Origin of the sequence: Natronincola ferrireducens, from assembly GCF_900100845.1 — a bacterium.
In the GTDB taxonomy this organism is placed as follows: Bacteria; Bacillota; Clostridia; order Peptostreptococcales; family Natronincolaceae; genus Natronincola_B; species Natronincola_B ferrireducens.
Genome location: NZ_FNFP01000002.1, coordinates 1 through 57,671 on the forward strand (window position 1 = coordinate 1; position 57,671 = coordinate 57,671).

At 34.3% G+C, this 57,671-nt stretch carries 57 protein-coding genes and 1 other annotated feature (1 of these 58 running past the window's edge); of the genes, 50 read left to right on the forward strand and 7 right to left on the reverse strand.

The annotated features are described in order from the left end of the window. Window positions 1-93 precede the first annotated feature (93 nt). The 3 genes from BLS22_RS05440 (at window position 94) to BLS22_RS05450 (ending at window position 2,458) form a co-directional block, all read left to right on the forward strand. Window positions 94-1,173, forward strand: coding sequence for a PRK06851 family protein (locus BLS22_RS05440; protein WP_090551664.1), 1,080 nt, complete (start codon window positions 94-96; stop codon window positions 1,171-1,173). Window positions 1,174-1,361: 188 nt separating this feature from the next. Further along, the gene (locus tag BLS22_RS05445; RefSeq protein WP_244269477.1) at window positions 1,362-1,820 is read left to right on the forward strand and encodes a GNAT family N-acetyltransferase; all 459 of its coding nucleotides are present in this window, start codon (window positions 1,362-1,364) and stop codon (window positions 1,818-1,820) included. 35 nt (window positions 1,821-1,855) lie between these two features. Next, window positions 1,856-2,458 carry an HD domain-containing protein gene (locus BLS22_RS05450; protein WP_330386471.1) on the forward strand — a complete coding sequence of 201 codons (603 nt, stop codon included), beginning with the start codon at window positions 1,856-1,858 and terminating at the stop codon, window positions 2,456-2,458. 217 nt (window positions 2,459-2,675) lie between these two features. Here BLS22_RS05450 and BLS22_RS05455 read toward each other — a convergent pair whose 3' ends face one another. Both BLS22_RS05455 and BLS22_RS05460 read right to left on the reverse strand, forming a co-directional pair. Further along, window positions 2,676-2,879 (reverse strand): heavy-metal-associated domain-containing protein, encoded by a 204-nt coding sequence (locus BLS22_RS05455; RefSeq protein WP_090551667.1) that lies wholly within the window; start codon window positions 2,877-2,879, stop codon window positions 2,676-2,678. A 54-nt stretch (window positions 2,880-2,933) separates the two neighbouring features. After that, window positions 2,934-3,311, reverse strand: a complete 378-nt coding sequence (locus BLS22_RS05460; protein ID WP_090551671.1) for a hypothetical protein — start codon at window positions 3,309-3,311, stop codon at window positions 2,934-2,936. 288 nt (window positions 3,312-3,599) lie between these two features. Between BLS22_RS05460 and BLS22_RS05465 the strand changes: the two genes are divergently transcribed. Further along, window positions 3,600-5,186, forward strand: coding sequence for a DEAD/DEAH box helicase (locus BLS22_RS05465; RefSeq protein ID WP_090551675.1), 1,587 nt, complete (start codon window positions 3,600-3,602; stop codon window positions 5,184-5,186). A gap of 19 nt (window positions 5,187-5,205) precedes the next feature. On the opposite strand, the gene BLS22_RS05470 is transcribed toward BLS22_RS05465, so the two are convergent. From BLS22_RS05470 to BLS22_RS05485, 4 genes are all read right to left on the reverse strand, one after another. Beyond that, window positions 5,206-5,676, reverse strand: a complete 471-nt coding sequence (locus BLS22_RS05470) for a phosphatidylglycerophosphatase A family protein (RefSeq protein WP_090551679.1) — start codon at window positions 5,674-5,676, stop codon at window positions 5,206-5,208. Between the two features lie 12 nt (window positions 5,677-5,688). Then, entirely contained in the window at window positions 5,689-6,903 is a 1,215-nt protein-coding gene (locus BLS22_RS05475) for an alanyl-tRNA editing protein (protein WP_090551683.1), read from the reverse strand. A gap of 41 nt (window positions 6,904-6,944) precedes the next feature. After that, window positions 6,945-7,955 carry a hypothetical protein gene (locus BLS22_RS05480; RefSeq protein WP_090551685.1) on the reverse strand — a complete coding sequence of 337 codons (1,011 nt, stop codon included), beginning with the start codon at window positions 7,953-7,955 and terminating at the stop codon, window positions 6,945-6,947. 263 nt (window positions 7,956-8,218) lie between these two features. Beyond that, window positions 8,219-9,079 carry a ComEC/Rec2 family competence protein gene (locus tag BLS22_RS05485; protein WP_176762071.1) on the reverse strand — a complete coding sequence of 287 codons (861 nt, stop codon included), beginning with the start codon at window positions 9,077-9,079 and terminating at the stop codon, window positions 8,219-8,221. Between the two features lie 149 nt (window positions 9,080-9,228). On the opposite strand from BLS22_RS05485, the gene BLS22_RS05490 reads away from it, so the two are divergent. The 5 genes from BLS22_RS05490 to holA all read left to right on the forward strand — a co-directional run bounded on the left by BLS22_RS05490 (window position 9,229) and on the right by holA (window position 14,509). After that, the gene (locus BLS22_RS05490) at window positions 9,229-10,503 is read left to right on the forward strand and encodes a tetratricopeptide repeat protein (RefSeq protein WP_090551692.1); all 1,275 of its coding nucleotides are present in this window, start codon (window positions 9,229-9,231) and stop codon (window positions 10,501-10,503) included. A gap of 102 nt (window positions 10,504-10,605) precedes the next feature. Continuing rightward, a complete protein-coding gene (locus BLS22_RS05495; protein WP_090551695.1) occupies window positions 10,606-11,343 on the forward strand; it encodes an MBL fold metallo-hydrolase in 738 nt (245 codons plus the stop codon). 135 nt (window positions 11,344-11,478) lie between these two features. Further along, a complete protein-coding gene (locus tag BLS22_RS05500) occupies window positions 11,479-11,787 on the forward strand; it encodes a hypothetical protein (RefSeq protein WP_143011254.1) in 309 nt (102 codons plus the stop codon). A gap of 185 nt (window positions 11,788-11,972) precedes the next feature. After that, window positions 11,973-13,466 carry a ComEC/Rec2 family competence protein gene (locus tag BLS22_RS05505; protein ID WP_090551700.1) on the forward strand — a complete coding sequence of 498 codons (1,494 nt, stop codon included), beginning with the start codon at window positions 11,973-11,975 and terminating at the stop codon, window positions 13,464-13,466. A 5-nt stretch (window positions 13,467-13,471) separates the two neighbouring features. Then, complete coding sequence (gene holA, locus BLS22_RS05510) at window positions 13,472-14,509, forward strand: DNA polymerase III subunit delta (protein WP_090551704.1); 1,038 nt, start codon at window positions 13,472-13,474, stop codon at window positions 14,507-14,509. A 149-nt stretch (window positions 14,510-14,658) separates the two neighbouring features. On the opposite strand, the gene rpsT is transcribed toward holA, so the two are convergent. Then, window positions 14,659-14,931, reverse strand: a complete 273-nt coding sequence (gene rpsT / locus BLS22_RS05515) for a 30S ribosomal protein S20 (RefSeq protein ID WP_408633653.1) — start codon at window positions 14,929-14,931, stop codon at window positions 14,659-14,661. 240 nt (window positions 14,932-15,171) lie between these two features. Between rpsT and gpr the strand changes: the two genes are divergently transcribed. From gpr to BLS22_RS05720, 41 genes are all read left to right on the forward strand, one after another. Next, a complete protein-coding gene (gene gpr, locus BLS22_RS05520) occupies window positions 15,172-16,146 on the forward strand; it encodes a GPR endopeptidase (RefSeq protein WP_090551709.1) in 975 nt (324 codons plus the stop codon). A gap of 74 nt (window positions 16,147-16,220) precedes the next feature. Beyond that, the gene (spoIIP, locus tag BLS22_RS05525; protein ID WP_090551713.1) at window positions 16,221-17,498 is read left to right on the forward strand and encodes a stage II sporulation protein P; all 1,278 of its coding nucleotides are present in this window, start codon (window positions 16,221-16,223) and stop codon (window positions 17,496-17,498) included. A gap of 45 nt (window positions 17,499-17,543) precedes the next feature. Beyond that, a complete protein-coding gene (locus tag BLS22_RS05530) occupies window positions 17,544-17,903 on the forward strand; it encodes a hypothetical protein (protein WP_090551716.1) in 360 nt (119 codons plus the stop codon). Window positions 17,904-18,055: 152 nt separating this feature from the next. Then, entirely contained in the window at window positions 18,056-19,864 is a 1,809-nt protein-coding gene (lepA, locus tag BLS22_RS05535; protein WP_090551719.1) for a translation elongation factor 4, read from the forward strand. 154 nt (window positions 19,865-20,018) lie between these two features. Further along, window positions 20,019-21,155, forward strand: coding sequence for a radical SAM family heme chaperone HemW (hemW, locus tag BLS22_RS05540; RefSeq protein ID WP_090551723.1), 1,137 nt, complete (start codon window positions 20,019-20,021; stop codon window positions 21,153-21,155). A gap of 109 nt (window positions 21,156-21,264) precedes the next feature. Continuing rightward, window positions 21,265-22,293 (forward strand): heat-inducible transcriptional repressor HrcA, encoded by a 1,029-nt coding sequence (hrcA, locus tag BLS22_RS05545; RefSeq protein ID WP_090551727.1) that lies wholly within the window; start codon window positions 21,265-21,267, stop codon window positions 22,291-22,293. 83 nt (window positions 22,294-22,376) lie between these two features. Beyond that, window positions 22,377-22,973, forward strand: coding sequence for a nucleotide exchange factor GrpE (gene grpE / locus BLS22_RS05550; protein ID WP_090551729.1), 597 nt, complete (start codon window positions 22,377-22,379; stop codon window positions 22,971-22,973). Window positions 22,974-23,025: 52 nt separating this feature from the next. Further along, entirely contained in the window at window positions 23,026-24,861 is a 1,836-nt protein-coding gene (gene dnaK / locus BLS22_RS05555) for a molecular chaperone DnaK (RefSeq protein WP_090551732.1), read from the forward strand. Window positions 24,862-25,001: 140 nt separating this feature from the next. Continuing rightward, complete coding sequence (dnaJ, locus tag BLS22_RS05560) at window positions 25,002-26,132, forward strand: molecular chaperone DnaJ (RefSeq protein ID WP_090551736.1); 1,131 nt, start codon at window positions 25,002-25,004, stop codon at window positions 26,130-26,132. A gap of 107 nt (window positions 26,133-26,239) precedes the next feature. Continuing rightward, on the forward strand, window positions 26,240-27,193 hold the full coding sequence (prmA, locus tag BLS22_RS05565) for a 50S ribosomal protein L11 methyltransferase (protein WP_090551739.1): 954 nt from the start codon (window positions 26,240-26,242) through the stop codon (window positions 27,191-27,193). After that, on the forward strand, window positions 27,186-27,944 hold the full coding sequence (locus tag BLS22_RS05570; RefSeq protein WP_090551741.1) for a 16S rRNA (uracil(1498)-N(3))-methyltransferase: 759 nt from the start codon (window positions 27,186-27,188) through the stop codon (window positions 27,942-27,944). Before prmA ends, BLS22_RS05570 begins: the two co-directional genes overlap by 8 nt. Before the next feature lie 3 nt (window positions 27,945-27,947). Then, entirely contained in the window at window positions 27,948-29,249 is a 1,302-nt protein-coding gene (gene mtaB / locus BLS22_RS05575; RefSeq protein WP_090551745.1) for a tRNA (N(6)-L-threonylcarbamoyladenosine(37)-C(2))-methylthiotransferase MtaB, read from the forward strand. 76 nt (window positions 29,250-29,325) lie between these two features. Then, on the forward strand, window positions 29,326-29,673 hold the full coding sequence (locus BLS22_RS05580) for a histidine triad nucleotide-binding protein (RefSeq protein ID WP_090551750.1): 348 nt from the start codon (window positions 29,326-29,328) through the stop codon (window positions 29,671-29,673). Window positions 29,674-29,804: 131 nt separating this feature from the next. Further along, complete coding sequence (gene rpsU, locus BLS22_RS05585; protein WP_090551752.1) at window positions 29,805-29,987, forward strand: 30S ribosomal protein S21; 183 nt, start codon at window positions 29,805-29,807, stop codon at window positions 29,985-29,987. Window positions 29,988-30,010: 23 nt separating this feature from the next. Next, the gene (locus tag BLS22_RS05590) at window positions 30,011-30,451 is read left to right on the forward strand and encodes a GatB/YqeY domain-containing protein (protein WP_090551756.1); all 441 of its coding nucleotides are present in this window, start codon (window positions 30,011-30,013) and stop codon (window positions 30,449-30,451) included. A gap of 143 nt (window positions 30,452-30,594) precedes the next feature. Continuing rightward, window positions 30,595-31,710: an endonuclease/exonuclease/phosphatase family protein gene (locus tag BLS22_RS05595; protein WP_090551760.1), complete on the forward strand. Its 1,116-nt coding sequence runs from the start codon at window positions 30,595-30,597 to the stop codon at window positions 31,708-31,710. A 218-nt stretch (window positions 31,711-31,928) separates the two neighbouring features. Then, the gene (locus BLS22_RS05600; protein ID WP_090551764.1) at window positions 31,929-33,224 is read left to right on the forward strand and encodes an NfeD family protein; all 1,296 of its coding nucleotides are present in this window, start codon (window positions 31,929-31,931) and stop codon (window positions 33,222-33,224) included. An 11-nt stretch (window positions 33,225-33,235) separates the two neighbouring features. After that, window positions 33,236-34,240: a flotillin-like protein FloA gene (gene floA / locus BLS22_RS05605; protein WP_090551767.1), complete on the forward strand. Its 1,005-nt coding sequence runs from the start codon at window positions 33,236-33,238 to the stop codon at window positions 34,238-34,240. Between the two features lie 64 nt (window positions 34,241-34,304). Beyond that, on the forward strand, window positions 34,305-34,853 hold the full coding sequence (locus tag BLS22_RS05610) for a hypothetical protein (protein WP_090551769.1): 549 nt from the start codon (window positions 34,305-34,307) through the stop codon (window positions 34,851-34,853). A 93-nt stretch (window positions 34,854-34,946) separates the two neighbouring features. Beyond that, window positions 34,947-35,222 carry a sporulation protein YqfC gene (gene yqfC / locus BLS22_RS05615; RefSeq protein WP_090551773.1) on the forward strand — a complete coding sequence of 92 codons (276 nt, stop codon included), beginning with the start codon at window positions 34,947-34,949 and terminating at the stop codon, window positions 35,220-35,222. Between the two features lie 18 nt (window positions 35,223-35,240). Further along, window positions 35,241-36,416, forward strand: a complete 1,176-nt coding sequence (yqfD, locus tag BLS22_RS05620; protein WP_244269499.1) for a sporulation protein YqfD — start codon at window positions 35,241-35,243, stop codon at window positions 36,414-36,416. Between the two features lie 59 nt (window positions 36,417-36,475). Beyond that, window positions 36,476-37,408, forward strand: a complete 933-nt coding sequence (locus BLS22_RS05625) for a PhoH family protein (RefSeq protein WP_090553266.1) — start codon at window positions 36,476-36,478, stop codon at window positions 37,406-37,408. Between the two features lie 43 nt (window positions 37,409-37,451). Next, window positions 37,452-39,593 (forward strand): HD family phosphohydrolase, encoded by a 2,142-nt coding sequence (locus tag BLS22_RS05630; protein WP_090551779.1) that lies wholly within the window; start codon window positions 37,452-37,454, stop codon window positions 39,591-39,593. Next, entirely contained in the window at window positions 39,577-40,032 is a 456-nt protein-coding gene (ybeY, locus tag BLS22_RS05635) for an rRNA maturation RNase YbeY (protein ID WP_090551783.1), read from the forward strand. The genes BLS22_RS05630 and ybeY overlap by 17 nt, the downstream gene beginning before the upstream one ends. Window positions 40,033-40,048: 16 nt before the next feature. Next, entirely contained in the window at window positions 40,049-40,747 is a 699-nt protein-coding gene (locus BLS22_RS05640) for a diacylglycerol kinase (RefSeq protein ID WP_090551786.1), read from the forward strand. Window positions 40,748-40,772: 25 nt separating this feature from the next. Further along, complete coding sequence (locus BLS22_RS05645) at window positions 40,773-41,843, forward strand: DUF3048 domain-containing protein (protein ID WP_090551789.1); 1,071 nt, start codon at window positions 40,773-40,775, stop codon at window positions 41,841-41,843. A gap of 20 nt (window positions 41,844-41,863) precedes the next feature. Then, the gene (locus BLS22_RS05650) at window positions 41,864-42,286 is read left to right on the forward strand and encodes a cytidine deaminase (RefSeq protein WP_244269478.1); all 423 of its coding nucleotides are present in this window, start codon (window positions 41,864-41,866) and stop codon (window positions 42,284-42,286) included. Then, a complete protein-coding gene (gene era / locus BLS22_RS05655) occupies window positions 42,276-43,163 on the forward strand; it encodes a GTPase Era (RefSeq protein WP_090551797.1) in 888 nt (295 codons plus the stop codon). The genes BLS22_RS05650 and era overlap by 11 nt, the downstream gene beginning before the upstream one ends. Window positions 43,164-43,268: 105 nt before the next feature. Next, window positions 43,269-43,427 (forward strand): YqzL family protein, encoded by a 159-nt coding sequence (locus BLS22_RS14830; RefSeq protein WP_143011256.1) that lies wholly within the window; start codon window positions 43,269-43,271, stop codon window positions 43,425-43,427. A 31-nt stretch (window positions 43,428-43,458) separates the two neighbouring features. Then, window positions 43,459-44,199, forward strand: a complete 741-nt coding sequence (gene recO, locus BLS22_RS05660) for a DNA repair protein RecO (RefSeq protein WP_090551801.1) — start codon at window positions 43,459-43,461, stop codon at window positions 44,197-44,199. Window positions 44,200-44,214: 15 nt separating this feature from the next. Then, a complete protein-coding gene (locus BLS22_RS05665) occupies window positions 44,215-44,697 on the forward strand; it encodes a DUF4342 domain-containing protein (protein WP_090551804.1) in 483 nt (160 codons plus the stop codon). A gap of 79 nt (window positions 44,698-44,776) precedes the next feature. After that, window positions 44,777-44,947 (forward strand) — a binding site (T-box leader). A gap of 56 nt (window positions 44,948-45,003) precedes the next feature. Continuing rightward, a complete protein-coding gene (locus BLS22_RS05670) occupies window positions 45,004-46,401 on the forward strand; it encodes a glycine--tRNA ligase (RefSeq protein WP_090551808.1) in 1,398 nt (465 codons plus the stop codon). Window positions 46,402-46,549: 148 nt separating this feature from the next. Beyond that, window positions 46,550-47,188 (forward strand): transcriptional regulator CcpN, encoded by a 639-nt coding sequence (locus tag BLS22_RS05675; protein WP_090551812.1) that lies wholly within the window; start codon window positions 46,550-46,552, stop codon window positions 47,186-47,188. Window positions 47,189-47,198: 10 nt separating this feature from the next. After that, window positions 47,199-48,032 (forward strand): pyruvate, water dikinase regulatory protein, encoded by an 834-nt coding sequence (locus BLS22_RS05680; RefSeq protein ID WP_090551816.1) that lies wholly within the window; start codon window positions 47,199-47,201, stop codon window positions 48,030-48,032. A gap of 44 nt (window positions 48,033-48,076) precedes the next feature. Beyond that, a complete protein-coding gene (ppdK, locus tag BLS22_RS05685; protein WP_090551820.1) occupies window positions 48,077-50,710 on the forward strand; it encodes a pyruvate, phosphate dikinase in 2,634 nt (877 codons plus the stop codon). Between the two features lie 879 nt (window positions 50,711-51,589). Continuing rightward, a complete protein-coding gene (locus BLS22_RS05695; protein WP_090551827.1) occupies window positions 51,590-52,714 on the forward strand; it encodes a GGDEF domain-containing protein in 1,125 nt (374 codons plus the stop codon). Window positions 52,715-53,229: 515 nt separating this feature from the next. Then, the gene (locus tag BLS22_RS05700; RefSeq protein ID WP_090551831.1) at window positions 53,230-53,904 is read left to right on the forward strand and encodes a response regulator transcription factor; all 675 of its coding nucleotides are present in this window, start codon (window positions 53,230-53,232) and stop codon (window positions 53,902-53,904) included. Next, the gene (locus tag BLS22_RS05705; protein WP_090551835.1) at window positions 53,901-55,190 is read left to right on the forward strand and encodes a HAMP domain-containing sensor histidine kinase; all 1,290 of its coding nucleotides are present in this window, start codon (window positions 53,901-53,903) and stop codon (window positions 55,188-55,190) included. Before BLS22_RS05700 ends, BLS22_RS05705 begins: the two co-directional genes overlap by 4 nt. Window positions 55,191-55,423: 233 nt before the next feature. Further along, window positions 55,424-57,238 carry an ATP-dependent zinc metalloprotease FtsH gene (gene ftsH / locus BLS22_RS05710; protein WP_090551838.1) on the forward strand — a complete coding sequence of 605 codons (1,815 nt, stop codon included), beginning with the start codon at window positions 55,424-55,426 and terminating at the stop codon, window positions 57,236-57,238. 81 nt (window positions 57,239-57,319) lie between these two features. After that, window positions 57,320-57,514 carry a hypothetical protein gene (locus BLS22_RS05715; RefSeq protein WP_090551841.1) on the forward strand — a complete coding sequence of 65 codons (195 nt, stop codon included), beginning with the start codon at window positions 57,320-57,322 and terminating at the stop codon, window positions 57,512-57,514. Window positions 57,515-57,649: 135 nt separating this feature from the next. Next, window positions 57,650-57,671, forward strand: partial view of a zinc metallopeptidase gene (locus BLS22_RS05720; protein ID WP_090551844.1) — the 5' end (the start) only. 680 nt of this gene lie beyond the right edge of the window; 22 of the gene's 702 nt are visible here — the first part of the coding sequence; it begins with the start codon at window positions 57,650-57,652; its stop codon lies beyond the right edge, outside the window.

Consider the following 57,671-nt stretch of genomic DNA (forward strand, 5'->3'; position numbering starts at 1 on the left):
AAAATTTACTGATTTTATAGTCACAAAAAGTTGTGCAAAAGGATAATATAGTAATATGCTATGTATTTGTAAAAAGGTTAGGGAGGGGAAAATATGTCACGTAAAGGAAAAATTAAAAGTCTGTTACCAGGAGGCAATACCTCAAAAGGATTTTATTCCTATTTTCAATACATTATTGATTTAAAAAAAGCAAAGAAGGTATATTTTTTAAAAGGTGGTCCTGGAACTGGGAAATCTAGTATGATGAAAAAAATAGGGGCTGTTATGACTGAAAAAGGCTATGATATTGAGTTTTATCACTGTTCAGCAGACCCTGACTCCATTGATGCTATAGTAATACCAAAGCTAGGAGTAGCTATGGTGGACGGTACATCTCCCCATGTAATAGATCCTAAATATCCTGGGGCAATAGATACAATTATACATCTAGGTGACTATTGGAATGAAGAGGGATTAAGAAAAAATAGGGATAATATTATAAGGGAAATTGATGCAAATGGGAAAAGATATAAGCGCACCTATAAATATTTAGCAGCAGCAAAAATAATCCATGATGATGTGGAATGGATCTATAGTCAAGCTATGGATTTTTTAAAGGTAAATCAATTGACCAATCAAATTATAGGGAGATTTTTAAGAAACCACCCAGATTTAAATAAATTACCTAACGAAAGACATCTTTTTGGTAGTGCCTATACCCATAAGGGGCACATTGATTATGTAGAAACCTATATAAGTGAAGTAAAGAATATCTATTATATAAAAGGAGCACCGGGCACTGGAAAATCAACGTTATTAAAAAAAATAACTAAGGGAGCTACAGAAAAGGGATATGATATAGAAGTTTATCATGAGCCATTAGAGCCGGAAAAAATAGAGCATATTATTATACCAGAATTAAACTTAGCCTTTACAACAAATAAAAAATATGAAGAAAAAGAAACCTTCGACCTAAATCAGTTTATAGACCCAGAGAAACTTAATAATTATATAGAAGAATTGAAGTATAGTGAGAATCTTTTTAAACAATTACTTCAGGATGTAATAGACAACTTAAGAAAAACAAAGGCAAAACAGGAGGCTATGGAGGAGTATTATGTACCTAATATACAATTTAAAAAAATTGATGCTTTAAGAGAAGATATAATAAAACAGATATTATCCTTTAAATAGGGAATTCAACGAAAACTTCTTGACACATGAGTCAAGAAGTTTTTTTGCAATATCCTTTTTAATCTGTTAGATTGGATAAAATCTGTTAAATATGATAATATATAGTGATGGACTTTAGAATTTTTATAGTAAGAAACAAGAGGATATAAATATGAGGATACAGTATTTTAAAGGGGGGTATTAGCACATTGGTTATAAAGCATTTATCAGAAAGTAAAGAGCATATGGAGTTGGTTATTAATTGGTTATGGAAAGAGTGGGGAAACGAAAAAAACTATAGTTATTATAAAAGTATAGTTGAAAGTAGTTTAGATAAGGAAAATTTACCTCAAACATTTATTGCTCTGATGGATGACGAACCAGTGGGAACTGTTGGTTTATGGAGATGCGATTTAATGAGTAGACAGGATTTATTTCCTTGGCTTGCATGCCTATATGTTTTGCCAGAATATAGGGGAAAGGGAATAGGATTAGCCCTACAGAGATTTTTAATTAAATATAGTGGCGAAATTGGGTATAAAGAAATCTTTCTTTACACTGAATTAGATAATTATTATGAAAAGCTGGGTTGGCAATATATAGAGAATGGTATTACCAATAAAAACGAAATCGAAAAAATTTATAAAATAAATACAAAACCTAGATAAATAATACTAACATTACAGAAGGGGAGGCAGACATTTTGACACCTAATGAAAGATTAATGCAACAAATTAACTTTATTATTGAAATCGACAAATTGAAAAGTATATGGAGACAGACGACACTTATTGATGGCTCAAGAAGAGAAAATGATGCTGAACACTCTTGGCACTTGGCAGTCATGACAATGCTTTTATCAGAATATGCTAATAAAAAGGATATAGATGTTCTTCGTGTAATGAAGATGGTTATCATACATGATTTAGTGGAGATTGATGCAGGGGATACCTTTGCCTATGATCAGGAGGGGTATAAGGATAAGGAAAAAAGGGAAGAGGAAGCTGCCAATAGGATTTTCAGTATCCTACCAAAGGATCAATACAAGGAGATATACCATCTGTGGAGGGAATTTGAAGAAGGCCACACGCCGGAAGCTCGATTTGCTGCGGCATTAGATAGAGTCCAGCCTTTACTACATAATTATTATACCGAAGGAGGGACCTGGAAACAACATAATGTAACCCTTGATCAAGTAACGAAAAGATTTGAACCTATTAAAGAAGGGTCAGAGGTTTTGGGAAAGCTGGTAGAGGAGATCATTAACGAATCAGTGGCAAAGGGTTACATTAGGCAAGGGATGTAGGGCGTGAAAAAAGACAAACAGATGAAATCTAGTAAAGAAGAGTATACAGATATTGTATCAACAGTGGTGTTTTGAGGTTTATTTCTAAAGAAAAATTAGAGAAGGAAGGTTATGGCAATATTTGAAGCTCTTTAAATATAAAATCTCTAAATTTTTCAACATATAAAAAAGTCTTTACAATAGTATAAAAGACTTTTTTATATAGAACAAATTCGTACTATACTAGTTTATTTTCATCTAGCTTAGCTCTTATCTCTGCTGAAGTGGTTTTGGTATCATCATAATCAACCAATACAGTATTATCCATCATATCCAACATTACTGTATTGACACCGTTAAGGGCATTTAATATGGTTTTAATATTATCTGGGGGCACTTTTGTATTATTAAAACTTTTAAAATGATACTTTTCTTTTCCCATTATTGCACCTCCTAGAAACAGTGTTTGCTAATTTCTCTAGAATTTTGTTGTTTTTTACATATCAGGAATATTTAGTTCACCACCAAATTTTGTAATAAGTGCTTTTATTTCTTCTTCATCCTCATCATCTGCATCTACAACGATTTTGTGACCATAATCCGCAATTTCATCAAAGCCAGCCATGCCACTGACCATAGGATTTGCAGCTGATAGAGGAGCTTTATCAATATCAATACCTCTATCTCCCGACTCTAAAATCAAATTTGATAAACTGGTGGACATTTCTGTTCCAGGTAAATTTGTTATATAATTTCCATCACCAACAGTGTTGTCCTTTAAATCTAAGGTAGCATTTTTAAATCCAACCCTATGTAGGGCTTCTATTGCTTCGTTTGCTATTTTTAAACTATTAAAATAACCTGCAATTTTCATGGGTATTCCTCCACATCTATGATAATACTATACAATAATAGTATGTTCCAAAAACAAAAAATTACTTCATTCATACTAGAGAAAATCTTTGAGTATAAAATCAAAAATTGATGATAAAAATCTATAAAAGAAGATTGTTCATCCAAATTTTATACTATTTATAACTTTAATGTATATTAGCTTCTATTTCTTACAAAAATAATAAATAATAAATAATAAATATTCATTTACAGAAAGAGGCAAAAGAGATATAATGATGCAGTGAAAAATAAATTCAGGAGAGATTATATGAAAACAATAGAATTTAAAGATTTAAACATTCAAAAAGACATTTTAAAGGCTATAGAAGAATTAGGTTTTGAGGTACCAACACCTATTCAGGCCCAAGCATTACCAAAGCTATATGAAGGCAAAGATATTATAGGCCAGGCCCAAACTGGAACAGGAAAAACTGCAGCTTTTGGCATACCTATGATTGAAAAGGTTGATTCAAAGGATAAGGATGTCAAGATATTGATTTTAGCTCCTACAAGAGAATTATCTATGCAGGTGGCCGATGAACTAAGGAAGTTTACTAAGTACTTAAATGGTGTTAGATCTCTAGCGATTTATGGAGGACAACCTATCGAAAGACAAATTAAGGCTTTAAAGCAGGGTGTACAGATTGTTGTAGGCACTCCTGGAAGAATTCTTGACCATATTCGAAGAAAGACCTTGAAGCTAGACCAAGTAGTGGGAGTTGTATTAGATGAAGCTGATCAAATGCTGGACATGGGATTTCTAGAGGATATGGAAGCCATACTACAGCATACACCAGCAGACCGACAAACTGCTATGTTTTCTGCCACCATGCCTAGAGAAATAGAAGCAATAGCAAAGAAATACATGAAAAAACCTGAAAAAATCAAAGTGGTACATAAGGAATTGACGGTTCCTAAAATAGCTCAATTTTATTTTGAAGTGAAAAATCATGAAAAGCTAGAGGCATTATGTAGAGTATTAGATATGGAAGAAAGTGATCTAGGAATTATATTCTGTAGAACAAAAAAAGGTGTAGATGAGTTAGTTGAAAGTCTTGAGAGTAGAGGATACTCTGCTGAAGGGTTACACGGTGACCTAAAACAGAGTCAAAGAGATCGGGTTATGAAGAAATTTAGAGATGGTACCATAGATTTATTGGTGGCTACAGATGTGGCAGCTAGAGGTATTGATGTAGATGATGTAGAATTGGTTATTAATTATGACATTCCAGAGGACTTTGAATATTATGTTCATAGAATAGGAAGAACAGGAAGGGCTGGAAGGACAGGTTTGGCCTATACCTTTGTGGCCGGAAGACAGCTTAGGACTTTAAAGGCATTAGAAACCTATGCAAAAACAAAGATAAAAAGAAAGAACGTACCTAGTATCAATGATATTGCTGAAAAGCAAAGAGAGACCGTTGCTAATAATATCATTACAACTATCGAAAAAGGTGGAATTTTAGAGTACGTCACCTTTGTTGAAAAATTAGCTGAAGACTATAGTTCTATTGATATAGCCGCAGCCTTAATGAAATTAATGTTAAACAAGAATGAAGAAGAGGCTATAGAAGCTGCACAGGACGTTTCCTCTGTAGATACTGGAGCAGAAGCTGGAATGGTGAGAATGTTCTTAAACATCGGTAAAAGACATGGGGTTAATCCTGGACATATATTAGGTGCCATAACAGGAGAATCTGGAATCGATGGTCATCTTGTAGGGACCATAGATATTTTTGATAAGTTTACCTTTGTTGAAGTGCCTGAAAAGTATGCTAATAAAGTTTTAAAAGCTATGAATAAAAATCAAATAAAAGGTAGAAAAATCAATATGGAACCAGCTAATAGACGATAAAGCCACAAACAATGTGGCTTTATTCATCATCTTCAGCAGCGTGAGCAATTCTAGAGCAAGTAGCTGCAACAATACCAGAAATTAAATCATCTAAAAATGTATTTATTTGCCCATTTTCATGGGCATTTAATTTACCTATAATTCCTGGTTTTAACTTATCTAAGTAGCCAAAGTTTGTAAAACCGATGGAGCCATAGACATTGGTAATGCTTAGTGCCAATATTTCATCTATACCGTATAGGGAGTCATCTCGTTTAATCATAGATAAAATGGGTTCTTCAATTAGATTGGATTCTGCCAGCTTATCTAGTTGAATTCCTGTAAGAATGGCATTTTGAACCTCTCGTTTTGATAAAACCTTATGGATATTTGCAACAGCTATTTCCATAGTTAAAGGTAAATAATCTTTTTGCAAATCTATAACCAAATGGGCCATGTCTTCAACAGTAACCCCTCGTTCCTCCAGCATTTCAATAACGGATTTCTTCATACACATCTCTCCTCACTTGATATATTCCATTTTAATTTTTTGCTTTGCTGCAAAAAGCAATCCTTCTAAATTAGGGCTGTCATTTCCACCACCTTGAGCACTGGTGGCATTACCACCACCCTTTCCATTGATTAAAGGAGCCACCTCTTTAAATAGTTGATTCATATTGATTGGAACATCCTTGGAGCAGGAGAAGACTACTTGAGCTTTATCGATTTTGGTCCCCAATAAAGCAATTGTATTAGGATATTGAACCAGTAGGGATGCTAAAAACCTAAGGTCTTTAAAATCTTTTCCTTCAAATTGTTGAATAGCTACAGAGTAATCACCTAGCTTCTCAGCAGTGGCATATAACTCTTTTGCCTCATAGGCAATTAACTCCTTTTTCATATCATTAAAGGCCCTAACAAGGTCTTTATTTTCTTCGTGAATTCTTATAACAGCTTCTTCTGATTCCCTATCCTTTACCGATAGCAAATTAGATATTTCATTAATTTGTTTGTTTTTCCAAGTAAAATCCTCTAATGCTCTTTGCCCACAGACAAATTCTATACGAATATTACCTTTGTTTTTTTCCCATTTTCGAATTTTTATTATACCAACCTCTCCAGTAAAGGTTGGATGGACGCCACCACAGGGGGAGTAATCAAATCCATCAACAGCTACAATACGAATACCATCCTCAACCTTAGGGGGTTTTCTTAAAGGAATAGTGCTTATATCTTCCTTTGTTGGGAAAAGAGTCTTAACCTGGAGATTTTTATAAATAATTTCATTGGCCATTTTCTCAACAGCCTGGACTTCTTCAAAATCAAGGGAGGTCTTATGGATATCAATTGTAACGTACTCCTTACCTAAATGAAAGCCTACTGTAGCAGCACTAAATAGTTTGTCAAAGGTACCAGAAAGAATATGCTGACCTAAATGCTGTTGCATAAAATCAAACCTTCTACCCCAATCAATGGTACAGTATATTTTTCCCCCAACTATAGGGGGCTTATCCGTTACATGATAGATGGTTTCTTCTTCTTCATATACATAAAGAACATCATACTCTCCAATTTTTCCTTCATCCCAAGGCTGACCGCCTCCTTCGGGATAAAAGGCGCTTTTATCTAAAACCACTACAAACTTATTGGTATCTTCTTTATAGGGTTCTACAGATAAAATAGTTCCCTCAAATTCTTTTAGATACCCATCCTTCCAAAAAAGCTTTTCTGTCTTCATTTGTACACCTCATTTATATTAAGATTTTCGCTATTATTATATCATTCTTCCAGAAAACTTTGGAATATAGGGTGAAATTTATTTTTAGAAAGATAAAGAATTTCACCTTTTGAGGTGATTACTTTATAATTTTTATTAGTTATACCAAATAAAGATTCCCTCCCCTTTTCCATATCCCGTAGAAGAGCTACATCCCATAGGAAAATTTCCTTTGTTACCTCTCCTAAAACAAAAGTATTAAAATCATCACTCCAATAATAGGAACGTTTATAGTTATCTTGATGAATTAAAGAAAAGCTATGGACATCAGGATATTCTTTAGCATGGGTAGTATACTTTTGTAGGGTAGTAATGGTATTGATTTTAATGGCATCATCCACGATGAAATCAATTGTAGTTTCCTCTAGCACTCTATTCCATAAATCTTCTCTAGCATTGGGATTTATCCAAACTTCTTTATAAATTTCCTCGTAATGCAAGGTTTTTTGCCAAACATTTTCAAATTTTCCCTCCATAAATAAATATACCTGTAGAAATTCTTCATAAAAAAAGGAGCCAAACCTTTCATCGAGGGTTTGATAAACCAGCATCATATTATTTAATTGAGAAGAATTGCTTAAAAAGTCAATTTTACTTATTGGAAGGATGTTTTCAATTTTGTTATGATAGATATAGTCACTACCAATACTATCAAATATTACTATAATTGCTAAATCCTTCGAAAGATTAAGGGCTAAGATTAATTGATCTGATTGCTGGGGTAAAATATTGTCTATATATAGGTTCATATCTATATAGTCAATAAATTCCATCCATTGTTCATAGCCTGTAACAGTGAGGGCTTTTTCAATAATTGAATCCTTAGCCTCCTTCTGTATGTTAGTATCCTCATTATGATATAAATCAATAAGCTCTTTTTCAATTTTATGGGAAGAAGATGTATAGGCTTGAAAGGTAGCTATAGTTTCAGGAGATTGAAAGAAATAATAGGTATAGTAAGATAATAGGGCAACAAAACAAAAGATAAAAACACTCAATAATTTTTTTGTCATAAAATCACCTCAATAAATTATATGTTCTTCTACAATAAATATTTGTACTATTCATAGGATAAAAAACTTATATCAATTATCTAAACTACTAAATTCAACAAAAATAAATATTTTTATATAAATAAAGAAGGAATTTGTATTATTTTGTAGAATTGATATATAACCACAACACAAAACTATATATTTTATCCTATCATAGAATTAACATATGATAGGATAAAGGTGGCAATGTCGCCACCTTTTTTCTTTTTGGGAAAAATAACTTAATAGAAATAGGGTTCGAGATGGGACCAAATCCGATGTCCATCACTTTTAATCACAATAGTTCCTTGTTTATCTGTACGATAGATAGCAACAGGAAATTTCGTTAATCCTTCTAGCACCTCTTGATGGGGATGACCATAGGGATTGTTGCTTCCAGCAGATATCACAGCTACCTTTGGGTTAACCACTTCTAAAAACTCTCCACAAGTGGAGGTGTTGCTACCATGATGACCTACCTTTAAAACTTGAGCTTGAAGAAAACTTCTAGGATACTCCTGGATTAGATCCTTCTCCCCTAAATATTCAAGATCTCCAGTAAATAAAAAGGACTTATCTTTATAATCCATCTTTAAAATAACACTCCACATATTTAAATTATCCCCATAATCCTTCATAGGTCCTAAAAAATACAAGATAATATCCTCATCCAGTTCCACAACAATATCATTTGTTGCGGCAGTGACCTTCAAATTATTATCTTTCACCGTCTGTAATAATTTTTCATAGGTTTTACTGGTGTGAGCTTTTTTAGGCATATAAAATTTATCTATTGGAAAGTTATTAACAACATCAACAAGACCCCCTATATGATCGGCATGGGGATGAGTAGCGATCAGTATATCTATTTTTTTCACTTTATTTTTTCTTAAATAGGAGGTTACATTTTTCCCGGCGGAGGGTTCTCCACCGTCAATCAGTAGGGTTTTATCGTTGGGGGTTTTGATCAAAATGCTATCCCCTTGGCCAACATCGATAAAGTGAAGAGATAAGACTCCCTCATCCTCTCTTAAAAAGCAACCGGTTAAAAGACCAATTACAATAATAATAAGCAGTAAATTTATGAGTTTATTTTTCTGCAACACCCTATCCCCCCTTTATGTATCCCCATTATATTATATTTTTCTATAAAACAAAATAATTTAATTTCTTATTTCCATTGTTAACAATTATTTTTTGGTATAGTATTATATATAAGAACTAGTAACAAACTCCTGAAGGAGGGCTTATAATGATTTTAAATATATTTTTCTCTAATAGAATCGAAAGAGAACAATTTATAAAGCAACAGTTTAATATAGAAAAGATAACAGAAGAAAATGAAATTTCAAATTATAGGGAAACCATGGCAATAAAAAAAATTAAATTTAAAAATAGACATAAAAATATTCCTGGGTTTTGGTTGGAGTTACAATTCCATAACAATATAAAGGGTAAAAGCTTATATAATGATGTGTTAAATCATATGGAGGATAAGGCAATTAGTGATAATGTATTTTATCCCAAGATAAATATGTCTTTAAAAGTTTTAGAAGCTAAATGGATAGATAAATATAATTTTGTTAATAAAGAAAATCATGGTGAAATTTGGACCCTATTTTTTCAAGAACTAAAAAGTCACTTAAAGTATGACAGACTAGATATTGTTTATAAAGGACTTCTATTGTTTTTAAAGTATAATCCTTTTTTTCTTAAAAAGTATAAACGATATTATATGTTAGAGGATTTAGCCTATCTATATGAGGCTAAAGGAAATGTGGGTAAGGCAATAAAATCCTTAAAGATGCAAGCAGCTTTACAGCCCAATTCGGTGGAACCCTATTTAAATATGAGTAGTTTTTATATTATAAACGGCATGGAGGAAGAAGCCTTTTACACCTGTAAGGAAGCCTTGAAAAAAAATCCTGAAAACCAATATTTAATTAGCAACTTAATTATTTCCTTAATTAATATTGGCAGCTATGATTATGCCATTGAATTTCTACAAAAGGCTCTAGATAAACATCCAGATAACTCCTATTATTGGAAACTAATGGGTGATATCCTTTATGAAACTGAAAACAACAAGTCAGCAATAGACTGCTACCATAGGGCTTTAAAAATAGAAAAAAGTTCTATGATAGAAGAATTTAAGCTAGATATTTACACAGGTATTGCTGACTGCTACTATGATGAAGAAAATTACCCAGAGGCCGCCAATTATTATCGAAAAGCATTGATATGTAATCCTAAAGAGCCATATTTACTTTTAAGTCTAGGTCAAATATATTTCTTCAGATTAAAAGAAATAAAAATAGCTTACAAATACACAAAGCTATTGGTTGACAGTATGCCTGACAACGGTTATGGTCAATATCAACTAGGATTAATTTATTCTCAAATAGGAAATGTTGAAAAGGCTATATGGCATTTATATAAAGCTCGAAGCATTATTCCATACTATAGACCAATTCAGGATGCTATTAACATGCTGAAAAAAACCAACAAAAAATTGCAGGTATACTAAAATCCCTATGTTTTTTGTCACAAGCCAATATAAGTTTAGACATAATAGTGAATACTATAAACATGTATCCCCACAGAATAAATAAAGTTAGGAGGAATACTGTTGAAACTAACTGTATTAGGGTGCTACGGACCTTATCCTAAGGCTGGAGGAGCTTGTTCTGGATATTTAATAGAGGATGAAAACACAAAAATTTTGATTGATTGTGGCAATGGAGTACTATCTAAGCTACTGACTATTTGTAACGACCTAAACAAACTGGATGCTATAATTTTAAGTCACCTCCATCCTGATCATATGAGTGACTTAATGGTATTGAGATATGCAATTTATATCAAGCAGATGTTAGGAAGGATGGAAAGGTCTATTCCCCTATATCTACCAGCAAATCCCCAGGAGGATTATGAAAGAATACAATATAATGGGGTTTTTACTCGAAATATAATCCATGATGCTACAGAGATCAATATTAATAATATGAGAATAACCTTTAGGAAAACAAATCATCCAATCGAATGCTATGCAATGGCATTTGAGAAAAACGGCAAAAAATTTGTTTACTCCGGTGATACTAAATATTTTGATGGATTAATTGACTTTATAAGGGGAAGTAATTTGTTTTTGTGTGAAGCCAATATTCTCCACAAGGACTTGACAGACAATGTACCCCACTTATCTGCTAAACAGGCTTCGGAAATTGCCTTAAATGCCAATGTTAAAAGAATGATTTTAACTCATTTTTTACCAGATATTAATACATTAGATATAGCTAATGAAGCAAAGGAGGTATTTCCTTATATTTTAGAGATGGCGGAGGAGGGCAAATGTTATTTTATATAGCTTAAGATACATAATAACTTAAGCTATATACTCTTCATATATTAGGGAAAAGAGGGCAAAATATTGTTGACAGGTTTTTATGGTACAAAATTTGTCCTTAGTATCCCAATATTTATGAAGAAGGGTGGAAATGCTATGTTAGAAAGCGTTTTTGACCGAAGAGTAAAGCATGAAGTAGGATATGACCTTTATTTGGAAATACCAGAAAAAGAATATTTGCAGATTTATGAAGATGTTAACAATGAAGCTGCCAATGATGTTGTAGAGCAATTTCTTTATTTGCATCAAGATGACGGAAGACCTCAACGTGTGGAAGTAAAACATGATAAAAACAATCATACCATTAATATTAAGGCTTTATTAACCTATGAAGATAATAATCATAGGGAAGCCAAAATCCTACCCAATCATTTGAGACATTATGAAAATAAAAGGGAGTATTAGAAAAAGAGAAAAAAGATAGTCCATACTTTTAAAAACCAGATGGGTACTTAAAAGTATAATTATCAATAGCCATAGACTATAAGACAGTAGAAGTTGTTAAACCAATACTGTCTTTTTTTAATCAAATAAAGGAATTTTTTTGTTAATAGAGAAATACACAGTAAACCGTAAAGGGAGGGAGAAAATTGGCTAAACCCTTTAGTATACTATGTATTTCTGTTGTTATAGGAATTATACTGGGCTATTTTATAAGTATATCTATTACAGGTTATTTATTAATAGCTCTTCTTTTAATTGTAATATTAGGAATGTTATTTATCCAAAGAAATACATCCTTGTTTATAGGTCTTTTATTTATAATCATAGGGAATTTTATTTTTCAACACCATCAAACGGATTATACAGTTTTAAAGGCTTATCCCTACGGCGCATTAGAGATAAGGGCTAAAATTGAAAAAGTTGGCTTGGAAAAGAGGGGCTATAGAGAGTATGATATAGAAATCCTTCAATTGTCAGGGAATATTAAAGAAATAACCATAAAAGAGAAGGCTAGACTTAGATTAAAGAAGCCCTCTATAAACAATGAAGTTTTTTATCCCGGAGATATAATTGAAGTAAAGGATGTTACAATAGTTGAAGATTTTCAAGAGGTCAATCTCGAAGGTTACCATTTGTTTTTAAGAGGTAAGGGCTATAAGACTGTGGTTTCTGCAGAGAAAGACAAGGCTATAAAAATGAATCCTTCAGAAGCATTAAGTTTTTTAAAAGTGACTTATAGTGTAAGACAATACATAGAGGATTTTTTTCATAGGACATTAGAGCCTATTCAAGGAGGGATACTGAAAAGTATTATGTTTGGCAATCAAGGTTATATCGATAGTGAAACCCTGAAACTCTTCTCTAGAAGCGGCACAGCTCATATTATTGCTGTCTCCGGTCTGCATATAGGTGTAATAGCCCTCATAGCCCATCATGTCTTAAGTTTTTTAAAAGTAGGAAAAAAACAAACCTTGTTGATTACAATGGTTATTCTACTATTTTATAGCTGTATGGTGGACTTTCCTGTATCCATTATGAGGGCCAGCTTGATGTATTATTTATATGTTGCTGCTTATTTTTTAGATAGAAGGTATGATGCCATCAACAGTTTAATGATGATAGCCTTTATATTACTGCTACGTAACCCCTTTATCCTTTTTAGTGTTTCCTTTCAATTATCCTTTGGAGCCACCCTTAGCATTTTATTATTCTATCCTCTAGTTAAGGAGTTGGTGAAGGGAGTACCCCAGGTAATAGCCCCTTTAATAACTGTTACAATTTGTGCTCAGTTAGGGACAATGGCTATTATGGCCTATCATTTTCAGGAGGTATCCATCATAGCTCCTATAGCTAATGTTTTTATCGTTCCCGTGTTGGTTCCACTCCTTGCTATTGCTGTGTTAAGCATCGGGGCAAGTCTGGTTTCTGTCTATTTAGGAGACACCCTTAGTTATATTACCAGTTGGATTTTAACCTATATCTATTCAATTGTTACAAGGTTTAGTAGTTGGAGTTATGCTAGTATAACAATAGAAAATACAAACATTTTGTATGTAGTTATTTATTATATAGGGTTATATGTTGTATACTTAATATTAGGTAAATATAAAGAGAAAAAACTAAAGCTAGAAAAGGAATGAAATAGATGAGCTATAAAGAAGCGGTAAAAAAAATAAAGGATAATAAAATAGAAAAACTCTATTTGCTTTACGGAGAAGAAGTTTATTTAATGGAAAAGTTCATGAAGGAATTGAAGACAAAAGTGGTTGGGACTAACTTTGAGGACTTGAACTTTTTTGTCCTAGAAGGAAAGGATTTTACAGTGACAAAGCTGGTGGACACCTGTGAAACATTACCTTTTATGGCGGAAAGAAAGCTAGTAGTAGTCAATGACTTAGATGTTTTTCAGAGCAAAAGAAAAACTATTTCAGAAAAAGATGAAGAAAGCTTTATAGATTATTTAGGAAAGCTTCCCGATACCACTTGTTTAGTATTTAATGCTAATAATACTGTAGATGCTAGAAAGAAGGCTGTTAAGACGATTCAAAAAAAAGGTAACGTTATCCAGTTTCAAAAACTTAATGCCAAAGAGTTGAAGGAATGGATAGAGAAGTTGGTGAAGAAGTGTGGAAAAATCATGGGGGTTACAGAATTTGATTTTTTCATGGGAAATATAGATTATATTGGTAAGAATGCTAAGCAAAGCTTGTTAGATATAGAAAATGAAATTAAAAAAATTGTAGCCTTTATAGGGGATAAAGAGGTAATAGAATTAAAGGATCTTGAGGCTATTTTCACTTCCAATCTACAAAACGATATCTTTAAGCTTTTAGATGCTATTGAAAAAAGAAGGGTGGAAGAGGCAATAAAGCGTCTGAATAGGATGTTGTATGAAGGTGAACCTGTTATCAAGATTGCTGCAACCTTGGGGAATCAAGTGAGAAACCTGCTGAAAACTAAACTTTTATTGGAGGAGGGATATTCCTCTAAAGCCGTGGCCTCTAAAATAGGCATTCATCCTTTTGTAGCCTCTAAATGTGCCAATCAGTGCAAAGGATTTAGGGTTGAAGAGCTGGAAGCACTATTAAACCGGTTTCTACAAATGGATGTAATGATTAAATCAGGTAAAATGAAGGATACAATAGCTTTAGAATTATTTATAATAGAAATGTGCAAAAATTAAAAATCAGAAACAAAAAAGCGGAAAAGCGTACATTATGTACGCTTTTATTTATTGCACTCTATGAAAGTGACTGACACCAAATCAAAGATTCGGGTTATCTACTTTTATTTAGGAACCTAAGAGACACGGATTTGGTTACTTCATAAAAATTAAACAGCTTTGTTTAACTTAGCAGCAAGTCTAGATACTTTTCTAGATGCTTTTCCTTTATGGATTACATTTTTTGCAGCTGCTTGCATAAGTTTTTTCTCAACGAATCTTAATTTTGCTTTAGCTTCTTCTAAATTGCCAATAGCTACAGCTTCTTCAAATCTTTTTATAGCTGTCTTAAGTTGAGATTTAACCATTCTGTTTCTAGCTGTTTTCTTTTTAATGACGTTAATTCTTTTCATAGCTGATTTAATATTTGCCAATATCTTCACCCCCTTATGTGCTCATTAACACAGTAATTTTACCAAATATCAGTATAAAAAGCAATATAAATTAATAATATATTTCATTTATTGACATAAAATAAATTTCTTATACAGAGATAATTTTAGGAAAATTATCAAATAATAAAAGCAAACTCTACTAATACTATGAAAAACAATGGTTTAAGTCGTTGAAAAATAAGGATTTTATAAATTTATTTATCTATTACATAATGAAGAGGTGAAAATATGTTTGAAGTAAGAACAGATTTAGCTTTAGAAGTTAGAGAATTATATCAAGAAGAAAAACAACAGGAAATTCCTGGTGTGGCAGTTGAACAAGAAAATACTGGAGATGTCAATATCACAAGAGTAGAAATTCTTGACCAGCATGGAGCGCAGGTAATGGGAAAGGTCAAAGGAAAATATATTACTCTGGAATGTGTGGGACTCAGAAGACCTAATGCGGATTTAAAGGATGAAGTCAGTAAACTCCTAGCAAAGGAATTAAAAAGTCTAGCAGAGATGAATAAGCCTATGAAGGTTTTAGTGGTAGGACTGGGAAACGAACATGTTACCCCTGATGCATTAGGTCCTAAGGTTGTATCTAAATTATTTGTTACTAGACACTTGTTTCAGTTTTATAACAAGGATAGTGATGAGGACTTAGCAGAATTAAGTGCTATTTCGCCAGGAGTTATGGGAACGACGGGAATAGAGACTGGAGAGATTATAAGAGGTATTGTTGAAAACATTAAACCACATTTAGTAGTGGCAGTGGATGCCTTGGCATCAAGAAAAATGGAAAGAGTAAATACAACGATTCAATTATCTAACACAGGAATCAACCCTGGTTCAGGTGTAGGTAACAAAAGAAAAGCATTGAATGAAGAGACTCTAGGTATACCTGTAATAGCTGTTGGGGTACCTACGGTGGTGGATGCAGCTACATTAACCAATGATACTATTCAGCTAGTGATCAAGGCTTTTTCTAAACAGGTCAAAGTAGGCTCTCAGTTTTATAATATGTTAAATGAGTTAAAGAACGAAGAAAAGTATCATATGATTAAGGAAGTATTAGAGCCCTATAGTGCTAATGTAATGGTTACCCCCAAAGAAGTAGATGATATCATTCTACACCTATCCCATATTATAGCAAACGCCATCAATATAGCCCTACATCCAGGTATAGATCTCCAGGACGTAAATCGATATCTTCATTAAGGATTGATGGCATAAATAATACCCACCTTTCATATTAATCAGTATAGTACTGATAAAAGGTGGGTGCTTACTTTATGAAAAAGAAATTAAAAATTTTAAGAAATTATCAAAATATTGTTATATTAATATTAATACTGGCTATTTTATTTTTCTTTGGAAAACTGTTATTAAATAAAAACTCCTTTGCTGAAACATCACAGCCCATGCAGCAGGAATCAATAGAGCCTCCAAAGAATGTACCCTTGCAAAATAGAATTTTAGTACATGCTATTGATCAAGTATTCCCTGGTAGTGGGTTAGAAGATAAAATAAGCTTGGAAGGTTTGATTAATGGACTATATTCTAGTTTCATATATAATCTATTCTATGTGGATTTTAGTAATCCATTAACTTTTGTACAAGCTCAGTTTCCAGCCAGTCTTACCCATAATATACAGGTGGCACTTGACTCAACAGATGAAAAACCAGCACCACTAGGTGATCCCACAAGGGATATATTCTTTGTTGATTATGAGGAGGAGAAGGGCAATACTGTAGCTACTGGGACCTCTCCTGTCGAGGAATCAGGAGATACAAATAATGATAATGACGAAGACGATTTAGGAGAACGATCAGAAGGTATATATTTGATAGGAGAAGACGACATTGTGGACAGTTTGAAAACCAGTGATTTATCATCTTTAAATGTAGTGAAGCCCGCCGGCATTACATTTGAAAAAAATAAACCCCATATTTTAATTTATCATACCCATGGTACAGAATCCTATAAGCCCGCTTCAGAGGGGAATTACCATACCCTTAGAAAGGAATATTCTGTCATTGCCATTGGAGAAATTTTAAAGAGGGAATTGGAAAAAAGGGGATACAATGTTATCCATGATACCACCTATCATGACTATCCTTCTTATAGTGGATCCTACACCAGATCTTTAGAAACTGCTAGAAAAATACTACAGGAAAATCCATCTATAAAAGTAGTGTTGGATGTCCATAGGGATGGCTATGATCATATAGAAACAAACCCCAATCGTGAAAGGCTTATTGCCAATAACAGAGTGACTATAAATAATGAAACAAGTTCAAAATTCCAGTTAGTCATAGGTCCTGCCACTGAGAATCGTAAAGCCGTAGAAACTTTTGCAACCTATGTAAAAGCAATTAGTGATGCTAAATATCCTGGATTTAGCAAGCCAATTTTAGTAAAGCCCTATGGAAGGTTTAATCAATTTTTAGCTGATCATTACGCTCTGTTGGAAGTGGGAAGTAATGCAAATAACATTGAAGAAGCTAAAAGAGCTGCTAACCATTTAGCTGATGTTTTAGCAGAAGCATTGGATGGTATAAGGAAATAGGTTTATAAAGCATAAAAACTGTCGACACTAACAATGGTGATGTGGATGAGCAGAATACAAACAAAAATACAGAATAAAAAAAAGAAAAGGCAATTAAAAGGATTTATAATATTGGTTATACTCTTTTTGATTTTGGGAATTGTTTCAGTAGACTATGCCCTAAGGGAGATGTTGGCATTAAATGAAATAAGGGCTATTGGCTATGAACTTCAAGAGGAGGAAGTAGTAATATATCTATTAGGAGAAACCTTTTATATTGCCAATGAAAGAGTTAATGAAGTTTATTTATTTTTTCAAGAAGGTTATTATAAAATCATAGAAAAAATTAAAAATGTCGGGGTAACCGACATTTTTTTTGAAATACAACACAGAATATCTACCAACAATAAAAATATTGTGATATAATTTATAACGATTGTGACAGAAAATATGATATTGCAGAAAGTTTCAAGAGAATCCATATTATCAATAATCCTATGGACTTATGTCATAGAATTTGGAATAGAAGATTCTTTTATAAAGCTATGGATACGTTAAGTTGAAGGAGGAATACATATATGCCAAGCGATAGACAAAAGAAAATCAGGAATTTCTCTATTATCGCCCACATCGATCATGGGAAATCTACCTTGGCTGATAGATTGATAGAAGATACTGGCCTAATAAGTGAAAGAGAAATGCAAGAGCAGATATTAGATAACATGGATCTAGAAAGAGAACGGGGTATCACTATTAAACTACAGAGCATTAGATTAGTTTATAGAGCACGGGATGGAGAAGATTACTATTTAAATCTTATTGACACACCAGGACACGTAGATTTTACCTATGAGGTATCCAGAAGTTTAGCAGCATGTGAAGGGGCTATCTTGGTAGTAGATGCAGCTCAAGGGATTGAAGCTCAGACCTTAGCAAATGTCTACTTAGCTTTAGAACAGGATTTAGAGATTGTTCCTGTTATTAATAAAATAGATCTTCCAAGTGCCCGACCGGATGAAATTAAAAAGGAAATAGAAGATATTATTGGGCTAGAAGCCCATGATGCTCCTCTAATTTCTGCAAAGGATGGTCTAAACATAACAGATGTTTTGGAAGCTATTGTAGCAAAGGTACCAGCACCTACAGGCTCAGCTGAAGCACCTTTAAAAGCATTGATTTTTGACTCCTACTATGATAACTATAAGGGTGTAATTGCTTATGTCCGAGTGGTTGAAGGTACATTAAAAAAAGGTATGAAAATCAAGATGATGGCTACCAATAAAACCTTTGAGGTGACGGAGGTGGGGATTTATTCTCCAGGTCCTATCCAACTAGAAGAGCTAAAGGCTGGAGATGTTGGTTATGTGGCTGCCAGTATAAAGGATGTTAGAAACTGTCGTGTAGGGGATACAATTACCGATGCTACGAACCCAACGGAGAAACCATTACCTGGATATAGAAAAGTAACCCCAATGGTTTATTGTGGGATCTATCCTGCTGAAGGAGAAAAATATGAGGATGTAAGAGATGCTTTAGAAAAATTACAGGTAAATGATGCAGCACTGGTTTACGAACCAGAAACCTCTGCAGCATTGGGTTTTGGGTTTAGGTGTGGCTTTTTAGGTCTTCTTCACATGGAGATTATTCAGGAAAGATTAGAAAGAGAATTTAATCTAGACTTAGTAACGACAGCACCAAGTGTTATCTATAGAATTACTAAAACCGACGGTGAGGTTGTTATGATACAAAATCCTGCTAATTTACCAAAGCCTCAAGAAATTTCCATAATGGAAGAACCTATTGTAAAGGCCAATATTATGGTGCCTAATACCTATGTAGGAACAGTGATGGAGCTGTGTCAAGAGCGTCGGGGAGAAATGAAAAATATGGAGTATATTGAAGAAACAAGGGTTGTTCTTCATTATGAGCTTCCGCTAAATGAAGTAATTTATGACTTCTTTGATGCATTAAAATCCAAAACGAAGGGCTATGGCTCCCTTGACTATGAGTTTATTGGTTATACAAGGTCTAACCTTGTAAAGCTAGACATTCTAATTAATGGTGAGCAGGTGGACGCCCTATCCTTTATTGTCCATGAAAGCAAGGCTTATTCAAGAGGTAGAGGAATGTGTGAAAAATTGAAGGATGAAATACCTAGACATCAATTTGCTATACCTATTCAAGCCAGTATAGGACAAAAGGTTATTGCTAGAGAAACCATTCGAGCCCTACGAAAAGATGTTTTAGCAAAATGCTACGGTGGAGATATTACTAGAAAGAAAAAATTATTAGAGAAGCAAAAAGAAGGTAAAAAGAGGATGCGTCAAGTGGGTAGCGTAGAAGTTCCTCAAAAGGCATTTATGTCTGTATTGAAATTAGACAGTTAAATTTTCTAAGTATAAAAACTAGTAACTCCTATAGATGGGGCTTACTAGTTTTGTTTATAGGTTAGTATTGCTTAATACCCTGACAAGTTAATATTTATAATAAAACTAGATATTAACCTTAGTCTTGGCCTTAATCTCGTTGGGAGGAATTAATTTGAAGCCGTTAAGTATATACATCCATATTCCCTTTTGCAAAAAAAAATGTCACTACTGTGACTTTGCCTCCTATAGTGGCAAATCCCATTTCATTAAGGATTATATGATTGCCCTTAAAAAAGAAGTGATGCTATATAAGGAAGAAATAGAGGATTACAAGATAAACACCATTTTTATAGGAGGAGGAACCCCTTCTGTTTTAGAGGTTGGGCAAGTGGAGGAGCTTATGGATCACCTCCATAGAAACTACCGTCTATCTAAAACTATAGAAATTTCTATAGAAGCAAATCCAGGTCTCCTAAGCTTCGAAAAGTTAAAGGAATACTACAGCAGTGGTATCAATCGATTAAGTATAGGGTTACAGGCATGTCAAAATCATTTGTTGACAAGCCTAGGAAGAATACATCAATATGAAGATTTTGTTCGAAATCTTCAAGATGCTAGAAGTGTAGGATTTTATAATATTAATGTAGATTTAATGTTTGGTCTGCCAAAGCAAAGGCTGGAGGATTGGTATACTAGCCTAAAAAATGTAGTGGATTTAAGGATACCCCATATCTCAGCCTACAGCCTTATTATAGAAGAGGATACCCCCTTCTATCAATGGACGGAGGAGGGAAAAATACAAAAGCCTAAAGAAGATATTGAAATAAATATGTACCATAAAGGGATTCAATACTTGAAGGAGAAGGGATATATTCATTATGAAATATCCAACTTTGCAAAACCTAACCATCAATGTAGACATAATATCACCTATTGGAAAAATCAACAATATCTAGGCTTGGGGGCAGCAGCCCACTCCTACCTTAATCAACAAAGGTTCAATAATCATCCGAAGATTGAAGATTATATGGAGGCCATAATGGAAGGTAAAAAACCTATAGGAGAGAAGAACGATCTTTCTCTTAAGGATGAAATCAGTGAAACGATGTTCTTGGGGTTAAGAATGATGGAGGGTATATCTACTAAAGAATTTCAAAAAAGATTTAATCAATCCCCCTTTGATATATATGGGGAAATATTTAAAAAATTAAAAGAAAAGCAATTAATAGAATACGATAGTAACAATATAAAGTTAACCAGTAAAGGTATAGATTTAGCCAATATCGTTTTCCAAGAAATGTTATTATAATTCATATTTTTTTTAAAAAGTCTTGACAAAAATACATTGAAGTGATATTTTAAAATCAGAAACGTTAGCACTCAACAGAACAGAGTGCTAATAATCTGAGGTGAATGTGATGGAATTAAACGATAGAAAGATAAAGATATTGCAGGCCATCATTCGTGATTATATACAAACGGCAGAACCAGTAGGCTCTAGGAGTTTGTCAAAAAAGTATGATTTAGGTGTAAGTCCTGCTACTATTAGAAATGAAATGTCAGACTTAGAGGAACTGGGGTACCTGACGCAGCCCCATACATCTGCAGGGAGAATTCCTTCTGATAAGGGATATCGACTTTATGTAGATAATCTCATGGAAATTAAAATGATTGCTGATTTGCAAAGAAAAAACATTAAAAACAATTTGTTGAGACAATTTGGGGAAGCGGAGCAGTTATTGCAGTACAGCTCTAAAATCATTTCTCAGTTTACCAATTATACATCTTTAGTACTAACACCACAAATTAGAGAAAATAAAATAAAGCATATCCAGCTGGTGCCAATTGACACTGAAAATATTATAGCTGTTATGGTAACAGATACAGGGATTATTAAAAATCCATTAATCACCATGGCTGAGGGGATAGAATACCACCGACTAGAAAAGGTATCCAATCTTTTGAACAAAAAGCTTCAAGGAATGACGATAAAAGATATGGAAGGTAAGATGTTGCAGGAGCTAAAAAAAGAACTTTTTGAATTTAACAATATCATTCATGCAGTAGTTCCTAAAATTTTTAGTGTACTAGAGGGTATCGAGGATGCTGAGCTCTTTCTAAGCGGCACAACCAATATCTTTAATTTTCCTGAATTTAATGATGTCTTAAAAGCAAAATCCTTTTTAAGCATGCTAGAGCAAAAGGAGACCATTAGCAACATTATTTCATCCTCAAGAGAAGACGGCATTACTGTATCTATAGGCAGTGAAAATAACTATCAAGAAGCCAAGGAATGCAGTCTTGTGACGGCTACCTATAAAGTCAATGGTAATATTGTAGGAAGATTAAGTGTTATTGGACCCACTAGAATGGATTATTCCAATGTAGTTGGTACTTTGAACCAAATTAGTCAGTATATTAATGAATTGTTAAGAACAAGATATTAATAAAAATACTGGTGCGAAGTGCTTTAGCATTTTGCACTCTATCTTTGTCTTTAAGAATAAATAGATGGGGTAGGTGAAGCAAAATGACAGAAGAAAAAGATAGAATAGATACATCCTTAACAGAAGAAGCAATAAATGATAAGGAAGAAAATAGGGAGGAAATACATAGCAATAAAGAGGCCCTACAAGAAGAAATGGAAAATCAAAGAACTGAAGAAGGTGTAGAGACGTTGAAGAAAAGGCTAGAGGAAAAAGAAGCTGAAGGCAAAGAGTACTATGATAGAATGGTTAGACTCCAAGCAGATTTTAATAATTATAAAAAAAGGGTTGAAAAGGAAAAGAGTGATATCTACCTTTATGCCAACGAAAAGCTAGCAGCAGATCTATTGAATATTATAGATAACCTTGAAAGAGCTTTGGCTTCCCAAGGGGAAGAAAATAAAGGTAATGGTTTATATGAAGGAATTGAGCTGGTGCAGAAACAGATGATAGATACCCTAAAAAAACATGGTATAGAAGAAATTGATGCCTTGAACAAACCTTTTGATATGAATCTACATCATGCTGTTATGAAGGAAGAGGCTGAGGCTGAAACCGATCAAGTAATAGAGGTGTTTCAAAAGGGATATACCATCCACGGCAGGATTTTAAGACCTGCTATGGTGAAGGTGGCCCAATAAAATAGATATCAATCATTATTAAACTATATAAACATAGAAGGAGGAAATAGAAATGGGTAAAATAATAGGTATAGACTTAGGTACAACTAACTCATGCGTATCAGTATTAGAGGGAGGGGAACCAGTTGTTATATCCAACTCTGAAGGCAATAGAACAACACCTTCTATTGTAGCATTTGGAAAGGATGGAGAGAGAATTGTAGGTGAACCTGCAAAAAGACAGGCTATTACCAATCCTGACAAAACAATTGCATCTATAAAAAGACATATGGGTACAGATCATAAAACAAATATAGATGGGAAGGATTATACACCACAGGATATTTCTGCTATGATTCTACAAAAATTAAAGGCAGATGCAGAGGCTTACTTAGGAGAGAAGGTAACAGATGCAGTTATTACAGTACCTGCTTATTTTAGTGATAGTCAAAGACAGGCTACAAAGGATGCAGGTAAAATTGCAGGCTTAAATGTTCAGAGAATTATCAACGAGCCTACAGCAGCGTCTTTAGCTTATGGTTTAGATAAAACAGAGGAACAACAAAAAATATTGGTATATGACTTAGGTGGTGGTACCTTTGACGTATCTATTTTAGAACTAGGGGATGGGGTGTTTGAGGTACTAGCAACCCATGGAAATAACCATCTAGGTGGAGATGATTTTGATCAAGTAATTATTGACTACATTGCAGAAGAATTTAGAAAGCAAGAAGGTATTGATTTAAGACAGGACAAAATGTCTTTACAACGTTTAAAGGAAGCAGCTGAAAAAGCTAAAAAAGAGCTTTCCAGCACCATGACTACCAACATTAATTTACCTTTTATTACTGCAACCAATACTGGACCAAAACACTTAAACATGGATTTAAGCAGAGCAAAATTTGAAGAAATATCTAGTCATCTAGTAGAGAAGACCTTAGAGCCTATAAGAAAATCCTTAGACGATGCTAAGCTTTCTCCCCAAGAAATTGACAAGGTAATATTAGTAGGAGGATCTACTCGTATTCCAGCTGTACAACAAGCTGTTAAGAAAATTACAGGTAAAGATCCCCATAAGGGTATCAACCCAGATGAGTGTGTGGCATTAGGAGCAGCTATTCAAGCAGGGGTATTAACGGGGGAAGTAAAGGATGTTCTTTTATTAGACGTAACACCCCTATCTTTAGGTATTGAAACCTTAGGGGGTGTATTTACACAACTGATCGAAAGAAATACAACGATACCTACAAAGAAAAGTCAAACTTTCTCTACAGCAGCTGATAATCAGCCAGCAGTGGACATCCATGTGCTACAGGGTGAAAGACAAATGGCTGCCGATAATATAACATTAGGTAGATTTGAATTATCTGGTATTCCACCAGCGCCTAGAGGTGTACCACAAATCGAGGTAACCTTTGATATAGATGCAAATGGGATTGTAAATGTTTCTGCCAAAGACTTAGGTACTGGCAAGGAGCAAAAAATCACCATTACTGCTTCCACTAATCTTTCTGATGATGAAGTTCAAGCTAAAGTAAAGGAAGCTGAGCAGTTTGCAGAGGAAGACAAAAAACGCAAAGAAAAGGTAGAAGTTAAAAACCAAGCTGATACCCTTGTTTATCAAACTGAAAAAACCCTAAAAGAGATGGAGGGTAAAGTTGGCAAGGAAGATGAGGAAAAGATTAAAGCAGAAATAGAAAAACTGAAGAAGGCATTAGAAGCCGACAATGTTGAAGATATGAAAAAAGGTATAGAAGATTTAAACAATGCTTTCCATGCCATTTCACAGCAAATGTATCAACAGGCTCAGCAAGAAGGACAGGAGACAGCAGGAGAAGGGGCTCAACAAAACAATGAAAATGTAGTAGATGCTGAGTATGAAGAAGTAAAGGATGATGAAGATAAGTAAGTAGTATGAGGACACCTTAAGGTGTCCTCATCATTAATCAAAAAGGAAATTAGTTGATAAAATATATAAATTACAATATAATAATGAATGGTTGAAACCCTATCATCCCGTAGTGAAATTTAGTGAAAGGCGGTGAAAAGGTGAGTAAAAGAGATTATTATGAAGTATTAGGTGTAGATAAAAATGCTAGTGCTGAAGATATAAAACGAGCTTACCGAAAATTGGCGATGAAATACCATCCTGATAGAAATCCAGGGGATAAAACGGCTGAAGATAAGTTTAAAGAGCTTAATGAGGCCTATGAAATATTAAGTACTCCAGAGAAAAAACAACGTTATGATCAATTCGGCCATGCCGGAGTCAACGGTCAAGGTGGCGGAGGCTTTGGCGGTTTTGGGGGCGGAGGCTTTGAAGACATCTTTGGTGATATCTTTGATATGTTTGGGGGAGGAGGTTTTTCTTCCAGACGTAATAGAGGACCTCAAAAAGGTGCCGATATTAAATATGAATTAAGTATTACCTTTGAGGAAGCGGTTTTTGGTACAGAAAAAACTGTAGAGTTTTACAAATATGAAAACTGTCAAACCTGTAATGGTAGCGGTGCAAAACCTGGCACTTCTAAAAAGACATGCTCCCATTGTAAAGGAACAGGAGAAGTGCGATTTGTTCAACGAACACCACTGGGTCAAATCGTTAATGTAAAGGCCTGTGACCACTGTCATGGAGAGGGGCAGATTATTGAAGCCCCATGCACCACCTGTAATGGTAAAGGAAAAGAAAGAAAGCGCAAGAAGATCAAGGTTAGAATTCCAGCCGGCGTGGATAATGGTTCTATTATTCCGTTACGGGGAGAGGGAGAACCTGGCATCAAGGGTGGACCCTATGGAGATTTATATGTTGTATTAAGGGTATTACCCCATAGAATTTTTGAAAGAGATGGTTACGACATTATATGTGAAATGCCTATTACCTTTGTCCAAGCAGTATTAGGAGAAGAACTAGAGGTTCCAACATTAGAAGGAAAGGTAAAATACAAAATTCCTGAAGGAACCCAAAGTGGAACAATATTCCGTTTGAAAAATAAAGGGGTACAAAACCCAAAAGGATATGGAAAAGGCGATCAATACGTGAAGGTTGTTGTAGAGATTCCTAGGAATTTAACAGACAATCAAAAAGAAATGCTGAAGCAGTTTGCTGCCGAAGGTGGAGAAGAAATACATGAAAAAAGAAAATCTTTTTTTGATAAAGTAAAAGACGTATTTGGTGTATAATAAAATCACTCTATCATGAGTGATTTTATTATAGAACTTGGTATTTTAAGAAATACTGGGCATAATACCATTAATATGATGGTATATTATTTAAGGGATGTGATAGGATGGAATGGATTGAAATATCAATAAAAACCACAACAGAGGCAGTGGAGGCGGTATCCAACATCCTCTATGATGCTGGTGTAGCTGGATTGGTTATTGAAGATCCTAAGGATTTTATTTTTATGGATAATGACGAAAATTCATGGGATTATGTAGATGAATCTATATTTGCTAATCTTTATGAAGGTGCTATTGTAAAGGGGTATTTACCCCAGGCACCTGATTTAGTAGATAAAATAGAGCTTATTCGTCAAGCAGTGGATGTTTTACCAGAATATGGTTTAGATGTTGGACTAGGAGAAGTCACCACCCTAGAAGTTCGAGAAGAGGATTGGAGTCATTCTTGGAAGAAGTACTATAAGCCCACCCAAATAGGTAAAAACATCATTATCAAACCAACCTGGGAAAAATATGACAAAAGTAGTGGAGAAATGGTTATAGAAATGGACCCTGGCATGGCTTTTGGAACTGGCACCCATGAAACCACCATGATGTGTGTAATGGAGCTGGAAAACCATGTAAAAAATTATTCTACTGTTTTTGATATAGGATGTGGAAGCGGAATTTTAGCTATTACAGCGGCTAAGCTAGGGGCTGAAAAAGTAATTGCTGTAGATATCGATGAAGTAGCTATAGAAGCTACAAACAACAATGTCAAGCTTAATCATATAGCAGATAAAATAGATATTCGTAAAGGAAACCTTATGGAGGTTGTCACTGAAAAGGCTGATGTTATTGTAGCTAATATCATTGCTGAAGTCATCATGATTTTAAGTAAGGATATTAAAAAATTCCTTAAAACCAACGGTACGTTTATAGCCTCTGGTATCATACTGGACAAAATCGATGTTGTAAAAGAAAATTTACTATCCATTGGATTAGACATTATTAAAATAGAAACTATGGGGGAATGGGCAGTGGTGGTTTCAAAATTAAAGGACGAAAGCCATGAATAGGTTTTTTGTATCCTCTGCTGACATTAATAGATGCGAAAAAAAGGCCGTTGTTACTGGCGAAGATGTAAAGCATATGTCGAAGGTGCTAAGGCTGACGGTAGGAGATACGGTGGAGCTTTGTGATGGGGAAAAATATCAGTATAGGGCTGAAATAAAAAGTATGGATAAAAACCAAGTGCTTCTTTCAATTATAGAAGAGGAACAACTAGTTACTGAACCATCCATTGATGTCATTCTTTATCAAGGTATACCAAAGGCCACTAAGATGGAGTTAATCATACAAAAAACTACTGAGCTGGGAATTAAAGAAATTATTCCTGTTATCACCAACAGAACAATCGTTCATTTTAAAGATAATAAGGATAAGGAAAAAAAGGTAGAACGATGGCAAAAAATTGCTGAAGAAGCTGCTAAACAAAGTAAACGTGGTATGATCCCCTCAATTCATTCACCCATTTCCTTCAAGGAAGCCCTAGAACACAGTAGACAAAATCACATAAATATTATAGCCTATGAAAAAGAAAGCAAACAAAGTATAAAAAACCTATTGAAGTCCTATGGGGAAAAGAAGATAGGACGGATTGGTTTATGGATTGGTCCTGAAGGTGGTTATGAGGAAGAAGAAATTGAGTTAGCTTTGATGGAAGACATACAAGCTATTACCTTAGGACCTAGAATATTAAGAACAGAAACTGCAGGGTTGACGGTATTAAGTATACTTATGTATGACTTAGGAGATTTAGGAGGTTAACTTGTGAAAAAAGTAGCTTTTCATACTTTGGGTTGCAAAGTAAATCAATATGAAACCCAGGCCATGAAAGAGTTGTTTGAAGGGGAAGACTATACTACTGTAGCAGATACGGAAATTGCAGATGTATATGTTATCAATACATGTACTGTAACCAGTATTAGTGATAAAAAATCAAGACAATTCATCCGTAGAGTAAAGCGGAACAATCCGGATGCAATTATTGCTGTAGTAGGTTGTTATGCTCAAACAGCTCCCGATGAAGTTTTAGAAGTAGAAGGAGTTAATATTGTCATAGGCACCAATGATAGAAACAAAATCGTTGAATTGGTGGAGAACTGTAATCATAATGAAAAAATCAATATGGTTGATGACATTATGAAGGTAAAAGAATTCGAAGAAATGTCTATTGGAGAAATCAAAGAAAAAACAAGAGCTTTTTTGAAAATTCAAGAGGGCTGTAATCAATATTGCTCCTACTGTATTATACCCTATGCTAGAGGTCCTATAAGAAGTAGAAAAAAACCTGAAATTATTAATGAAATTAAAAATCTTGTAGACAGTGGCTTTAAAGAGATTGTTTTAACAGGAATTCATGTGGCCTCCTATGGAAAGGACTTAAAGGAAAAAAATGCTCTTATTGCTGTTTTAAAAGAGGTTAATGCTATTACAGGATTGGAAAGAATTCGCTTAAGCTCTTTGGAGCCTACTCTTTTTACTGAAGATTTTCTTCAGGAGATTTCTCGTTTACCTAAGATATGCCAACACTTTCATCTATCTCTTCAAAGTGGTTGTGACAAAATTTTAAACAAGATGAATAGAAAATATACAACTGGAGAATATAGAGAAATTGTTAAGAAAATTAGAAGTGTATATCCTAAGGTTGCATTAACTACTGATATTATTGTTGGATTCCCAGGGGAAACAGAGGAGGATTTTCAAACAACCTATAGCTTTGTGAAGGAAATAGGCTTTAGTAGTATTCATGTGTTTAAATATTCTGCTAGAAAAGGCACTCCAGCTGCCACCTATGAAAATCAAGTAAATGGTAGTATAAAGCATAAAAGAAGTGAAGTCCTTATTGAATTGGGAAACCAATTGGAAAAAAACTATTATCAACAATTTGTTGGCACCACTAAAACTGTATTATTTGAGGCTTCGTCCAAGGATAGGTCAGAACATATGGAGGGTTACACGGATAATTACTTACGGGTTCTAGCTAAAGGAGATCAACAGCTTGAGGGAGAAGTGAAGAAAGTTTACTTAAAAACCTTTGAAGGACAATTTATTATTGGAGAAATCATATAAATTTTTTAAAATTTAAAGGAGTTTCATTTTTTCTGTTGAATTATACAGTATATATTAACAGGTAAGGAGGTGTATTATGTCGGAGTGTATCTTTTGTAAAATTGCAAAAGGAGAAATACCAGCTACAATTTTATATAAAGATGATAAAGTTGTGGCTTTTAAAGATATTAATCCCGAAGCCCCTAATCACCTGCTGGTAATTCCTAAAAAGCACATACAATCTATAGCCCATGCTTCTGTGGAGGACACAGAAGAAATAATTCCCCAGATTTTTAAAACTATACAGCAGTTAGCTGAGGAATTAGGTCTGAAAGAAAAAGGATTTAGAATAGTAAATAACTGTGGGAACCAAGGAGGTCAAACAGTGGATCATCTTCACTTTCATCTACTAGGTGGAAGACAGATGACATGGCCACCGGGTTAAAACTTTGTATTGCATAACCCTTGTTTTTAATGTATAATAACAAAGTATTGGATTTATCCCACTTGCAAATATAGTACTCTAATACTATAGATCAAGCACAGCGGGTGCTCGCGGAGGGAGGGAGAAGTAGAATGTCAGAAATAAAAATTAGAGAAAATGAATCATTAGACAATGCACTTCGTAGATTCAAAAGACAATGTGCAAAGTCTGGTGTATTATCTGAAGTAAGAAAAAGAGAGCATTATGAGAAACCAAGTGTAAAGCGTAAGAAAAAAGCTGAAGCTGCACGTAGAAAAAACAATAAAAGATTCTAATAATGTAAATAGAGGTGAAGAGAATGTCCCTCAAACAAAGATTAACAAATGATCTTAAACAAGCCATGAAGGACAAGGATCAGCTTCGAAAGAATGTTATTACTTTAATTCGATCTGACATTAAACAAATAGAAGTAGATAAAAGAATAGAACTTGAGGATCAGGATGTCATTGAGATTATTTCTAGACAATTAAAACAGAGAAAAGATGCATTGGATGAATTTCAAAAAGGTGGTAGAGAGGATCTTGTGGCACAAGCCCAACAAGAAGCTGAAATACTACTGCAGTATCTACCTGAACAATTGTCAGAGGAAGAAGTAATAGATATTGTAAAGAGTGTTATTGTCGAAATAGGTGCTAACTCTATGCAGGATATGGGGAAAGTCATGGCTGCTGTCATGCCTAAAGTAAAAGGTAGGGCTGATGGCAAGATAGTTAATCAAGCTGTAAAAAAACTATTATAATTCAAATATAACCCGGATATATTCCGGGTTTATTTATATTTTCCAACAATTTACTGAAAATTATTTTAAATGTACTAAATTTAGAAAACTCCCCTATGGTATAATAAAATTAGCTAAAATTTTTAGACAAAGGGGTAATATTTATGGGAGGACATAAAAAATTTTGGGTTATTATTATGTTAGTAGTATTTTTTATGCTAGGGTTTACCTTTAAAATTAGCTCGTCAGCAAATGGAGAGATTCAAGCTATTAAATATATAGATCAAGGAAGTACATCCCATATACAAATCATTACCCATAAAAACATAAAAAAGCTTACAATAGAAGCCTTAAACCAAGAGGGAGAAATGAGCCACTTTTTTACCCTTGAAGATTATGTAATGAAAAGAAATCCAGAAATAACACAGAATATTTTTTATATCACCAATAGAGTGGGAGGTTTAGAAGATATTCATGAATTGTTTGTTACTAATGGTGGAAACATAAAAATACCAATAGAACTGGAAGAGGTACAAGAAGTATCTGTTTCAGAAGTTGTAAAATATACATTTGGTGAAGGTAGTGTAAATCCCTTGAAAATTATGTCCTATAACATACATCATGGTAAAAACCTATACGGTAGATACTCATTAGATGAAATTGCTGAGGTTATTAAAAACAGTGGAGCAGATATAGTTGGCCTACAGGAGATAGATAATGGTGTAATTCGCTCTAGATTTGAAGACCAAATCAAATATTTAAGTGAAAAGCTTTCTATGGAATATGTTTATGGTTATAATATCAATATTTTAGGAGGCACATATGGAAATGGTATCTTAAGCAAGTACCCTATAGAAAGTTATGAAAATCTACTTTTACCCAGTGGTCGAGAACAGAGGGGGCTTCTTAGAGCCACTATTAAGGTTAATAATCATTCCATCCACTTTTTATCAACTCATTTAGGATTAAATCAAGGTGAACGAAAAAATCAAATTAACGCTATTGATAAATATTTAGATATCCTCTCCTCAAATATAATATTAGTGGGGGATTTCAATGCTCGACCCCACAGCAGAGAGATACAGCATATGAGTAAAAGGCTGGTGGATGCAGCCCATAAAGCTGCTAAAGGAGATGAACCTACCTTTGATCTCCCTGTTTTATCTGGACGAATTGACTATATCTTTGTTGATCAAAAGTTTCCTATACAAAGATACCAGGTAATAAAAAGCAGGGCCTCTGACCATTACCCTATAACAGCAATCATTAAACTGGAATAACTGCTTATTAGAGTATAAGCAGTTATTCTATATTGCACTCTCCTTTTAGCAATCTATTTTTTTAGTAGTTTAAACTAGAGACAAAAAGAATATATATTACAATATAGAGAAATATTTTTACTAGTATTACAATCTCATTACAATTTAACAAATCTTTTGACGAAGAATATAATAATTAAGTAAACAATGGTATAATGATAGGGAGAAAGGGTGATAACATGAAAAAAAGGTGGGATATTTTTTTAATTTTGATATTTATATTTGTCATTCTACCATTTCAAACCTTTGGAGCGGGGGATATAAACAATGTATATATCGTTCCAATAGAGGGGGAAATTGGTCCTGCTGTATATCAATATGTAAGGGATAATATTCATATGGCAGAGACAGATCCAAATGCTGTAGCCATAATTTTTGAAATAGATACCTATGGTGGCCGGATAGACTCAGCAGAAAAAATAAGCAAACTCATTATGGCGTCAAGACTACCAACTATTGCCTTTGTAAATACAAAGGCAGAGTCGGCGGGAGTACTATTAACCATATCTGCAGATGCTATTGCTATGGCCCCAGGAGGCACAATAGGCTCAGCAGAGCCTATTCCAAATACAGAAAAGACCTTATCTATGTGGACTAGTTTATTGAGGGCAGCAGCAGAGGAAAAGGGTAGGGACCCTGAACTAGTAGCGTCTACTGCTGATAAAGCTATCGAAATACCAGATGTTATTGAAAAGGATAGACTTTTAAATCTGACAACCCGTGAAGCTAAAGCTCTAGGTTTAGCTGATGTTGTGGCAGATGATTATGCCACTATATTACAGGCAACTGAAATTGATTATACCAACATCATTTCCACCCCTGTTCCCAACAGGGTAAGGGTGGCTCAGACTATGACCAGTGCATATATAGCCCCAATCCTATTAACCTTAGGATTTGCAGGTCTAGTATTTGAAATTTTCACTGCAGGCTTTGGCGTAGGGGGTACAGTTAGCTTTGTAGCCTTTAGCCTATACTTCGGAGGAGCTATTTTAGCTGGAAATGCTGGATGGGCGGTATTGATGGTGTTTTTAGTGGGGATGGCCCTATTATTAATAGAGGCATTTGCTCCCGGCTTCGGCATCCCTGGACTTGGAGGAATCATTTGTATCGTTGTCAGTATTATAATGGCCTCCAACAGCGTAGCTACAGCTATAATTTCTTTGTTTATTTCTTTTGTTCTAACAATAGTGGCTTTGATACTAATATTAAAGTATGCTCCTAGGAGTAAGCATTTTGATCGCATTATTCTGGGGACAAAAATGAAAAAAGAAGAAGGCTATAGTGCCGCTGGGAAGTACCATCAATATATTGGGCAACAAGGAGAAGTAATAACTTTTCTAAGACCAGCAGGAACTATTGATGTTAATGGTGAAGTATTAGATGTGGTTTCAGAAGGGGCTTTTATTGAAGTAGGCAGTAAAGTAAGGGTGGCAAAAGTAGAAGGAAGAAGAATTATTGTCAAAAAAATTGATTAGGAGGGTTTTACATGCAAGGATTGATTCCATTATTAATTTTAATAGCAATTGGATTTATATTGCTATCTATTGTACTAAGTTTTGTTCCAGTAGGTCTGTGGATTACAGCTCATTTTTCAGGAGTAAGAATAGGGATTTTTACATTAATCGGTATGCGTTTTAGGAGGGTACTACCTATACGTATTGTAAATCCTATGATTAAGGCAACGAAAGCAGGTTTGGATTTAAGTATTGATAAGTTAGAGGCCCATTATCTTGCGGGAGGGGACGTTAACAACGTGGCTGATGCATTGATAGCTGCACAAAGGGCAGATATCAACCTTGAGTTTGAAAGGGCAGCAGCTATAGATTTAGCTGGTAGAGATGTACTTCAAGCTGTTCAAGTAAGTGTTAATCCTAAGGTTATTGAAACTCCCAAAATTGCTGCAGTGGCTAAAGATGGTATAGAAGTTATGGCCAAGGCTAGGGTTACTGTTAGAGCCAATATTGAAAGACTTGTTGGTGGTGCTGGGGAAGAAACTATTATTGCCAGAGTAGGTGAAGGTATTGTAACAACCGTTGGTTCTGCAGCTACCCATAAGGATGTTTTAGAAAATCCTGATTTAATTTCCAGAACCGTTCTAAACAAAGGTTTGGACGCAGGAACCGCCTATGAAATTCTATCAATTGATATTGCAGATATAGATATCGGAAGAAATATTGGAGCCCATTTACAAACTGATCAAGCTGAGGCTGATAAACGAATTGCTCAAGCTAAGGCAGAGGAAAGAAGAGCTATGGCGGTAGCAAAGGAGCAGGAAATGAAGGCAGCTGTTGAGGAAATGAGGGCTAAGGTTGTAGAAGCAGAAGCAGAAGTACCACGAGCTATGGCCACAGCCCTAAGAGAAGGAAAAATGGGGGTAATGGACTATTACAACATGAAAAATATCTTAGCTGATACCAACATGAGGGAAGCTATATCCAATGTAAATAAATCAAGCGACGATGATAAAGAAAAGAAAGATACTAAAAAATAGACTTAGGCAGGATTAAAGGAATAAGGCTGATACCACAGTCGTTTAAAAAGGAAGTGATGAAGCTGTGGAAAGTATTTTAATATTTATAGTTTTTGTTATTATAAGCTCCGTATTTAATAAAGACAAAAGAGCTAAAAAAACTTCTAGAAGGCCAAGGGGCTTAGATGAAAATGAGATGGATAGAGGACAAGATCATTCCTTTGACAAACCCAAGCCTACTGTTACAAGACGAGAGGGTGGCTTTGGTGATTTGATTCAAGAGCTAAGAGCCGATTTTAATGAGGTTTTTAAAGAAAAGTCCATTACCCGTGAAGTAAGAGAAGATAACCCAAAACCTATAGAAGAAACTACAAAAGACTTATCTTATAATGAAAAATATGAGTATGAATATGGAAATGAATATCAAAAGCATATTAATGATAAAGAATTAGAAATTAGATATGACGTAGATAAAAAGAAAGCCAAAGAGAGGTCAACACCTATAAAGCCTGTATATACCAATGAAACTCAACAAAGTATTTCAAATAATAACTTATCCTTTGATGAACAAACCCTACTTCAAGGAATCATCATGTCAGAGATATTGGGTAAACCTAAAGCCCTTAAAAAATAGAAGATCTTATGGATCTTCTATTTTTTATGCAATAAAAAGGTCTACATAAAAATAATGAAGCATAAAAATTGAATATATGGGGAGGTGTGTCGCATGAAAAAAAATCAAGAAGTTAAAAAAAGCTTAGCTGAAATTCTAGAGCTGCCAAAGGATATTATTTTAGACATACCCAAAATTACTATGATTGGCAATCTTCAAATATATATTGAAAACCATAAGGGAATTATTGAGTATACCAGCAATCGAATCCGAATTAATAGTAAGAGTGGTGTATTGCGAATCTTAGGGAGAAACTTACTTTTAAAAAATATTGTTCAAGAAGAAATCATTATAGTAGGGGATATCCAACAGGTGGAATTTACAGATTAGGGAGTGATAGCTTTGTTAATGGTGAAACTATGGAATTATTTTAGAGGCTATGTTATTATAAAAATAGAAGGCTTATCATTAGAAAAATTTATCAATATGGCCATAGCTAGAGACATTTATTTATGGGACATCAAAAGACTTAATTATACAACTTTAGAGGCGAAGGTAGGAATCGGAGGCTTTAAAGCTCTTCGTAAGCTTGTAAGAAGAGCAGGCTGTAGAATGTATATATCTGAAAAAAATGGATATCCATTTTGGTTTAGCAAAGTCAAGAAAAGAAAAATGCTTGTGTTGGGGGCATTTTTTTCTTTAATACTTTTATTGGTTTTATCTACTTTTATTTTTAGAATAGATGTTATGGGTAACGAAAACATATCAACTGAGGAAATATTGACAACATTAGGAGAATCCGGCTTGACTATAGGAGCCAATAGGTACTTCATAAATTTAAGGGATCTTGAAAATAGTTTATTAATTCATATCCATGAACTTGCATGGGTAGGTATAGAAATCAAAGGAATTCATGCTAAAATAGAAGTAGTAGAAAAAACACTGCCACCCCCTAGGATTGATAAAAATACTCCCTGTGATGTAATTGCTAAAAAGAATGGTGTTATTGAAAAGGTAATTGCTAGAAATGGAGATGCTTTGGTGCAAAAGGGAGACATTGTAGCAGAAGGAGATCTTTTAATTACGGGTATTGTGGAGAGGGAAGGGATGGAAACCCCCCTATATATACATGCCTATGGAGAGGTTTATGCTAAAACCTATTATGAAGGCAACAAATCAATGAAGCTTCTAAAAGTCAAAAAAGAAAAGACAGGAGAAAAGGTGATGAGAAGAGGGGTAAAAATTGGTGCACTAGAGCTAGCGTTAAATGGGGAAACAAACCCCTATGAAGTGTATGTTTTAGAAAAGTCCTCTAAAAAACCTTTTCAATGGAGGGGCAAAGGCCTACCTGTGGAAATAATAACAGAAGAAATTTATGAAGCTATTGAAGTAGAAGAGAAGGTGGATATAACAGATGCAAAGAATCTATTACATGAAGCCCTTATAGAAGAAATATTGGAAGAAATTCCAAAAGAATTAGAAATTTTAAATAGCAATACAGAGTTTACAATTAAAAATAACATACTATATGGAAATGTCATCATTGAAGTTTTAGAGGATATAGCTACACAAAAGAAATTATAATTTAAGGAGGATTATTTTTGGAAAATCAACAACAACAAAGAAGAATAAATATTGAAAACATGGATTTTCTTAAAGAACTTTTTGGAAATTTTGATGAAAATATTAAACTGATAAATAAATATTTAAATATTGATATTATTCCCAGAGAAGGAGATATTGTATTAGTAGGGGAAGAGAAAGATTTAGAAAATGGAGAAAAATTAATTGATGAATTAGAGAAGATAGCCAATAAGGGTGAACATTTAACCACCCAAAATGTAACCTATATTATCCACATGCTTTTAAATGGAGATCAGGACAAAATAAAGGATTTGATGGGGGATGCTGTTATCATAACAGCCAAGGGCAAACCTATTAAACCTAAAACCTTAGGGCAAAAAAACTACCTAGAAGAAATAGATGATAAGGTACTAACCTTTGGTGTTGGTCCTGCTGGGACAGGAAAAACCTACTTAGCAGTGGCTATGGCAGTAAAGGCCTTCAAAAATGATGAAGTCAATAAAATTATTTTAACGAGACCGGCTGTAGAGGCTGGGGAAAGCCTCGGTTTTTTACCCGGTGATTTAAAGGACAAGGTGGACCCCTATCTAAGACCCCTTTACGATGCCCTGTTTGATATCTTAGGACCAGAGAAATTCCAAAAATATATGGAAAGAGGCTTAATAGAAGTAGCGCCCTTAGCCTATATGAGGGGAAGAACGTTAGATAACTCCTTTATTATCCTTGATGAAGCACAAAATACAACAAAAGAGCAGATGAAAATGTTTTTGACCCGACTAGGTTTTGGCTCAAAGGCAGTTGTAACAGGAGATATTACTCAGATTGATCTACCAGGGGGAAAATTTTCAGGGTTAAAACACGCTGTTGCTATATTAAAAGATATAAAAGAAATAGGAATTTGTTATTTGTCAGAAAAAGATGTTGTAAGACATCCTTTAGTACAAAAAATCATTAAAGCTTACGATATCGTTGAAAATAAAAAAAGAAAGTAAAAATACTTTAATAGGGTAAGTAATAAACCTAGGAGGAAAAAGTATGGATGTTATAAACAAATGGGTAAGTAAGCTTTCAAAAAGTTTCGTTGCAAAACTATGGCAAGGGAAAAGAATGCAGCATATTCTTTTGGCCATTCTATTTTTTGTAAGTGTTTTCTCTCTATTGGTCTTTAGCTTAAAACCTCAAAAATTCGATGTATCCTTAGGCCAAAGATCTCCATCGGATATCTTCTCACCTAAGGATATAGAAGATAGGTGGGAGACCCAAAAGCTCAGGGAAAAAGCATTGGAATCTGTAGAGTTAATCTATAGCTTCGACCCAGGTGTACACATCGAGGTGAAGAAGGACATTGAAGCTTTTTTTCAGTTGGTCTATAGGGTGAGAAGCTATGAAGACGTAGAAGAATCTGATGAAATACAAGAAGCAGAACAAGTAGTAGAGAAACCTTCTCTAGAGGAAGAAAATCCTTTAAATCTTACTAGAGAAGATTTACAAACTGCTCTGAATGAACCCCTAGATAAAATCAATTATTTAGAAACCTATATTTATGAAATTATTGCACAAAATATGAATACTGGTATTAAAGTAGAGGATCTTCAAAAATCAAAAAACACCATGAGGCAATATATTCTAAACATAGAAGAGTTTAACGATGACTTAAAGGAATTAGGAGTTTCCATTATAAATGCAACTATTCGACCCAATATGTTTTTTGACATAGAAACAACAGAACAGCTGCGAAGGGAAGCCGTAGAAAGTGCCGATAGAATTATAATTAAAAAGGGAGATAAAATCCTAAGGGAAGGAGATATAGTTACCTATGACAGACTGGAGTTATTAAGGGAACTGGCCATTGTAACCGATGACAATAAAATAGATATCATGTTGTACCTAGGAATAGCTTCTATTGTATTGGTTATAGAGATATTAATGATTGCCTATATCTATTTCTTTAATAGGGAAACCTTTGAAAAAACTGATAAACTCCTGATGATATGGATCATTATGATAGGCACCCTTATTATTTCTAAAGGTGTTGCCAATATATCTATTTATATTATGCCTGTGGCTGTATCAGCAATGTTATTATCTATTCTCATAGAACCTAGATTAGCTCTATTAGTAAATCTTTGCTTAACAATCTTGATTAGCATTATCACTGGTAATGACATTATTTTTATTGTCATGGCAATTTTAGGTGGCACAGCAGGGGTTTTTAGTGTAATTAATACACAACAAAGGGCTGCTATATTTTTATCGGGAATTGTTGTTAGTTTTATCAATATTGCAACCATTATAGGGATTGGTTTTATTAATAGTAATGAAGTTATAAAAGTACTGATGTATGGATTTTATGGGGTTTTAAATGGTCTGTTTTGTTCCATACTAACAGTAGGTACCCTACCATTATGGGAGTATCTTTTTAGAGTCGTCACTCCATTAAAGCTAGTGGAATTGTTTAATCCAAATCAACCCCTATTAAAAAAGCTATTAATAGATGCTCCTGGAACCTATCATCATAGTATTATTGTAGGCAATTTAAGTGAATCAGCTACTGATGCTGTGGGGGGCAATTCTCTATTAGCTAGGGTAGGAGCTTTTTATCATGATATTGGGAAAATAAAAAGACCTTATTTTTTCAAGGAAAATCAGTTAACATCTGAAAATCCCCATGATAAATTAACGCCCTCTTTGAGCAGTTTGATCATTACTGGACATGTTAAAGATGGGATGGAGCTTGCTAAAAAACATAAATTACCTAAGGAAGTAATGGACTTTATAGAGCAGCATCATGGAGATACGTTGGTGGCATATTTTTATCATAAGGCAAAAAATAGTGAACATGGGGAAAATGTAGATGAACAAAGCTTTCGTTATGGGGGACCTAAACCCCAAACCAAAGAAATCGCCATTGTTATGTTGGCAGATTCTGTAGAGGCTGCTGTAAGGAGTATTTCAAGTCCCACAAAGGATAAAATTGAAAAGCTAATCCATAAGATTATAGAAGACAAGTTAATGGACGGACAATTGGAGGAGAGTGATTTAACCTTAAAGGAACTAGACGTTATCAAAAAAACCTTTGTTAAGGTGATGCTAGGTATTTTCCATGAGCGTATTGAATATCCTGATACAGACATAAAAGAATTGAAGGGAAGAAAATCCTATGGAGTTAATAATTGACAATAGACAAGACAAAGTAAATTTGGAAACTGACTTAATAGAAATTTTGACGAAGGTAGTAGAGGAGTGTTTGGTCTATGAAGGTTGGGATGAAGATTACGAAGTTAGCTTATCCCTGGTAGACAACCATGAGATTCAAGAACTTAATAGAATCTACAGAGGAAAGGATTGTGCCACCGATGTTTTATCCTTTCCCATGGTAGATGACAACAGTCCTATGACAGAAGAAAAGATCTTAGGGGATATTGTTATATCTGTAGAAAAGGCAGTAGAGCAGGCAGAGGAATACCAACACTCTCTAAAACGCGAAATAGCCTTTTTGACAACCCATAGTATGTTTCATTTGATGGGGTATGATCATATGGATGAAGAGGCTAGAAGGATAATGGATGGGAAAGAAAAAGCTGTATTAAATAAACTGGGAATAAAAAGAGAGTAAATGAGGTTATAAAACAATGAAAGTAAGAAAGCTCATTGAAAGTTTTAATTATGCATTTGAGGGCATTATTTATGCCCTCAAAACCCAGCGAAACATGAAAATTCACTTTTTTGTAGCTGTAGTGGTTTTAGCTTTAAGTCTATTCTTTGATTTAACTAGAATAGAAATGTTGATATTGTTTTTAACTATATCTATGGTTATTATTACGGAAATGATTAATACATCTATTGAAGCTGCTATTGATTTGATTACTGATAAATACCATATTTTTGCTAAAATAGCTAAAAATGTAGCTGCTGGTGGGGTTTTGATTGCATCCATTAACGCCATTATTGTAGCTTATTTAATATTTTTCCATAGGATAAATCCCTATACTCATACGGTTTTAACCCGTGTGAGGCAATCATCCATACATATTACCTTTATTGTACTAATTATTATCATTTTTACAACCATTGCTTTAAAGGCTTATTTTGGTAAAGGGACTCCGGTTCAAGGGGGGATGCCCAGTGGTCATGGGGCAGTGGCTTTTTCCTTGGCTACAGCTATTACATTTATTTCAGAAAACATGTTTATAGCAACTCTATCTGTATTGATGGCATTATTGGTATGTCAAAGTAGGATAGAGAGCAAAATTCATAGTTTTTTTGAAGTAGTGGTGGGAAGTGTGCTGGGAATTATTATAACAATTATATTTTTTCAACTTGCTGGATAAATTTATACAAAAGGGGCGAGGACAAATGCACTGGAGAAGAATTGTAATAGGGATACTAGCCATAGGCTTAATAGGTACAATGCTGGCATGTAGTAAAAAGCCTGAAATTGATGAAGAGCCAATAGAAGAAGTAGTTATAGAGTTGGAAGAAGAAAAAGAATCCTTTGAAGGAATGGCTATTAACCCCCTTACTGGATTATGGATTGATAAAGAAGCTGCAATCAGAAGACCAGTAGCTGTAATGATAAACAATATGAAGGCAGCCTTGCCTCAAAGTGGTATATCTCAAGCGGATATTATGTATGAAACCTTAGCAGAAGGAAACATTACTAGATTGGTAGCAGTTTTTCAAGATTTTAATGCTGAAAAAATTGGACCTATTCGAAGTACTCGACATTATTATTTAAATTTTGCTTTTGATCATGATGCTGTCTTTGTTCATCATGGTGGAAGCCCTCAGGCATTTCAAGCTATTAAAAATTTGAAGCCTGCTAACTTAAACACTTTATCCTATCTAGAGGGTATTATGGCATGGAGGGATCCAGTTAGATCTAAGCAAAGGGGGATGTTTGAGCATAGTCTCTATACTAATACAGAGGGTATTATGAAGGGATGGGAAGCAGTAGGCTATAGAAAAGAAGTTAAAGAAGGTCTAGAAAGAAAGCTTAACTTCATGGAGGAGGAATGGACACCAGAGGGGGAAAAAGCAGATATAGTTATTATCCCTTTTTCTAAGGATTATACTGGCAGTTTTCAGTACAATCCAGAAACTAAGCTTTATAAAAGATATCAGTCAGAACAACCTCATATTGATGAAAACAATAACCAGCAGTTGGAGACTAAAAATATTATTATTCAATATGCCGACATTCGGGTGATTTCAGGGGATGCTGAAGGAAGAAGAGAAATAGAACTGATAGGCAGCGGTAAGGGTCTATACATTAGTAATGGCAAAGCCATGCCCATTGTGTGGAAAAAAAGCACCTATGACACAGCTACCCAGTTTCAGGATATTAATGGGAATCCGTTAAAACTAAATAAAGGGAAAACCTGGATTGCCATATTCCCTCAAAACAGAGAAATTCAATTGCAGTAGTATACGAGGAGGAAATAAAGATGGAGTATAAAGAACTTATAAAAAAAGCTAGGGAAGCACAAAAAAAAGCATATGTTCCCTATTCAAATTTTCCTGTAGGAGCAGCGCTATTAACAAAGTCAGGGAGAGTTTATACTGGATGTAATGTTGAATGTGCCTCCTATGGTGGAACAAATTGTGCTGAAAGAACTGCTATCTTTAAGGCGGTTTCGGAGGGAGATAGAGAAATTCAAGCCATTGCAGTGGTGGGTGCTGAAAATGAATACACGTTTCCCTGTGGTATATGTAGACAGGTGATTGTAGAATACGGAAAAAATATCAAATTAATTATTGGAAAAACTGAAGAAGATTACCAAGTATTTACCATAGAAGAGTTGCTACCTAAGTCCTTCTCTCCAGAGGATTTGCAAACATCAAAAAGGAGCTGTTGTAATGACATTTAAATCAGGATTTGTAACAATCATCGGAAGACCAAATGTAGGAAAATCTACTTTAATGAATGAAGTTGTTGGACAAAAAATTGCCATTATGTCGGATAAACCTCAAACCACTAGAAATAAAATTCAAAGTGTTTATACAGAAAATGATTTCCAAATCGTGTTTATTGATACACCGGGGATACATAAGCCTAAGCATAAGTTGGGGGACTATATGCTGAAGGCAGCAAAGGATACTTTAGGAGAAGTGGATGCTATTTTATTCGTAGTGGATGATAGTACCATCATAGGACCTGGAGATGCTTTTATCATGGAGGAACTAAAGGAGATTGATACTCCTGTCATATTGGTTATGAATAAAATTGACAAAATGAACCAAGAACAATTCAACAAGTTATATGAAGCCTATAAGGCTAAAGGGAATTTTGCAGATATTGTTGGTATATCAGCTTTGGAGAGAGCAAATTTAGATGTTCTTATAAACAAAATTGTAGAGTTTCTTCCTGTTGGCCCCCAATATTTTCCTGCAGATATGATTACAGATCAACCAGAAAGATTAATTGTGGCAGAAATTATTAGAGAGAAGATACTACACTATATCCATGAAGAAGTTCCCCATGGGGTAGCAGTAGAAACTGCTATGATGAAAAAAAGAGAAGGAAAGGATATCATTGATATTCATGCTACGATTTATTGCGAAAAAAAATCCCATAAAGGCATTATTATTGGTAAACAGGGTAGAAAGCTAAAGGGTGTAGGAAAAAGTGCTAGAGAAGATATTGAAAAGCTTTTAGGATCAAAGGTTTACTTAGAACTATGGGTAAAAATAAAAGAAGATTGGCGAAACAATCAAAATACTTTAAAAACCCTAGGATACGAATAAAAAGAGGAATTACAAATTTTTCAATGTATACAAGTCCCGATAAATCTAAAAATAATATTACGTAGTTATTTATTTGATAAAAAATAACAGGAAAGGGGACTTGTTATGCTAAGTAAAAAAATGTGGAGCATATTTAAAAAAACAGGTAATATTCAAGCCTATCTATACTGTAAAGAATATAGTAATTATACAGAAATTACTGAAGAACAAAAGGTTAATGTAGATATACAATTGTTTCAAACAAATAAAACAAACTCTATATAGAGTTTGATTAAATCTGTGGGAGATTAGGAGCATGATTGTAAAAACAGAAGGCTTTGTATTAAAAAATAAAAAGTATGGAGAGTCTGATAGCCTTTTGACCATATTCACAAGAAAACTAGGAAAAATTAATGCTATAGCAAAGGGAGCCCGAAGGCCTAAAAGCACTTTGATAGCTGGAGTACAACCATTTTGCTATAGTGAATTTATTCTTTATAAGGGAAAAAGTTTATATACCGTCACCCAATGTGAGTCTAAAGAAATTTTTTATAAGCTAAGGGAGGATGTGAAAAAACTATCCTATGCTGCTTATTTGGTGGAATTAGTGGAGGCTGTCACCAATGAAGGACAAACCAATAATAGATTATTTAATCTTTTAGGAACAACCCTTTATTTATTGACAAAGTCAGATATAGAGATGAATACTATCATTAGAGGTTTTGAATTAAATTATTTAAACTACTGTGGTTTTAAACCCGAATTATATTGTTGCGTAAACTGTACAAAGACAGAATCTCCTCAATGGAGATTTAGTCCCAGTGAGGGCGGTGTTTTATGTAACACTTGTTTTACAGTAGATCCCTATGCCATGAACATTTCAGAAATAACCCTTCGTCTGGCTAAGTATTTACAAGCAAAAGATATAAAAGAAATTCAAAAACTAAAAATAAGCGATTTTTTAAATGAAGCATTAAAAAAATTGTTAAAACAATCCATATTGGTACATATTAATAAATATGACTTTAAAAGTATGGACTTAGCCGATAAATTATAGGAAGGAGAGAAAACAATGGATATTAATCTTGAAAAAATTGACATTATTAGAGAACGAACTGGAGTATCCTATAAACAAGCAAAAGAGGCATTGGAAAGCACTGGCGGCAATGTAGTGGAAGCATTAATAGCTTTAGAAGAAGAGACTGGATCAAAATGGACAAAAAATATGAGTATGGCAGGCAATGACATGATGGAAAAGCTAAAGAGGGTCATTGAAAGGGGAAACGTAACAAGGGTTATTTTAAAAAAGGACGACGAGGTGGTATTAAATATCCCTGTAACAGCAGGTGCTATCGGGGTTATTTTGGCACCGGTAGCTTCATTACTTGGCATATCTGCTGCATTAGTAACAAAAACCAAGATTGAAATTGTTCAAAAAGATGGTAATGTAGTGGATTTAAATGAAATTGCTGAGGAAAAGGTAGAAGAATTTAAAAGTAAGATAAAGGGTAGTGCTTCAATGGAAGATGTTGACGATATTTTAGATGATATTTAGATGCAAATAGAGGAGATTTTTAAAAAACTCTATTGACAACTACAGGATAATTTGATAAATTTTAAATTAAAATTATACATAAACAGCTATGAGAAAGAGGAGTAGTTGATAAGATTACAAAAGCGAGCTGGGGATGGTGAAAGCCCGGTGTAATTCATCAATGAAGGGAGCTTTTGAGCTGGATATCACAAAGTGGGTACTTCTGTACCAACTAGGGTGGAACCGCGGAAGATAGTCTTTCGTCCCTAATTTTAGGGATGAAGGGCTTTATTTTTTGATGAAAATTTAAGTAGAAGGAGAGTTATTATGACAAAGGAAAAAACAATGGAAAAGATAGTATCATTGGCAAAGTCTAGGGGTTTTGTGTTCCCAGGCTCTGAAATCTATGGTGGACTAGCTAATACATGGGATTATGGTCCTCTAGGTGTAGAATTAAAAAACAATGTAAAAAAGGCATGGTGGAAAAAATTTATCCAACAGAGCCCCTATAATGTTGGTTTAGATTCAGCTATTTTAATGAATCCCCAAGCTTGGGTGGCGTCGGGACATGTTGGAGGCTTTAATGATCCTTTAATGGACTGTAAGAAGTGTAAAGCTAGATTTAGGGCTGACAAAATGATTGAGGACTATTTAAAGGCTCAAGGTGAAAATGTTGATGAAATTAGTGTAGATAGTTGGAGTAATGACAAAATGAAGGAATTTATAAAGGATAAGGAAATCCATTGTCCAGAGTGTGGTGCCAACGAATATACAGATATTCGCCAATTTAACCTTATGTTTAAAACCTTTCAAGGGGTAACAGAGGATAGTAGTACACAAATATACTTGAGACCTGAGACAGCTCAGGGTATCTTTGTAAACTTTAAAAATGCTTTGAGAACCTCTAGAAAAAAGGTACCTTTTGGTATTGGACAGATAGGTAAATCCTTTAGAAATGAAATTACTCCTGGAAACTTCACCTTTAGAACAAGAGAATTTGAGCAAATGGAATTAGAATTCTTCTGTAAACCCGGGGAGGATCTACATTGGTTTGAATACTGGAAAAACTTCTGTAAGGACTGGCTATTGAGCTTAAACATGAGGGAGGATAACATTCGTTTAAGAGAGCATTCTCAAGAGGAACTGTCCCATTATAGTAATGCCACTGTAGATATAGAGTTCAAATTCCCCTTTGGATGGGGGGAACTATGGGGTATAGCCGATAGAACAGATTTTGACTTGAAGCAGCATAGTGAACATTCTGGCATAGACTTTAGCTATCAAGATCCTGTTACAAATGAAAAGTATATACCCTACTGCATAGAGCCTTCTCTAGGGGCTGATCGAGTTACCTTAGCCTTTTTAGTGGATGCCTATGAAGAAGAAGTAATAGACGAAAAGGATACAAGAGTAGTATTAAAGCTGCATCCTGCTCTAGCACCCTTTAAAGCAGCGGTACTACCCTTAACAAAGAAATTAAAAGAGGATACTTTAAAGCTTTATGAGAAGCTAGCAGGAAAATATATGGTAGACTATGATGAAGCAGGAAGCATTGGTAAAAGGTATCGACGTCATGATGAAATAGGAACTCCCTACTGTATCACCTTTGACTATGACTCCCTAGAAGACAACTGCGTAACTATACGTCATAGGGATACGATGGAGCAGGAGAGAATTTCTATCGACAAATTAGAAACATACTTAGATGAAAGATTGAAATTCTAATAATTAATGTATTATCAGTTGAGGTTTTATACCTTAACTGATATTTTTTTGAAGAATAATTTAAAAAGAGTATAGCAAAACTAAAAAAAGTATGATACATTAATTATATAGTATAACATATATACAGAATAGAGTAACACATAAAGAGGTGATTTTGATAGAATTTACAAGTAGACAAAAAAAAATTATTGAAATTGTTGAAAAAAGTCAACCTATAACCAGTCAGGATATTGCTACCCTATTAAAGGTGACGAGGGCAACCCTCCGACCAGATTTGTCTATACTGACAATGTCAGGGGTTTTGGATGCAAGGCCTAAGGTAGGTTACTTTTATACAGGAAGACCCCACGTCAACCTAATAGAACAACAGATTAAGAGTATTAGGGTAGAGGATATTATGTCAGTGCCGGTGGTAGTGACAGAAGAGATGTCTGTTTACGATGCAATCGTAACGATGTTTTTAGAAGATACAGGTACAATTTATGTAGTATCGGAGGGCATATTAGTAGGAGTGGTTTCCCGTAAGGATTTTTTAAAGAATGCCATAGGGGGTATAGATATCAACAAAGTTCCAGTGGCTATGGTGATGACCCGCATGCCTAATATTACCACCATATTCCCCGAAGAAAGCATTTGGGTAGCGGTGAATAAAATAGTAGAGCATGAGGTAGACAGTTTACCGGTTGTAGAGAAACTTGTTGATGAGGGAAAAGAAAAGCTAAAGGTTATAGGTAAAATTTCAAAAAGTAACATGGCAAAATTACTTGTTGAGCTATGTAGAGAGTAGGAGGAGTTATATGGATAGAGAAGAACTACTGATATATATTGTTTCGGATTCCATAGGAGAAACAGCCGAACAAGTGGCAAAGGCATCTGTGAGTCAATTTCTGTTTGACAATTATGAAATTCGAAGGTTTCCTTTTATTAATGAAAAACAACAGATTAGTGAAATGATTGAGGAAGCAAAGCAGCAAAGATCCATTATTATATTTACTATGGTGGTACAGGAACTCAAGGATTATTTAGTAGAAGAAAGTAGTAAAGCCAATATACCATCTATTGATATCATGTCTCCCATTATTCAGGGGCTTAGTGATGTATTGAAATCAACTCCTAAAAGGGAGCCAGGCCTTATTAGGAAGCTTGATGAAAAGTACTTTAAAAAAGTAGAGGCCATTGAATTTGCAGTGAAGTATGATGATGGTAAAGATCCTCGAGGTCTTAAAAAGGCTGATATTGTGCTAATAGGAATTTCTAGAACCTCTAAAACCCCACTGAGTATGTATTTAGCTCATAAAAATATTAAGGTAGCCAATGTTCCTTTAGTACCAGAGGTGGCACCACCAAAGGAATTGTTTGAAATTCCATCTAAAAAAGTTATAGGCTTGACCACCAATCCTATGAAGCTTATAGAAATACGTCAAGAAAGATTGAAGGCTTTAGGGCTAAAAAGTGAAGCCAACTATGCCAGCATAGAAAGGATTTTAGAGGAATTAGAGTATGCTGATGATATTATGAAGAGATTAGGATGCCCTGTTCTAGATGTTTCCAGCAAAGCAGTGGAGGAAAGTGCCAGCATTATTTTAGAAATCTTTAGAGAAATTGGCTACAAGCTTATAAATGGTAGATAAATTCTAAATTTAGATTACATAGATATTATATGGAGGTGTTCTAATTGAAAAAATATGTATATAGCTTCAATGAGGGAACTGCAGCAATGAAGTCTTTACTGGGGGGAAAAGGAGCTAACCTTGCAGAAATGACCAAAATAGGTCTTCCTGTTCCCAGTGGTTTCACTGTAACAACAGAGGCTTGTAATGAGTACTATAACGCAGGTGAAAAATTATGGAATGAATTAAAGGAAGAGGTTTTAAACCATTTAGCCAACCTAGAAGAAAAGATGGGAAAAAGGCTAGGGGCAGTTGAAAATACCCTCTTAGTCTCCGTTCGTTCCGGCAGTCCAATTTCTATGCCAGGTATGATGGATACCATATTAAACTTAGGATTAAATGACGAAACAGTTGAGGGTTTAGCTTCTGCCACGAACAATCCAAGATTTGCCTATGACAGCTATAGAAGATTCATACAAATGTTTGGGGATGTTGTACTGGAAATTCCTAAATACAAATTTGATAGTATATTGGAAAAGAAAAAGGATGAAAAAAACATTGAAGAGGATACAGATCTAACAGCTGTAGATTTACAAGTTATCATAGAAGAATATAAGGCTATTGTTAAAAGAGAAAAGAACATAGATTTTCCCCAAGATGTCAAGGATCAACTCTTCATGTCAATTGAAGCAGTATTTAGATCCTGGAACAATCCAAGGGCAAAGGTATATAGAAATCTCAATGATATTTCCGATACATTAGGAACTGCTGTAAATATTCAATCTATGGTATTTGGTAATATGGGTGAAACATCTGGCACTGGAGTAGCATTTACAAGGGATCCTTCCACTGGAGAAAAGAAGCTTTTTGGAGAATTCTTAATGAATGCTCAAGGTGAGGATGTGGTTGCAGGGATTAGAACTCCTAAGCCTATTGAAGAGCTTCGTAGTAAAATGCCACAGGCCTATGATAGATTTTTAGAGGTAGCAAATCTATTGGAGGAGCATTATAAAGATATGCAGGATATTGAGTTTACAATAGAAAATAGCAACCTCTATATCCTTCAAACCCGTAATGGCAAAAGAACAGCCCTAGCAGCAGTAAACATAGCAGTGGATATGGTGAAGGAAGAAAGATTGACAAAAGAAGAAGCAATTATGAGGATAGATCCACTGCAGGTAGAAAAATTACTACATCCTACCTTTGATGAAGAAGAATTGAAAAAAGCAACAGAAATCACTAGAGGTTTACCAGCATCTTCAGGGGCAGCTACAGGGAAAATTTACTTTACACCAGAAGATGTGGTGGCGGCTAAAAACAGAGGAGAAAAAGCAATTCTTGTAAGAATGGAAACTTCTCCGGAGGATATCGAGGGAATGGTTGCCTCAGAGGGTATTTTAACGGCTAGAGGTGGTATGACCTCCCATGCAGCTGTAGTAGCTAGAGGAATGGGAAAATGCTGCATAGCTGGTGCAGGAGAGATTAGAATTGAGGAATCCAACAAATTCTTTAAGGCAGGAGAGAGACTATATAGAGAAGGAGAGTATATTTCTTTAGATGGTAATCAAGGGATTGTCTATGAAGGTGAGATCCCTACAACAGAATCCCAATTAACAGAAAACTTTGTGGAACTGATGACCTGGGCAGATAATATAAGACAATTAAAGATTAGAACAAATGCCGATACCTCTAGAGATGCTGAAAAAGCAATAGAGTTCGGGGCAGAAGGAATAGGATTATGTAGAACTGAGCATATGTTTTTTGAGGAATCCAGAATTTATGCAATTCGAAAAATGATTTTATCTACAACAGAAGAGGCTAGAAGAAATGCTTTAGAGCAACTGTTGCCAATGCAGCGGCAAGATTTTGCAGAAATATTTAAAGCGATGGGACCTCGACCTGTAACTATAAGATTGTTAGATCCTCCATTACACGAGTTTCTACCTCATGATGAAGAAGATATAAAGCAATTGGCAGAGAAAATGGAAGTTTCTTATTATCAGTTGCAGGAGATTGTCAACGATTTAAAGGAAATGAATCCAATGTTAGGACATAGGGGATGTAGATTAGCTGTAACCTACCCTGAAATTTATGAAATGCAGGTAAAAGCAATAATAGAAGCGGCTATTATTGTAAAGGAGAAGGAAGGCATAAATGTCATTCCAGAAATAATGATACCTCTAATAGGAGAAATAAAGGAATTCCAATATGTAAAAGGAATTGTTGAAAGAACTGCTAAAGAGATACTAGTGGAAAGAAAGGCTGATCTTCAGTACTTGATAGGGACTATGATAGAAATACCTAGAGCCGCTGTAACTGCAGATGAAATAGCTGCTGAAGCAGAGTTTTTCTCCTTTGGTACCAATGATTTAACCCAAATGACCTATGGATATTCTAGAGATGATGCTGGGAAGTTTATTGGGGAGTACAAGGAAAAAAATATTTTAGAGAAGGATCCTTTCCAACGAATTGATAGAAAAGGTGTAGGTAAGCTGATGGAAATAGCGGTGAAGCTAGGAAAGACAGCTAGACCCAATATTAAACTTGGTATTTGTGGAGAGCATGGAGGAGATCCTAATTCCATTGAGTTCTGTCACCTATTAAATCTTGATTATGTATCCTGCTCTCCTTACCGTGTTCCTGTTGCTAGATTAGCAGCAGCCCAGGCGGCTATTAACAACAAGGACCAAAGGAAATAGGATTTAAAATAGTTTTATTAAAGCTATGAAAGCTTTATATATTAAAGTTTTGGTGGAATTTATATAAAACAAAAAAAGGGTATTATTTCTTAGTAATTTTAAGAAATAATATCCTTTTTTTATTGATTTTTTGTATTATGGAACAAAAAAATTAATAAAAAATAGGTTTTATGAAACACTTTTATGGTAGAATAGTAGTGTAAAATGTGTGTTAGTTTCGGGGGGTTTTTATTACAATCGGATATGTACGAGGTGTAGAAACCGAGTTTACCCAGAACAGTGGAAGCATATAAGAAAGATCGTTGTCAGGGATATTTGCGCCATTCAGGGGAAGAAAAATTACACGTTATGGAATGAGATGACGGCTGAGGGGATTGACAGCCTGCTTCATGAAACGTCGGACGATGTTATTGTTGGTTGGGCCCCCCTGGCATGGAATTTGCTTAAATACAAAAAAAGCAGCGACATTCAAATTGTGACCGTGTCGATCATGATTGGAGATGGGGTTAAAAACTATGAGCATTTCGGAGAAGTCCATTTGGAGCTAATTGGACATAAAATATTTAAAAATGGTTGAACTTATATTAATAAATGAACAAAGATGGGAGAACTACCTTCAGGTATAGTAAATAGACGGAATTATAGTCAGGTCGGGTTACTCATGACTTATTGATGTTTTATGTGGCATTAACCTCAAGGATTCTTGATGAATAAAGTGTTTCATAATCTGCAATGGAGGGAGAAGCTTTATTATTCATTTATTCCTTAACTCATATAAAATATTGATTAAATAATATATAATAGATGATAAAAATAAAACGAAATCATAGTAGCACCAAATTGGAGTTTAACATTTAGGTAGTTTTTGAGGTGAGGAAAATGAAGATCTCAGCATCAATCAGTACGGACATTCTTGCTATTGTCGCCCTTTGTTCAACAATATGTTTGGCTAAAAGGAATCCAGTCATCAATAATGAAAAAAATAAAATGTACATATCGGTGTCAGTGGTAACTATAATTTTGCTTATTTTGGAAATATTTACTATTTTAATGGACCTTTCTACAAATAACAAACTCGTGGTATTCCATCGTATTGCAAACATTATAGGGTTTTCTTTGAGTCCTGTAGTACCCTTTATTTTTCTTATGTTCTATGATAATAATGAAAAAAGAACATTTAATAAGTGCTTACTAGCTATACCCTTATTTATTAATACCTTAATATGTATTCTAAGCTATAGTACAGGCTGGATCTTTTTCGTTGATGGTCAAAATCACTATTTACGTGGAAATATTTTTATGCTGCCGACGATAGTTAGTACCTTTTATTTTATTTTGATAATGATTGTCTTTAAACGAAACACAGATGAATACCAAATTGACAATAGAAAACTTTTAGTTTTAATCTTTTTTATGCCTATTCTGGGAGCAATTTTTCAGATTATTTTTAAAGACTTACTATTAATTTGGGGATGTATGGCTATATCATTGCTGCTATATTATATTTTGCTGAGAGAGCTACAGTTTAAATATGATATTCAAACTGGAATTAAAAATCGTGTAGCTTTTGAAAAAGAAATGGAACAATATTCTAAGGATGATAAAAATGCTGCCATTGTTGTGTTGGATATTAACAACTTAAAAAAGAATAATGATAATCATGGACACAAAGCTGGAGATGAAATCATTTTCTATACTGCTAAAATTATACAAGAAAGTTTTGCCACTCTTGGGAAGGCCTTTAGGATTGGTGGAGATGAATTCTGTATTATTTGCGAGGAGATTACCAAGGAGTCAGTTGACCGTGGACTGGAAAAATTAACTAATTTATTAGCAAATTTAAATGAAAAACGTACTATTAAAATTGAAATCGCTTATGGGTATGCTTTTTATATAAAAAATGAAAGTGAAAGCATATATGCTATATTCACTCAGGCTGATAAAGCTATGTATGAACATAAAGCAAGATTAAAGGGTTGTTATGGCAGAAGAATAAATGATTAGTAATTGGAAACAAGTAGTGTTTTGACTGTATGATTAAGCCATAAGCTTCAGGAGATGTGTCATAATAGTAAAAAATGGTGACTGGTCTATTTTGTTAGCAGTAGCCCAGGGACAAATTAATCATCTTCAAAAATAAATAATGAAACAAATAGTATAGACATAGATTCCTAATTCATATATATTAAGGGTTAGGGAAATGATATTAATAAAGTAAGAGTATTGTCATTTAGCAACTTTAAAAGACAATACTCTTTTAATTTTAACTTTATAAATACATAATTTCTATCTAATGATTTTGTTTCTTAAGTATTGAATATATAGTTTAGACTGTAAAGTTCATATTCAGTTCATAATTAGATGATTATAATAGGACTATGAGGGACTAAGTAGCATGCAAAATAAATACCAATTAAACCCAAAATCATTGATGAATTAAATATATATAAATGAATTTATGGGATAGCTTTGTTGTGTTGTTACGTTTTTTTAAGAACAATATGGGAAAGAGGTAAAAAATGGTGAATATTCTAGTAGTGGAGGACGACAAAAACTTACAGAAACTCATGATAGCTGTCTTAAAGCAACGGGGGTATCATGTTTTAAATGCAAAAGATGGATTAGAAGCTTTAGAGATATTAGATACTACTCATATAGATCTAATTATTAGTGATATTATGATGCCAAATATGGATGGGTATACTTTGACGGAGGCCCTGAGAAAATCAAATTATAACCTCCCCATTTTAATGGTAACAGCCAAAGAAACCCTAGAAGATAAAAAGAAGGGATTTTTGGTGGGAACCGATGATTATATGGTAAAACCCATTGATATGGATGAGATGGTTTTGCGGGTAGCTGCCTTATTACGTCGATCTCGCATCATTAATGAGTCTCGATTAGTAGTTGGTGAAATAGAGCTTGATTATAATACTTTAACTGTGAATAACAAAGGGAATTCAATAGTTTTGCCAAAAAAAGAATTTCATCTTTTATTCAAGCTTCTGAGCTATCCTAAACAAATATTTACAAGACAACAATTAATGGACGAAATATGGGGGATGGAGGCAGAAACTGATGAACGCACAGTAGATGTTCATATTAAGCGATTAAGGGAAAAGTTTTCTGATTGCAATGAGTTTGAGATTGTCACAGTTAGAGGGCTGGGCTATAAAGCGGAGATAAAAACATGAAAAAAATCACTTTAAAGCTAGCTTTGTTTTTTATTTTTCTTATTTGTGCCTCATCTGCATTATCCTTTGTTGGATCAACTCTTTATACGAAAGATATTAAAAATGAAATACAGTTAAATCAAAAGGAAATAGCAATTTCTATATTAGAATTAGAAAAAAAGACAAATTTAAGTATAGAGAAAATCGTTAATATTATGCCGACTTCTATGTATGATATCACTAGCGTTGAGGATATTGGTTTGATAGAGATAACTGAAGAAGAACTAAAGCATATTAAAGATAATAAAATTGTTTTTTTGACTAAGGGTAGATTTCATGACCCTGTTACAATACTTATGGTAAACGATGCTTATATTCAAATAAGCCTTCATCCCCATAATACCATTTTTAAAATTATTGCATCTCGGATATGGTTCTCACTAATGTTATATGTTACTATAGGAGCCTTACTCATTATCGTATTGGCTAGAAGAGTGGTTAAACCAATATTAAAACTAACTGCTGCTACCCAAGAGGTTGCAAAGGGTAATTTTGACATTCAGGTTCAAAACAAAAGCCATGATGAAATTGGACAGCTAACTCAGAATTTCAACAAAATGACAAGAGAACTAAAGAATATCGAGTATCTTCGGAAGGATTTTATCACCAATGTATCCCATGAGTTTAAGACACCTATTGCATCCATCCAAGGTTTTGCTAAACTATTGCAGAAATGGGATTTACCTCAGAGGGAAAGAGAAGAATATACAAATATTATTATTGAAGAAACAACGAGATTATCCAACCTTTCATCTAATATACTAAAGCTTTCAAAACTTGAAAATCAGGAGATTATAGAGAAAAAAGCTACTTTTTCTTTAGATGAACAAATTAGAAAAAGCATCTTGCTTCTTGAGCATCAATGGAATAAAAAGAATATTGAATTTGATATTCATCTTGATAAAATTCAGTATCTAGGAGATGAAGAACTGCTTCAACAGGTTTGGATTAACCTCATAGGTAATGCTATTAAATTCTCCCATAGCAATAGTACAATCAATATCCAACTGAAACAAATAGATGAAATTATCGAAGTGAAAATTATAGATTATGGCATAGGTATGAGTGAAGAAACTAGGGAGCGTATTTTTGAAAAGTTTTATCAAGGAGATAAAGCTCATTCTTATGAAGGCAGCGGTCTAGGTCTATCCCTGGTGAAGCGTATTATTGATTTATACAGTGGTAGTATCTATGTAGAAAGCAGGTTAAAAGAGGGTTCGATCTTTACAGTAGAGCTACCATTATAGATTATTTAAGCCCCCTCCATTTATAGTCAAGTAATATTACCATCTAGAATCTAAGAAATTTAAACATGCTGTATTGATCAATTATCGAATATAGCATGTTTTTTATGTCTAGGGCTAATTTCTATTAATAGTTCATACTTAGTTCATATTAAAGCTATACAATAGTTTCATAATCAAGAAAATGATTTAGTCCAATAAAAATATAGAAAAATGATTGCAGAGGAGAATGTGACATGAAAAAAGAAAAGTATCCCCAAAAACCAATGATTTACTATTATATAGCAACAATAATGATAGTTATGCTTCTAAACGCCTTTATTTTTCCCTTAATAGTACAAAGAAACATTATGCAAGTAGATTATGGTACATTTTTAGAAAAGATTAAAGATGGTAGCATAAAAACTGTAGAAATCCAGGAAAATCAAATTGCCTTTACAGCTTTGAACTATGAAGATGAGGAAAAGATATTTGTAACAGGTCGGATGGATGATCCAGAATTAGTGAACCGTCTCTATGATGCTGAAGTTACATTTTCTAGAGTCATCCCAAAGGAAAATTCACCTATAGTAAGCCTTATGTTAAGCTGGATTTTTCCCATCATGATTTTTATTGCTCTCGGTCAAATATTAACAAAATCTATGAGTAAAAATATGGGTGGAGGTATGATGGGTCTTGGCAAGAGCAATGCCAAAGTCTATGTTGAAACTCAAACAGGAAAAACCTTTGCCGATGTTGCAGGACAGAACGAAGCGAAGGAGGCACTAACTGAAATTGTAGATTTTCTCAACAACCCATCTAAATATAAGGAAATTGGAGCCATTATGCCCAAGGGAGCTTTGCTGGTGGGGCCCCCTGGTACAGGTAAAACCCTTCTTGCAAAGGCTGTGGCTGGTGAGGCAAAGGTTCCCTTCTTTTCAATTTCAGGCTCAGAGTTTGTTGAGATGTTTGTAGGTATGGGAGCAGCAAGAGTAAGAGATCTATTTAAACAGGCTCAAGCCAAGGCTCCTTGCATTATATTTATTGACGAGATTGATACCATCGGTAAGAAACGTGATAATGGAGGTTTAGGAGGAAATGATGAGCGGGAGCAAACCCTAAACCAGCTACTAACTGAGATGGATGGTTTCAGTGGAGAACAGGGTGTTGTTATTCTTGCGGCAACCAATAGACCCGAATCCCTTGATAAGGCATTGCTACGTCCAGGTAGGTTTGACCGTCGTGTACCGGTGGAGCTGCCCGACCTTTCTGGTAGGGAGGCTATCCTAAAGGTTCATGCTAAGAAAATAAAAGTAGATAGTCAGATTGATTTTAATGCCATTGCTAGGGCGACATCAGGGGCTTCAGGTGCAGAGCTTGCTAATATTATCAATGAAGGGGCACTTAGGGCAGTAAAATGTGGACGTAATTATGTAGTGCAAAGCGATTTAGAAGAAGCAGTAGAAGTTGTTATTGCAGGATATCAGAGGAAAGGAGCGGTTATTTCACTAAAGGAAAAGCAGATTATTGCTTATCATGAAATTGGCCATGCAATTGTTGCTGCAAATCAGATGGAGTCTGCACCTGTCCATAAGATAACAATTGTTCCCCGGACTTCCGGAGCTCTGGGATATACAATGCAGATAGCCCAGGAGGAAAATGTATTGATGACAAAGGAAGAAGCCTTTAATAAAATTGCAACCTATACCGGAGGACGTGCTGCAGAGGAATTGATATTTGGAACCTATACGTCAGGTGCTTCTAATGACATTGAACAGGCAACGAAAATAGCAAGAATGATGGTGACACGGTTGGGGATGAGCAAAAACTTTGACATGATGGGATTAGAAACTGTTTCTAATCAGTACCTTGGAGGAGATACATCTTTAACCTGTTCATCAGAAACTGCAGCTAAGGTTGATGAAGAGGTACTGGATATCATTAAAAAAGCCCATGAAAAAGCTATTAATATATTAAAGGACAATCTGGATAAACTCCATGAATTATCTCGATATCTTATAGAAAGAGAAACTATAACAGGAGAAGAATTTATGAGGATTTTATCAATTTAATATTATAAAGAAGGATTAGGCTTAGAATACGGGGATTCTAAGTCTAATCCTAAGCTTATCAAAAAAATTGGAGGAGGTAGGATGAATCAATTAAACCAGAAAGAAATGATGAGGAACTGTCCTAATTGTGGAGGAATAAATATAGGAAGACTGCATAAGAATAGTTATTTTTGTAGTGATTGTTATGTGGAAGTAGCTATAACAAGAAAAAATGATATATATCTTCATATTCATTCAGAAGATGGTGGTATCATAAGAAAAATTAAATTGGAATAAAGGATAAGGTTGTTTATTACCTTAAAATGTGGAGGTTAAAACTCAAGGGAAAATGATATAATATTCCATTAGTTCATATATAGTTCACATTCAGATTGTAGAATAAAACCATACAATTTATAAGGAGTGATCAAGATGTTTTATTCATATGGATTTT

What these genes read in the sequence shown, in the direction of transcription:
- BLS22_RS05475 (WP_090551683.1), bottom strand. Translation starts at nt 6,903, where the DNA reads ATGAAGACAGAAAAGCTTTTTTGGAAGGATGGGTATCTAAAAGAATTT.
- dnaK (WP_090551732.1), top strand. Translation starts at nt 23,026, where the DNA reads ATGGGTAAAATAATAGGTATAGACTTAGGTACAACTAACTCATGCGTA.
- BLS22_RS05570 (WP_090551741.1), top strand. Translation starts at nt 27,186, where the DNA reads ATGAATAGGTTTTTTGTATCCTCTGCTGACATTAATAGATGCGAAAAA.
- BLS22_RS05470 (WP_090551679.1), bottom strand. Translation starts at nt 5,676, where the DNA reads ATGAAGAAATCCGTTATTGAAATGCTGGAGGAACGAGGGGTTACTGTT.
- BLS22_RS05640 (WP_090551786.1), top strand. Translation starts at nt 40,049, where the DNA reads ATGAAAGTAAGAAAGCTCATTGAAAGTTTTAATTATGCATTTGAGGGC.
- BLS22_RS05455 (WP_090551667.1), bottom strand. Translation starts at nt 2,879, where the DNA reads ATGGGAAAAGAAAAGTATCATTTTAAAAGTTTTAATAATACAAAAGTG.
- recO (WP_090551801.1), top strand. Translation starts at nt 43,459, where the DNA reads ATGATTGTAAAAACAGAAGGCTTTGTATTAAAAAATAAAAAGTATGGA.
- BLS22_RS05695 (WP_090551827.1), top strand. Translation starts at nt 51,590, where the DNA reads ATGAAGATCTCAGCATCAATCAGTACGGACATTCTTGCTATTGTCGCC.
- prmA (WP_090551739.1), top strand. Translation starts at nt 26,240, where the DNA reads ATGGAATGGATTGAAATATCAATAAAAACCACAACAGAGGCAGTGGAG.
- BLS22_RS05700 (WP_090551831.1), top strand. Translation starts at nt 53,230, where the DNA reads ATGGTGAATATTCTAGTAGTGGAGGACGACAAAAACTTACAGAAACTC.
- BLS22_RS05580 (WP_090551750.1), top strand. Translation starts at nt 29,326, where the DNA reads ATGTCGGAGTGTATCTTTTGTAAAATTGCAAAAGGAGAAATACCAGCT.
- grpE (WP_090551729.1), top strand. Translation starts at nt 22,377, where the DNA reads ATGACAGAAGAAAAAGATAGAATAGATACATCCTTAACAGAAGAAGCA.
- BLS22_RS05600 (WP_090551764.1), top strand. Translation starts at nt 31,929, where the DNA reads ATGAAAAAAAGGTGGGATATTTTTTTAATTTTGATATTTATATTTGTC.
- BLS22_RS05530 (WP_090551716.1), top strand. Translation starts at nt 17,544, where the DNA reads ATGAGCAGAATACAAACAAAAATACAGAATAAAAAAAAGAAAAGGCAA.
- BLS22_RS05705 (WP_090551835.1), top strand. Translation starts at nt 53,901, where the DNA reads ATGAAAAAAATCACTTTAAAGCTAGCTTTGTTTTTTATTTTTCTTATT.
- BLS22_RS05715 (WP_090551841.1), top strand. Translation starts at nt 57,320, where the DNA reads ATGAATCAATTAAACCAGAAAGAAATGATGAGGAACTGTCCTAATTGT.
- BLS22_RS05650 (WP_244269478.1), top strand. Translation starts at nt 41,864, where the DNA reads ATGGAGTATAAAGAACTTATAAAAAAAGCTAGGGAAGCACAAAAAAAA.
- floA (WP_090551767.1), top strand. Translation starts at nt 33,236, where the DNA reads ATGCAAGGATTGATTCCATTATTAATTTTAATAGCAATTGGATTTATA.
- BLS22_RS05465 (WP_090551675.1), top strand. Translation starts at nt 3,600, where the DNA reads ATGAAAACAATAGAATTTAAAGATTTAAACATTCAAAAAGACATTTTA.
- ybeY (WP_090551783.1), top strand. Translation starts at nt 39,577, where the DNA reads ATGGAGTTAATAATTGACAATAGACAAGACAAAGTAAATTTGGAAACT.
- hrcA (WP_090551727.1), top strand. Translation starts at nt 21,265, where the DNA reads ATGGAATTAAACGATAGAAAGATAAAGATATTGCAGGCCATCATTCGT.
- BLS22_RS05670 (WP_090551808.1), top strand. Translation starts at nt 45,004, where the DNA reads ATGACAAAGGAAAAAACAATGGAAAAGATAGTATCATTGGCAAAGTCT.
- BLS22_RS05680 (WP_090551816.1), top strand. Translation starts at nt 47,199, where the DNA reads ATGGATAGAGAAGAACTACTGATATATATTGTTTCGGATTCCATAGGA.
- BLS22_RS05665 (WP_090551804.1), top strand. Translation starts at nt 44,215, where the DNA reads ATGGATATTAATCTTGAAAAAATTGACATTATTAGAGAACGAACTGGA.
- BLS22_RS05645 (WP_090551789.1), top strand. Translation starts at nt 40,773, where the DNA reads ATGCACTGGAGAAGAATTGTAATAGGGATACTAGCCATAGGCTTAATA.
- lepA (WP_090551719.1), top strand. Translation starts at nt 18,056, where the DNA reads ATGCCAAGCGATAGACAAAAGAAAATCAGGAATTTCTCTATTATCGCC.
- BLS22_RS05490 (WP_090551692.1), top strand. Translation starts at nt 9,229, where the DNA reads ATGATTTTAAATATATTTTTCTCTAATAGAATCGAAAGAGAACAATTT.
- era (WP_090551797.1), top strand. Translation starts at nt 42,276, where the DNA reads ATGACATTTAAATCAGGATTTGTAACAATCATCGGAAGACCAAATGTA.
- BLS22_RS05500 (WP_143011254.1), top strand. Translation starts at nt 11,479, where the DNA reads ATGTTAGAAAGCGTTTTTGACCGAAGAGTAAAGCATGAAGTAGGATAT.
- BLS22_RS05440 (WP_090551664.1), top strand. Translation starts at nt 94, where the DNA reads ATGTCACGTAAAGGAAAAATTAAAAGTCTGTTACCAGGAGGCAATACC.
- BLS22_RS05595 (WP_090551760.1), top strand. Translation starts at nt 30,595, where the DNA reads ATGGGAGGACATAAAAAATTTTGGGTTATTATTATGTTAGTAGTATTT.
- rpsU (WP_090551752.1), top strand. Translation starts at nt 29,805, where the DNA reads ATGTCAGAAATAAAAATTAGAGAAAATGAATCATTAGACAATGCACTT.
- yqfC (WP_090551773.1), top strand. Translation starts at nt 34,947, where the DNA reads ATGAAAAAAAATCAAGAAGTTAAAAAAAGCTTAGCTGAAATTCTAGAG.
- BLS22_RS05630 (WP_090551779.1), top strand. Translation starts at nt 37,452, where the DNA reads ATGGATGTTATAAACAAATGGGTAAGTAAGCTTTCAAAAAGTTTCGTT.
- BLS22_RS05625 (WP_090553266.1), top strand. Translation starts at nt 36,476, where the DNA reads ATGGATTTTCTTAAAGAACTTTTTGGAAATTTTGATGAAAATATTAAA.
- BLS22_RS05460 (WP_090551671.1), bottom strand. Translation starts at nt 3,311, where the DNA reads ATGAAAATTGCAGGTTATTTTAATAGTTTAAAAATAGCAAACGAAGCA.
- spoIIP (WP_090551713.1), top strand. Translation starts at nt 16,221, where the DNA reads ATGAAAAAGAAATTAAAAATTTTAAGAAATTATCAAAATATTGTTATA.
- yqfD (WP_244269499.1), top strand. Translation starts at nt 35,241, where the DNA reads ATGGTGAAACTATGGAATTATTTTAGAGGCTATGTTATTATAAAAATA.
- holA (WP_090551704.1), top strand. Translation starts at nt 13,472, where the DNA reads ATGAGCTATAAAGAAGCGGTAAAAAAAATAAAGGATAATAAAATAGAA.
- BLS22_RS05480 (WP_090551685.1), bottom strand. Translation starts at nt 7,955, where the DNA reads ATGACAAAAAAATTATTGAGTGTTTTTATCTTTTGTTTTGTTGCCCTA.
- BLS22_RS14830 (WP_143011256.1), top strand. Translation starts at nt 43,269, where the DNA reads ATGCTAAGTAAAAAAATGTGGAGCATATTTAAAAAAACAGGTAATATT.
- ftsH (WP_090551838.1), top strand. Translation starts at nt 55,424, where the DNA reads ATGAAAAAAGAAAAGTATCCCCAAAAACCAATGATTTACTATTATATA.
- BLS22_RS05590 (WP_090551756.1), top strand. Translation starts at nt 30,011, where the DNA reads ATGTCCCTCAAACAAAGATTAACAAATGATCTTAAACAAGCCATGAAG.
- gpr (WP_090551709.1), top strand. Translation starts at nt 15,172, where the DNA reads ATGTTTGAAGTAAGAACAGATTTAGCTTTAGAAGTTAGAGAATTATAT.